Below are 57,281 nucleotides of genomic sequence, written 5' to 3'. Positions count from 1 at the left end.
CCGTGTCGAAGACGCCGAGCGCCTCGGGCACCTCCTCGATGCCCACCGGCAGGAAGTGGGTACGGCCGCCGTCGGCGTCGCCGACGAAGTGGCGCACCGCGCGGAACTGCCAGAAGAAGCGTGGCGAGGGGTCGATCACCAGCACGAATTCCGCCCCATGGCCTGCCATGCGCCAGGCGTGATAGCCATTGCCGCCCCCCACGTCCAGCACGCGGCGGCCGGCCAGCGGCGCCAGGTGCGGCGCCACCCGCTGCCACTTCCAGTCCGAGCGCCACTCGGTGTCGATCGCGATGCCGCCGAGTCGGTAGGGTCCCTTGCGCCAGGGCGCGAGCTTGCCCAGCAGGTTCTCGACCTGGCGTCGTTGGCCGTCGGTGAGGTCGACCTCGACGCTGACGGTGTCGGCGTCCAGGCGCACCTGCCTGTCGCCGGGCAGGGCGGGCAGCTTGGCCACGGCCTTCTCCCAGGCCGGCAGGTCGCCGAAGCGCTGGCGGTCCAGGCCGCGGGCCAGCTGGTCGGGGAGGCGGGCCAGCCAGGCGTCCAGCCCCTGGTCGAGAAAGGCCTGATAGAGGTCGCGGTGTTCGGGTGCGATCGGCATGTCAGGCGTCCTTGAAGGCGATCAGCGAGGCGAAGTTGAGGAACTGGAACCAGGTGTGGGCGCGGGAGAAGCCGGCCCGGGCCAAGCGCTCGTGGTGGCCCGCCAGGGTGTCCGGCACCAGCACGTTTTCCAGCGCCGTGCGCTTCTGGCTGATCTCCATCTCGCTGTAGCCGTTGGCGCGCTTGAAGTCGTGGTAGCGCTCCACCAGCCAGGCGTTCTCCTGCTCGTCGGCGGCCTTGACCTTCTCCGAGAGCACCAGCACGCCGCCGGGCTCCAGGGTCTGGAACAGCCGCTCGATCACCGCATCGCGGTCCTCGGGGGCGAGGAACTGGAGGGTGAAATTGAGCACGACCATGCCGGCGGGCGCATAGTCCAGGGTCCGGATATCGCCTTCGAGCACCTCCATGACGTGGTCGGGGCACTCCGCGGCCAGGGTCTCCCGGGCCCGCGCCACCATGGCGGGGGAGAGGTCCACCCCGGTGTAGCGGAAGGCGTCCGGCGGGAGCCTCCCGGCCAGCGTCAGGGCGCTGGCGCCCAGCGAGCAACCCAGGTCATAGACCCGGGCACCGTGGCGCAGGTGGCGGGCGGCGATCAGGCCCAGCATGCCCAGTATCTGGCCGTAGCCCGGCACCGAGCGGCGGATCATGTCGGGAAAGCAGGCGACGACCTTCTCGTCGAACGAAAAGCGCGCCACCCGGTCCAGGGGTGTCGAAAAGATCGCGTCACGGTAAGATGCGTCACTCATGGAACTGGCCGGATATCGTGGGAAAGGGGCGATATTCTACGCCTCGCCCACGCCGGCTGCACGACAGGACGTCAAGGAGGAAGCCATGACACACCCCACGATCGATCAGCACGATGCCTGGCAGGCCCTGGCAGCGCATGCCCGCGAGATGCGTACCACCCACCTGAGCGAGCTGTTCCGCGGTGCGCCGGGGCGCCACGCGGCCTTCACCCGCCGGGCGGCGGGCCTGACCCTGGATCTCTCCAAGCAGCGCTGGCGCGACGAGACCCTGGACCGGCTGCTCGACCTGGCCCGGGAGGCCGAGGTCCCCGAGGCGATCCGTGCCCTGCTTGCCGGGGAGCGGGTCAACCGCAGCGAGGACAGGCCGGCCCTGCATACCGCGCTGAGGCTGCCGCCGGAGGCCAGCCTGGTGGTGGAGGGCGAGGATCTGGTGCCCTCGGTGCACGCCACCCTCGAGCGCATGGCCACCATGGTCGAGCGTTTCCACGCCGGCCAATGGCGCGGCGCCACCGGCCGGGCGATCCGCGACGTGGTCAACTTGGGGGTCGGCGGCTCGGACCTGGGCCCGCTGATGGTGACCCATGCCCTGGCCGACTACCAGCCGGAGGGCGTGCACACCATCGACGTGCACTTCGCCTCGACCATGGATGGCTCCCAGCTGGCCGACTACCTGGCCCGGCTCAATCCCGAGACCACCCTGTTCGTGCTCTCGTCGAAATCCTTCACCACCATCGATACCCTCTCCAATGCCCGCACCGCCCGGGACTGGCTGATGGCCCGGCTGATGGGCGAGAACCGGGAGGAGGGCGTCGACGCCGAACTGGTGATGCGCCAGCACTTCATCGGCGTCTCGGCGAGCCCCGAGAAGATGAACGAGTGGGGCATCGCCGAGGAGCACCAGCTGGAGTTCTGGGAGTGGGTGGGGGGCCGCTACTCGCTGTGGGGGGGCATCGGCCTGCCGATCGCCCTGGTGGTGGGCATGGCGCACTTCCGCGAGCTGCTCGCCGGGGCCCATGCCATGGATCGCCACTTCAGCGGGGCGCCGCTGTCCGACAACCTGCCGGTACTGCTGGCCCTGGCGGGGATCTGGAATGTCAACTTCCTCGACATCCGGGCCCACTCGATCCTGCCCTACGACGGTCGGCTGGAATTCTTCGCGGCCTATCTCGAGCAGCTGGAGATGGAGTCCAACGGCAAGTCGGTGACCCACGACGGCCGCGAGGTCGGCTACTCCACCTGCCCGGTGCTCTGGGGCCAGTTGGGACCCAATGCCCAGCATGCCTTCTATCAGCTGCTCCATCAGGGGACCCAGGCCGTGGAGTGCGACTTCATCGCCCCCAAGGTGCGCTACGACGACGTGGAGGAGCCCGGCACCCGCGACCACCTGATGGGCCAGCATCGCCTGACGCTCGCCAACTGCTTCGCCCAGTCACGGGTGCTGATGCTCGGCGACGAGGCCATCGAGGACGACGGCCCGCGTCCGGTGCACAAGCGCTATCGCGGCAACCAGCCCTCCAGCACCCTGCTGCTCGACCGGCTGACGCCGGCCACTCTCGGCGCACTGATCGCGCTCTACGAGCACAAGGTGTTCGTCCAGGCGACCATCTGGGACATCAACCCCTTCGACCAGTGGGGCGTGGAACTGGGCAAGAAGATCGCCGGCGAGACCCAGCGGATCCTCGAGCACCAGGCGGACATCGCCGGCATGGACGCCTCCACCCGGGGCCTGATCGAGGCCGTCTGGGCGGCGGAGCGCGGCTCGCGATGACACTGGCTGCATGTACAGGGGTTGCGGTATGCTGAGTGGCGCCCGGCGCCTTCCGGTCGCCAGCGGGGTCCTCTACCTCCATGGGTTCAACAGCGGCAGTGGCTCGCCCAAGGCGGCGCTGATGCGTGATGCCTGCACGTGGCTCGGGTTGCCCTGTGCGACGCCGCAGCTGCCGCACCGGCCGGCCGCGGCACTGGCGCTGGCCGAGTCGCGGCTGGCCAGGCTGGGGTCGCGGCCGCTGGTGGCGGGCAGCTCCATGGGGGGCTTCCTGGCGACCCTGGTCGCCGAGCGGTACGACCTGGCAGGGGTGCTGATCAACCCGGCCGTGGCCCCGGCGGGGCTGGTGGCGGAATGGGTCGGCGAGCGTTTCGACAACGCCTATACCGGCGAGCGCTTCGCCATCGAGGCCGCGCACCTCGAGGAGCTCGAGGCACTGACGCCCCAACGGGTCACGGCCGAGCGCTATCTGCTGCTGCTGGGCACCGCCGACGAGACCCTGGACCCCGCCGAGGCCTTCGCGCTGTATCGTGGGGCCAGGACGATCCTGCACCCCCAGGGGGATCATGGCCTCGCGGCGCTGGCCGACTACCTGCCGGCGATTCTCGCCCACGGCGGTCATGGCCTGCCGCCAGGCTGGGCCGGCAGGAAGGCCCCCGGGACAGAGGGCGCCGGCATCCCGGGCGACACGAACGATCGCAACCACTTTGGGTGATGCATGACGCAATACAGTGCCAGCTCCATCGAGGTCCTCTCCGGCCTCGAGCCGGTGCGCAAGCGCCCCGGCATGTATACCGACACCTCGCGGCCCAACCACCTGGTCCAGGAGGTCATCGACAACAGCGTGGACGAGGCACTGGCCGGCCATGCCGGGGAGATCACCGTTCGGCTGTTCGAGGACGGTGGCGTCGAGGTCTCCGACGACGGCCGCGGCATGCCCATCGACATCCATCCCGAGCATGGCGTCTCCGGGGTCGAGCTGATCATGACCCGGCTGCACGCCGGCGGGAAGTTCTCCCAGTCGAGCTACCGCTTCTCCGGCGGCCTGCACGGGGTCGGGGTCTCGGTGGTCAACGCCCTGTCGAAGCGCCTGGAGATCGAGGTGCTGCGCGACGGCAGCCGCCACGGCATGGCCTTCGAGCACGGCGACAAGGCCTCCCCGCTGCAGGTGATCGGCAGTGCCCTCAAGCGTGCCCGCGGCACGGTGGTGCGCTTCTGGCCCGAGGAGAGCTACTTCGACAGCCCCAGGCTCTCGCTCTCGCGGCTCAAGCACCTGCTGCGCGCCAAGGCGGTGCTCTGCCCGGGGCTCAAGGTCACCCTGGTCGAGCCCGACGGCAACGAGAGCGTCTGGCAGTACGCGGATGGCCTGCGCGACTACCTGGCCCAGGCCACCGACGGCTATGAGGTGCTGCCCCCGTCTCCCTTCATCGGCCATTTTGCCGATGACGAGCACGGCGTGGACTGGGCCATCCAGTGGCTGCCCGAGGGTGGCGAACCGCTGCTCGAGAGCTATGTCAACCTGATCCCCACGACCCAGGGCGGCACCCACGTCAACGGCCTGCGGTCCGGCCTGCTCGAGGCCCTGCGCGAGTTCTGCGAGTACCGCAGCCTCCTGCCCCGGGGCGTCAAGCTCACCGCGGAGGACCTCTGGGAGCGGGTCTCCTACGTGCTCTCGGTGAAGATGCTCGACCCGCAGTTCGCCGGCCAGACCAAGGAGCGCCTGTCGTCGCGCACCGTGGCCGGTTTCGTCTCCGGGGTGGTCAAGGATGCCTTCTCGCTGTGGCTCAACCACCACGTCGACCAGGCCGAGGCGCTGGCCGAGCTGGTGATCAGTGCCGCCCAGCGCCGCCAGAAGAGCTCGAAGAAGGTGGCGCGCAAGAAGGTCACCTCGGGTCCGGCACTGCCCGGCAAGCTCGCCGACTGCTCGGGCCAGGACCCTGCCGGCAGCGAGCTCTTCCTGGTGGAGGGCGACAGCGCCGGCGGCAGCGCCAAGCAGGCACGCAACCGCGAGACCCAGGCGATCCTGCCGCTGCGCGGCAAGATCCTCAACACCTGGGAGGTGGAGTCCCATGACATCTACGGCTCCCAGGAAGTCCACGACATCGCCGTGGCCGTGGGCATGGACCCGGGCAGCGATAACCTCTCCAAGCTGCGCTACCACAAGATCTGCATCCTCGCGGATGCCGACTCCGACGGTCTGCATATCGCGACCCTGCTGTGCGCGCTCTTCGTGCGCCACTTCCCGGCGCTGGTGGATGCCGGCCACGTCTTCGTGGCCATGCCGCCGCTCTACCGCATCGACCTGGGCAAGGAGGTGCACTATGCCCTGGACGAGAGCGAGAAGGCGGCCATCCTGCGCAAGCTCGAGGGCAAGCGAGGCACGGTGAACGTGCAGCGCTTCAAGGGACTGGGCGAGATGAGCCCACTGCAACTGCGCGAGACCACCATGGCGCCGGAGACGCGCCGCCTGGTGCAGCTCACCCGCGAGGTCGGCGATGGCACCATGGAGATGATGGACATGCTGCTGGCCAAGAAGCGCGCCGGCGACCGCAAGAGCTGGCTGGAGGACTACGGCAACCTGGCGGATATCGAGGTCTGACCCGGCTTCGCCGGGAGCTATAAGCCGTAAGCTTGAAGCTGTAAGTAACCCCATGAATAAGTGGTTTTTCTTACAGCTTACGGCTTCAAGCTTACAGCTCTTCCACAACGTATCGTGCGGGCCACATCCCGCGAATTTTCCATGATGGCAGATAGGGCCCTGAACCCATGACCATGGATATCCAGGTGGCGGAGGGCGACGTCGAGCGCCTCTCGCTGCGCGAGTACACCGAGAAGGCGTACCTCGACTATTCGATGTACGTCATCCTCGACCGGGCGCTGCCGCACATCGGCGACGGCATGAAGCCGGTGCAGCGGCGCATCGTCTACGCCATGCGCGAGCTGGCGCTCGGTGCCAACGCCAAGTACAAGAAGTCGGCGCGTACCGTCGGCGACGTGCTGGGCAAGTTCCACCCCCACGGCGACAGCGCCTGCTACGAGGCGATGGTGCTGATGGCCCAGCCGTTCAGCTACCGCTACCCGCTGGTGGACGGCCAGGGCAACTGGGGCAGCCCCGACGATCCCAAGTCCTTCGCCGCCATGCGCTACACCGAGGCGCGGCTGTCGAAGTTCGCCGAGGTGCTGCTCGCCGAGCTCGGCCAGGGCACCGTGGACTGGACCCCCAACTTCGACGGCACCATGAACGAGCCGGTGGTGTTGCCGGCGCGTCTGCCCCACGTGCTGCTCAACGGCGGCACCGGCATCGCCGTGGGCATGGCCACCGACATCCCGCCGCACAACGTGGGCGAGGTGGTCGAGGCCACCTGCCACCTGCTGCGCCATCCCCAGGCCACCACGACGGACCTGCTCGAGGTCATGCCGGCGCCGGACTTCCCCACCGAGGCGGAGATCATCACCCCGCGCAGCGACCTGCGAAAGCTCTACGAGAGCGGGCGCGGCTCGGTGAAGCTTAGGGGTCGCTACGTGCGCGAGGAGGGCAACGTGGTGGTCACCGCGCTGCCCTACCAGGTGAGCGGGGCCAAGGTGCTCGAGCAGATCGCCGCCCAGATGCAGGCCAAGAAGCTGCCCATGGTCGCGGACCTGCGCGACGAGTCGACCCACGAGGAGCCGACGCGACTGGTGATCGAGCCGCGCTCCAACCGCGTCGACATCGAGGCGCTGATGGCGCACCTCTTCGCCACCACCGACCTCGAGAAGAACATCCGCGTCAACATGAACGTGATCGGGCTGGACGGCCGCCCGCGGGTCATGGCGTTGCCCGACCTGCTGGGCGAGTGGCTGCGCTTCCGCCGCGCCACGGTACGTCGTCGTCTCGAGCACCGCCTGGGCAAGGTCGAGGACCGCCTGCATATCCTCGAGGGCCTGCTGGCCGCCTACCTCAACATCGACGAGGTGATCCGCATCATCCGCGAGGAGGACGAGCCCAAGGCCGCGCTGATGGAGGCCTTCGGGCTCTCCGATCGCCAGGCCGAGGCGATCCTCGAACTGCGGCTGCGCCACCTGGCCAGGCTCGAGGAGATGAAGATCCGCGGCGAGCAGGACGAGCTCGAAGCCGAGCGCAAGCGCCTGCAGGAGCTGCTGGGCAGCGAGGCGGCGCTCACCGACCTGATCGAGGAGGAGCTGCGCGATGCCGCCGAGGCGCACGGTGACGCCCGTCGCTCGCCGCTGGTCGAGCGCGAGGAGGCCCGGGCGCTCTCCGAGGTGGAGCTGGTCGGCGCCGACCCGGTCACCGTGGTGCTCTCCGAGAAGGGCTGGATCCGCAGCGCCAAGGGCCACGAGATCGACCCCGCCGGCCTCTCCTACAAGGCCGGCGATCGCTTCCATCTCGCCGCCCGGGGCAAGACCAACCAGCCGCTGGTGCTGCTGGACGACACCGGGCGGGCCTACACGCTGTCGGCCCATAACCTGCCCAGCGCCCGCGGCCAGGGCGAACCGGTCACGGGGCGGGTCAACGTGGCGGCCGGGGCCCACATGGCCGGCCTGATGCTGGCACCGCCGGACAGGCGCTTCCTGCTGGCCTCAGACGGCGGCTACGGCTTCATCGCGCCCCTCGACGCGCTGATCGGCAAGAACAAGTCGGGCAAGGCGATCCTCAGCGTGCCCAAGGGCTGCAACGTGCTGTCGCCGCTGGAGGTGCCGGCCGAAGAGGGCGCCTGCGTGGCGGCGGTCTCCAACGAGGGACGGCTGCTGGTCTTCGAGCTCTCGCAACTGCCCGAGATGGCCAAGGGCAAGGGCAACAAGATGATCGACATCCCGGGTGCCCGGGCCGCCCGCCGCGAGGAGTTCGTGCGCGACCTGGTGGTACTGCCCGCCGGCGCGGCGCTGGTGGTGCATGCCGGCAAGCGGCATGTGACCCTGAAGGCCGGCGACCTGGACTACTATCGTGGCGAGCGCGGCCGGCGCGGCAGCAAGCTGCCCCGCGGCTTGCAGAAGGTGGATCGGCTGGAGATTGCGGAATGACACGACGCGTACTGATCCGCGCCACCGGGGTGGCACGCCCCGGTCAGCTGGCCGGCCTGGGCAAGGCGCTGGCGGCCAGCGGCGCCCGGCTGCTGGACATCAACCAGAGCGTGACTTTCGGCATCCTCTCCCTGGAGGCCCTGGTGGGGCTCGCCCGGGAGAGCGACCTGGAAGGCGCTCTGGCCACGACGGGAGACGCCCTGGGCCTGGACATCCAGGCGATCCAGGTGAGTGCCGAGGACTACCAGCGCTGGAGCGTGCAGGCGAGTCAGCCTCGGCTGATCCTGACCCTGCTGGCGCCCCACCTGCCGGCTGGGATCCTCGCCGAGGTGGGGGCGCTGACCGCCGAGCATGGGCTGACCGTGGAGCTGATCCACCGCCTCTCCGGTCGCGAGCCGCTGGACGGCGGCATGCCCGAGCACGGTGCCTGCGTGGAGTGCTGGCTGCGCGGCGAGGAGGTCGACCTCGACGCCCTGCGCGAGAAGGCCCTGGCGCTGGGTGCCATGCACGGCGTGGACATCGCCCTCCAGGAGGACTCCATCTGGCGACGGCATCGCCGCCTGGTCTGCTTCGACATGGACTCCACCCTGATCCAGACCGAGGTGATCGACGAGCTGGCCCGCCGCCACGGCGTGGGGGACGAGGTGGCGGAGGTCACCGAGCGGGCCATGCGCGGCGAGCTGGACTTCCAGCAGAGCTTCCGCGAGCGCATGGCGAAGCTCAGGGGGCTGGACGAGTCGGTGCTCGCCGAGATCGCCGAGTCCCTGCCGCTGATGGATGGCCTCGAGCGGCTGATGCGTCATCTCAAGCGGCTGGGCTATCGCACGGCGATCCTCTCCGGGGGCTTCACCTACTTCGCCCGCCACCTGCAGGAGACGCTCGGCTTCGACGAGGTCCATGCCAACGAGCTGCTGATCGAGAACGGCAAGGTCACCGGCGAGGTGCGCGAGCCGATCCTCGATGCCGACCGCAAGGCGGAGCTGCTCCACGAGATCGCTCGCCGCGAGGGCCTGGCCATGGAGCAGACCATCGCCGTGGGCGACGGTGCCAATGACCTCAAGATGCTGGCCGCCGCCGGGCTCGGCATCGCCTTCCGGGCCAAGCCCCTGGTGCGAGCCCAGGCGCGTCAGTCGATCTCCACCCTGGGGCTCGACGCCGTGCTCTACCTGATCGGCTATCGCCAGGGAGACCTGGAGGAGCCGGGGCAGTGAGCACGACCTTCGAGACATGGCGTGACCGCTTCGAACGGCTGCGTGCGCACAAGGCCTTCGAGCTGACGGTGATCACCATCATCGTCGTCTCGGCGCTGCTGATCGGCGCCAAGACCTACGAGGAGGAAGTCAGCCCCTTCCAGCAGTGGCTGCTGGTCATGGACGTGGCGGTGACGGTGTTCTTCCTGGTGGAGATCCTGATCCGCATGGCAGCGGAAAAACGCCTGCGCGACTTCTTCCGCAAGGGCTGGAACATCTTCGACTTCCTGATCGTCACCGCCAGCCTGATCCCCCTGGACGACTCGGAGATGGTGCTGCTGGCGCGGCTGCTGCGCATCTTTCGCGTGCTGCGTCTGGTCTCGATGATTCCCGAGCTGCGCATGCTGATGGCGGCGCTGGTCAAGTCGATCCCGCGCATGGGCTACGTGGCCCTGCTGATGTTCATCATCTTCTACATCTATGCGGCCCTCGGCAGCTTCCTGTTCGCCGAGGTGGACGACTTCCTGTGGGGCAACATCTCGATCGCCATGCTGACCCTGTTCCGCATCGCCACCTTCGAGGACTGGACCGACGTGATGTACGCCACCCAGGAGGTCTATGCCTGGAGCTGGATCTATTACCTGACGTTCATCTTCCTCACCGCCTTCATCTTCCTCAACATGATGATCGGCATCGTGCTCGACGTGATGCAGAAGGAGAGCGTGCAGATGGAGATCGAGAGCGGAAAGGGCGAGGCCGCCGAGCTGCACGGCCTGCGCAGCGACGTGCGAGAGCTGCGTGACCAGCTCTCGCGGATGGAGGCGCTGCTCGAACGCCGGAGTTGACAAAGCCTCTCAACCTTGATTCTCTAGAGCCATGAACATGACGGCGTACGACCTCGACCTACGACTACTAGCCCGCTCCTGAGAGCGTGGGCGATGCCGCCTGCATCGCCACTGTCCTTCGCCAGAAGGTCCCGGTCGAAACGAGGTCGTACCATGTCAGCCACCACCAGCAGTCCTTACATCAAGGCCCATGCCGTACCGAGTCGTCGCGAACGCGTTGCCGTTCGCATTTCTGGTGCGGTCGTGTCCGATACCTCGCGTGACGCCCCGACAGGCCCCCGGCCGTCGGGGCGTTGCCGTTTCTGAGCCGTATTCGCAAGAGTGCCGCATCGCCAGTCCAGGGAGAACGCCACCATGATGCTCGACAACCCCGCTACCAAGTACCGCCCCTTCGTGGCCGTCGACCTGCCCGACCGCCAGTGGCCGAACCGCCGCATCGAGACGCCGCCGCAGTGGTGCAGCGTCGACCTGCGCGACGGCAACCAGGCGCTGATCGACCCCATGGACCAGGAGCGCAAGCAGCGCTTCTTCGACCTGCTGGTCAAGATCGGCTTCAAGCAGATCGAGGTCGGCTTCCCCTCGGCCTCCCAGACCGACTTCGACTTCGTGCGTGCCCTGATCGAGCAGGACAAGGTACCCGATGACGTCACCATCCAGGTGCTGACCCAGGCCCGCGACCACCTGATCGATCGTACCTTCGAGGCGCTGAAGGGGGCGAAGAACGCCATCGTCCACGTCTACAACGCCACCGACCCGGTCTTCCGCCGCGTGGTCTTCCACGTCAGCAAGGAGGAGTGCATCCAGATCGCCGTGGACGCCACCGCCCGCATCCGGCAGCGCATGAGCGAGGCTCCCGAGACCAACTGGACCTTCCAGTACTCGCCGGAACTGTTCACCACCACCGAGATGGACTTCGCCAAGGAGGTGGTCGAGGCGGTCATGGAGACCTACGGGGCCACCGCGGAGGCCCAGATGATCGTCAACCTGCCGGCCACGGTGGAGGTCGCCACGCCCAACAACTATGCCGACCAGGTGGAGTGGTTCTGCCGCCATGTGAAGAACCGCGACGCCCTGATCGTCAGCGTGCACCCGCACAATGATCGTGGCACCGGCGTGGCCGCCGCCGAGCTGACGGTGATGGCCGGCGCCGATCGCGTCGAGGGCACTCTGTTCGGAAACGGCGAGCGGACCGGCAACGTCGACATCGTGACGCTGGCCATGAACCTCTACACCCAGGGCGTGCACCCGGGACTCGACTTCTCCAACATCACCCCGATCATGCGCGAGGTGGAGCACTGCAACCAGCTGCCGGTCCACCCGCGACACCCCTATGTCGGCGACCTGGTGTTCACGGCCTTCTCCGGCTCCCACCAGGACGCCATCAAGAAAGGCATGGCCGAGCGGCGTGACCATCCGGAGGCCGTCTGGGCGGTCCCCTACCTGCCCATCGACCCGCTGGATGTCGGGCGCAGCTACGAGGCGGTGATCCGCGTCAACAGCCAGTCCGGCAAGGGCGGGATCTCCTATCTGCTCGAGCAGGAGCACGGCATCGAACTGCCGCGCCGGCTCTCCATGGAGTTCAGCCAGGTGGTGCAGGAAGTGGCCGATCGCCTGGGGCGCGAGATCACCTCGCAGATGATCTACCAGGCCTTCGTCGACGAGTACCTGGCCAAGGTCTCGCCCTTCACCCTGGTCGGCCACCGCCTCTCTTCCGAGCCCGACAGCCCCCGGGTCAACTTGGAGGCGACCATCGAGGAGGATGGCGAGCGTCGCATCGTCACGGGCCAGGGCAATGGCCCGCTGGCCGCCTTCATCAAGGCGCTGGCCGCGGCCGGTCATGACGTGGAGATCATCGATTACCACGAGCACTCCCGGGGCCAGGGGGCCGACGCCGAGGCGATCGCCTACGTGGAGGTGCGCGCGGGCGACGAGGCCGTGTTCGGCGTCGGGACCGACGAGAGCATCACCAGTGCCTCCATGAAGGCGGTGATGAGCGCCCTCAACCGCCACCTCTCCACCCGGTCTCCGGCGCCCAACGTCACTGCAGCGTCACTGGAGGTTGCAAAATAAGTGGCCACATCGTGGCTGATCCGGCGACAGGCCGGCGCCACTCGGTTTGGTGCTTTCAGCTCGGCGCTCGGCGCTAAAGCGGTGTCTTGCTGGCCTCGCCGGGAATCTCCCGCACCAGCCGCGGCATCAGGAAGCCCGGCAACACCTCCCGCAGGCCCGCGACCAGTTCGCGGGCCTCGTCATCGGCTACATCGAAGTGCGCCGCCCCGGCTACCGGGTCGAGCACGTGGAGGTAGTAGGGCAGGATGCCGGCCTCGAACAGCCGCTCGGAAAGCGCGGCGAGAGGTGCGATGCCGTCGTTGACCCCCCGCAGCAGTACGCTCTGGTTGAGCAGGGTCACGCCGGCGGCACTCAGCCTGCGGCACGCCGCGATGACCGCCTCGTCGATCTCGTTGGCATGGTTGATGTGCAGCACCATCACCTTCTGCAGGCGGGTGGCGCCGAGCCAGCCGAGCAGGGCGTCGTCGATGCGGTCGGGGATCACCACCGGCAGTCGGGTGTGGATGCGCAGGCGCCTGAGGTGGGGAATGGCCGCCAGCCGCTCGACCAGCCAGGCCAGCTGGCGGTCGCTGGCGGCCAGGGGGTCGCCCCCGGAGAGGATGGCCTCGTGGAGCGTTGCATCGTCCCTCAGGTGGTCGAGGGTGGTCTCCCACTGGGCCCGCGAGGGGGCATTCTCCTCGTAGGGGAAGTGGCGGCGGAAGCAGTAGCGGCAGTTCACCGCGCAGGCGGGGCTCGCGATCAACAGGACCCGGCCGGGATACTTGTGGATCAGCCCCGGGGCGGGCGCATGCTCGGCTTCCTCGAGGGGGTCGGCCACATAGCCGGGCGCCACCAGCGCCTCCTCGGCCAGCGGCAGTACCTGGCGCAGCAGGGGGTCGGACGGGTCGCCGGGGCGGATGCGCGCCAGGTAGGCCTCGGGGACCCGAACCTCGAAGAGGGCATGGCCACGCTCGGCACCCGGCCAGAAGGCCTCGTCGAGTCCCAGGCGGCGGCACAGCTCGTGGGGGTCGCGAATCGCCCTGGCCAGCTGGGTCTGCCAGCGAGCCTGGAGGGGCAGGGGGCGGGCCTCCCGGTCGGGGCGCTGCAAAAGGGCGCTGCTTCGGGTTATCATGCGACACACCAGTCAATACGGACGGGGACGAGCTCCCCGTCGAACTTCATCTGCTTGCGCGCGCCCCCGGCCAGTGCCGGTGGCGCGCTCGAATATGGGTAAGACATCATGGCCAATTATTCTACCAACGAATTCAAGGGCGGTCTGAAGGTGATGCTGGACGGTGACCCGTGCAGCATCGTCGAGAACGAGCTGGTCAAGCCCGGCAAGGGACAGGCCTTCAACCGCGTCAAGCTGCGCAACCTGATGACCGGCCGCGTCTGGGAGCGCACCTTCAAGTCCGGTGATTCCCTGGAGGCCGCCGACGTCCTCGAGCTGGAGATGGAGTACCTCTACACCGACGGTGACATGTGGTACTTCATGAAGACCGATGGCTCCTTCGAGCAGTATGCCGTGGAGAAGAAGGCCCTGGGGGATACCGAGAAGTGGCTCAAGGAGCAGGTCCCCTACACCGTGACCCTGTGGAACGACAACGTGATCAACGTCACCCCGCCGAACTTCATCGAGCTGGAAGTGACCGAGACCGATCCGGGTCTCAAGGGTGACACCGCCCAGGGCGGCTCCAAGCCGGCGACCCTCTCCTCCGGCGCCGTGGTCCGCGTGCCGCTGTTCATCAACGAGGGCGAGGTGCTGAAGGTGGATACGCGCTCCGGCGAGTACGTTTCCCGCGCTTGATTACATTGAGCTACGAGCTACGAGCTACAAGCGGCGCTGGGGACAGGCCGAAGCGGAGGTCCTATGCCAGGGGTGAGAAGCACTGCTTCGAACGGGCTGGCCATGGATGGCCAGCACCGGACCTGCATGCGGAGCAGGATGCGAGAGCGCAGCAGGGCATCGGTAGCGCCCAGGGATGGGTTTACAGCGCCTCCGCGATGGTCCGACACTTCGGGGCCTGTCGCCGATAAGCCGCAGCTCTGCACTCTGAAAGGCCACGCTTACGGCGTGGCCTTGTCGGTTCTGGAGGTTGGAAAATGACGGACGACTGGCGCCCTACGGCGACGATCGAGACGCTGCGCGAGCGGGCCCGCCTGCTGGCCGAGGTGCGCGCCTTCTTCGCCCGGCGCGGCGTGCTGGAGGTGGAGACGCCGGTGCTGGGCCACGGCGGCAGCACCGAGGTGCACCTGGCCTCCCTGTCCGCCGAGGCCACCACCCCGGCCGGGCGCGAGCGGCTCTGGCTGCAGACCTCCCCGGAGTTCGCCATGAAGCGGCTCTTGGCCGCCGGCTCAGGGCCGATCTTCCAACTGGCCCGAAGCTTTCGCGACGGGGAGGTGGGGCGGCGCCACAACCTCGAGTTCACCATGCTGGAGTGGTATCGCCCCGGGCTCGCGCTCGATGCGCTGATCGAGGAGACCGCTGCCCTGGTCAACGCCGTGCTGGGCCAGGAACTGGGGGATAAGCCGGTACCGCCGCGCCGGCGCCGCTACCGCGAGCTGTTCCGCGAGCACCTGGCCATCGACCCCTTCAGTGCCCCACTTGGCGAGCTGCGGCGCCTGGCGGGGGCGGTGGGCGGCCTGGACATGGCCGACGGTGACCGCGACGGCTGCCTCGACCTGCTGATGAGTTTCGAAATCGAGCCCTATCTCGGACGTGAGGGCCTCGACGTGGTGGTGGACTACCCGGCCAGCCAGGCGGCCCTGGCGCGTCGGCATCGCGACCCGGAGGACGGTGAATGGGTGGCATCGCGCTTCGAGCTCTATCGGGAAGGGCTGGAGCTGGCCAACGGCTACGACGAGCTCACCGATGCCGCCGAACAGGCGGCGCGCTTCGCGGCGGACAACGCCGCCCGGCGGGCGGCGGGGCTGCCCGAGGTGGACGCGGACCAGCGCCTGCTGGCGGCCCTGGCGCACGGCATGCCGGCGGGCAGTGGGGTGGCGCTGGGCCTCGACCGGCTGATCCAGCTGGCGCTGGGCAAGTCGAGCGTGGCGGAGGTCATGGCCTTCGCCACGCCGCGCTGCTAGACGCTCCCAGCGACTGTCCCATCCGCACCTTGGCGCCGGGCGAGATGGTGTTGGCGAAGCTGACCGGCTCACTGAACGCCATCACCACCGTGGAGCCGAGCTTGAAGCGCCCCAGCTCCTCGCCCTTCGCCAGGCGCACCGGGGTGTCGAAGCGCAGGCGCTGCACGTCGCCCCGGGGCAACGGGGTGATCTGCCCGGCCCACACCGTCTCGATGGCGGCGACGATCATCGCCCCCACTAGCACCACCGCCATGGGCCCCTGCTCGGTATCGAAGTGGCACACCAGCCGCTCGTTGCGGGCGAACAGGTTGGGCACCTGCTCGGTGGTGGCGGCGTTCACCGAGAAGAGCCGGCCCGGGACGTAGACCATCTCGGTGAGGGTGCCGCTGGCGGGCATGTGCACCCGGTGGTAGTCGCTCGGCGAGAGGTAGACGGTGGCAAAGCTGCCGCCGAGGTAGCGGCGCGCCGCCTCGCCGTCGCCGCCGAGCAGCTCCATCATCGAGAAGCGGTGGCCCTTGGCCTGGAGCAGCTGGCCGGCCTCGACGGCGCCGAACTGCGAGAGGGTGCCATCGGCGGGGGAGACCAGGCCCTCGCCGACGGGACGGGCGTCCTCCTCCAGGGTGCGGGTGAAGAAGTCGTTGAAGGTAGCATAGGCCGTCGGGTCGGGCTCGGCGGCCTCGTCCATGTCGACCCTGAATTGACGGATGAAGGCCTTGATCAGGGCGTTTTTCAGCCAGGGCAGTCGGCAGTCGGCGAGCCCGCCCACCAGCCGCGAGAGCAGATGGTGGGGGAGCGGGTACTGGATCAGGGCAAAGAGTCGGGAGAGTGGCAAGGGGGTGTCCTATGTCTCGATCGGCGTATCGTCGCGGTTGCCCCACTCCTTCCAGGAGCCGGCATAACCGCGAATCTTCTCGAAGCCCAGCGCCTTGCCCACCAGCCAGGTGAAGCCGCTGCGGTGGTGGCTCTGGCAGTGGGTGACCACTTCCATGTCCGGGGTCAGGCCCAGGGCCTCGAGCTCGGTGATGAGCTCCGCATAGTCGCGGATCCGCAGGCCGTGCTCCCGGTCCATGGCGTCGGTCCACTCCATGTTCACCGCGCCGGGGATGTGGCCCAGGCGCGCATTGTTGCCCTTCTCCCCGTCGTATTCTGCGCGGGAGCGGGCATCCCAGATCGCGAAGCCCTTCTCGCCCAGGCGCTCCTGGAGTTCGAGGCGGTCGATGGCGACCTCGGGATGCAGGATCTCCGCCTCGTAGTCGCTGGGACGGGGGGAGCGTGCCTCGGTGGAGACGGGCCGGCCGGCCTCCCGCCAGGCGTGGATGCCGCCATTGAGGTAGGAGTAGCGGGTGTGGCCGATCAGCTCCAGGGTCCACAGCAGGCGTCCGGCCCAGCCGCCGCCCTCGTCGTCGTAGGCGACCACATGGGTGTCCCGGGTCAGGCCGAGCAACGAGAACAGCCGGGAGAGCGCCTCCACCGTGGGCACCTCGTTGGGCACGCTGCTGCCGGCCGGGTCCTCGCCGCGCATCAGCAGGCGATGATCCAGGAAGACGGCGCCGGGGACGTGCCCCTCGCCATAGCTCTCGGCCCTGAGCGGCACGTCGATGATCAGCAGCGATGGCTCGTCCAGGTGAGCGGCGAGCTGGTCGGGCTCGATGATCAGCGGGAGCAGGTTGTCTTCGGAACTCATGGCACATTCTCCTTAAATTCAGCTCCTTAAACTCGACTCCTTGATTCAGGCACGCTTGAGGCGGGCGTCTGGCGTCAGGTGTCCTCGAGACTCTCGAGGATGCGTCGGTAGCTGGCAAAGCGTTCGGGATGGATGTCGCCGCGCTCCACGGCCGCGAGCAGGGCGCAACCCGGCTCGTGGCGGTGGCGGCAGTCGCGGAAGCGGCAGTGGCCGAGGAGGTCGCGGAACTCGACGAAGCCCTCGGTGACCTGCTGCTCGTCCAGGTGGCTAAGGCCGAACTCGCGGATCCCCGGGGAGTCGATCAGCTCGCCCTCGCTGGCCTCCTTGGCATCGCCCGAGGCAGGGCTCGGCAGGCGGTAGAGGCGCGCGGTGGTGGTGGTATGGGTGCCCTTGCGCGAGTCCTTGGACAGCGCCCCGATGCGAAGTTCCTCGTCCGGCAGCAGGCGGTCGATCAGCGAGGACTTGCCCACGCCGCTCTGGCCCACGAACACCGAGGTGCGCCCGGCGAGCCGGGCGTGCAGGGCCGAGAGGCCATCCTCTCGCTCGGTGGTGGTGGTGACCACCGGGTAGCCCAGGGCCTCGTAACGGGCCAGCAGGTCGCGCAGTTCGCCGCCGTGCTCCGGCAGCAGGTCGATCTTGTTGAGCACCAGCACCGGGGCGATGCCGGTGGCCTCGGCGGCCACCAGATAGCGGTCGATCAGGTTGGCGTGAGGCGCCGGCTCCACTGCGAAGACGATCAGGATCTGGTCGATGTTGGCGGCTACCGGCTTGAGCTGGCCGCGTGTGTCGGGGCGCTCCAGGACGCTGTCGCGCTCGCCCCGGGCCACCACCACGCCGTCATTGGCGTCATGGGCGGCACGCCAGATCACCCGGTCGCCGGTCACCAGCCCCTCGAGATTGGCGCGCAGGTGGCAACGCACGGGCTTGCCGCCCTGCTCGGGTCGCACATCCAGGGTGCGGCCGAAGTGGGCGATCACCCGGCCGCCCTGTTCGGGCCCGTATTCGCCGGCGGCCAGCTTCTCGCCGTCCCGGGAGTCGCGCCGGTCGGCGCGTCGGGCGCGTTCGGCCTGGACCTTCTCGATGCGCCAGCGCTGCTGGCGGTTCAACTTGCGTTTGCTCATGGGGGCCTGAAGCTCGCTACAATGGGCCTCATTGTACTCACCCAAGGTGGCCGCTGTCGTCAGCGGGCGCCATGCAAGGAACCCAAATGGCAGAGCATTCCCCGTCCGAGACCCCCGACACCCGGGACCCGCGCCGCCAGCGCCTGGTGTGGATCGACCTGGAGATGACCGGACTCGACCCGAACCGCGAGCGGATCATCGAGGTGGCGACCCTGGTCACCGACAGCGAGCTCAATGTTGTCGCCGAGGGGCCGGTGATCGCGGTGCACCAGCCCGACACCCTCCTCGAGGCAATGGACGAGTGGAACACACGGACCCATGGCGGCTCCGGGCTGGTGACACGGGTCAAGGAGAGCCCGGTCGACACTGCCGAGGCCGAACGGCAGACGCTGGCCTTCCTCAAGGCGCATGTCGCGCCCGGCTCCTCGCCCATGTGCGGCAATAGCATCCACCAGGACCGCCGCTTCCTGGAGCGGGAGATGCCCGAGCTGCTGGCCTTCTTCCACTATCGCAACCTGGATGTCTCGACCCTGAAGGAGCTGGCCAAGCGCTGGAACCCGGGGGCGCTGGTCGGCTTCCAGAAGCGCAACGTGCACCTCGCCATGGACGACATCAAGGAGTCCATCGCCGAGCTGGCGCATTATCGCCGTACCTTCCTGCGCCTGGCGGAGGACGAGAGCGACGAGGAAGAATAGCGCCGCGCTGCAAGCGCAGATATCCAAACAGGTAAGCAACGAGTTGGTTGCGAGCGGCACCGGGGACAGGTCATAGAGGGGGGCCTACGCCATGGATGGCGTCGGTAGCGTACAGGGAGGTATTAACAGCGCCCCCTCGGAGACCTGTCGCCGGTAAAGCCGCGCTTCCAGGCGTAAGCCTCAGCCGCTGGCAATCAGCCGCTGGCGCTTGTCCCGCTGGCGGGCCAGGGCCCAGCGTACGTGTTCGCGCACCAGGTCGGAGGGGTAGGACAGGCGTGCCCAGAGGGCGGCTTCCACGGCCTCGCTCCAGGGGGCGTTGCCGAGCCCCACGGCGAGGTTGCGCAGCCAGCGCGCGTAGCCGATGCGACGGATCGGGCTGCCGGCGGTCTTCTCCAGGAACTCCTCCTCGCCCCAGGCGAACAGTGCGACCAGATTCGCACGGTCCAGGTCATGGCGGGGGGCGAAGTCGGCCTCGCGGGAGACCCGGGTAAAACGGGTGAAGGGGCAGACCAGCTGGCAGTCGTCGCAGCCGAACACCCGGTTGCCCATGGCCTCCCGGTAGTGCTCGGGAATGGCCCCGAACAGCTCGATGGTCAGATAGGAGATGCAGGCCCGGGCATCGACCACCCGGTCCTCGACGATGGCGCCGGTCGGGCAGGCGGTGCGGCAGGCGCTGCAGCTGCCGCAGTGGTCGCCCTCGAAGGGCGCGTCCACCGGCAGCGGCAGGTCGGTGTAGAGTTCACCCAGGAAGAACAGCGAGCCGGCCCTGGGGTTGAGCAGCATGGCGTTCTTGCCGAACCACCCCAGCCCCGCCTTGCGGGCCAGGGCCCGTTCCATCACCGGGGCCGAATCGACGAAGGCGCGATAGCCGAAGGGTCCGACCTCTGCCTCGATCCACTTGGCGAGTGTCGCCAGCCGCTTGCGCATCAGCTTGTGGTAGTCCCGCCCGGTGGCATAGCGCGAGACGTAGGCGGTCTCCGGCTGGCCGAGCACCTTCGCCGTCTCCACCTCGGCGGGCAGGTAGTCCAGGCGTACACTGATCACCCGCACCGTGCCCGGGACCAGCTCCGCCGGCCGGGTGCGCTTGGTGCCGTGCTTGGCCATGAAGCCCATCTCGCCATGGTGGCCGGCGGCCAGCCAGCGTGTCAGGCGCTGCTCGTCCTCGGCCAGGTCGACGTCGGTGATGCCCAGTTGCTGGAAGCCGAGCTCGCGGCCCCAGGCCTTGATCCTCGCGGCGAGGCCGGTCATGTCGGGTTCGTCACCTGGAGCGGACACTGGGGTCATGATCGAGAAAACACCATGCAGATCGGCCCCATGACTTGGCGTGGGGCGCAGAGAAATTACACTCGGTATGGTAAAGCATCCCGAACGAGGAGACATCGGATGGCCCGGAAAGCCGTACATCCCGAGCCGCACCCACGGCCGCTCTATCGCGCCGACCAGGTGCGCGAGCTCGACCGGCGAACCATCGCCGCCGGCATCGAGGGCTTCGCCCTGATGCAGCGCGCGGCCGCGGCCGCCTGGCAGAGCCTGAGGGCCCGCTGGCCCGGGGTGCCCTCGCTCAGCGTGTTCTGTGGCGGCGGCAACAACGGCGGCGATGGCCACGTGCTGGCGGCGCTGGCCGCCGCCGAGGGGCTCGCCGTGCAGCGCATCCTGCTCAAGCCGATCGACGAGCTGTCCGGGGATGCCAGGCGCGCCGCCGACATGGCCACCGCGGCCGGGGTGGGGGCCGAGTCCTGGCGGGCGGAGCTCGCCCTCGAGGGCGAACTGATCGTCGACGCCCTGCTGGGCACCGGCCTCGGCGGCGAGGTGCGCGGCGAGGCACGCGAGGCGATCGAGGCCATCAATGCCAGCGTCCTGCCGGTGCTGGCCATCGACATTCCCTCGGGGCTGCATGCCGACACCGGTGCTGTCCTCGGTACGGCGGTCCGGGCGAGTCGAACCGTGACCTTTATCGGCGACAAGCTCGGCCTGCACACCGGCGCGGCCCCCTCCTGCGTGGGCGAACTGGATTTTCGGGCCCTCGGCGTCGACGCCGAGGGCGAGACGGACATCGTGCCGGCGGCCCGTCTGCTCGGCCCCGGGCTGATCGCGGCCTGGCTGCCGCCCCGCGACCGCACCACGCACAAGGGAGACGTCGGCCATGCGCTGGTGCTGGGCGGGGCCCCGGGCTTCGGCGGGGCGGCGCTGCTCGCCGCCGAGGCCTGCGCACGGCTGGGCGCCGGCAAGGTGAGCCTGGCCACGGCGCCCGAGCATGTGACGGCGAGCCTGGTACGCCGCCCCGAGGTCATGGTCCACGGGATTCGCGGTGCCGGGGACCTCGCCGGACTGGCGGTTCGTGCCGACGTGCTGGTGGTGGGGCCGGGGCTGGGCCAGGGCAGCTGGGGGCAGGGCGTGCTGCAGGCGGCCCTGGCGGCCGCGAGGCCGCTGGTGGTGGATGCCGATGCCCTCAACCTGCTGGCGACCCGTTTCACCGGCCAGCGCCGCGAGGACTGGGTGCTGACGCCGCACCCCGGCGAGGCCGCTCGCCTGCTCGGCCTTTCCGCCGGCGAGATCGAGGCCGACCGGCCCGCGGCGGCCCTGGCCCTGCAGCGGCGCTATGGCGGGGTGGTGGTGCTCAAGGGCGCCGGCAGCCTGGTGGCCGGCCCCGAGGGGCTCGCCGTCTGCCCCTACGGCAATCCGGGCATGGCCAGCGGCGGCATGGGCGATGCGCTCTCCGGCATCCTGGGCGCGCTGCTGGCCCAGGGGCTGCCCCTCGAGCCGGCAGTCCGACTCGGCGTGCTGGTACATGCCCTGGCCGCCGACATGGCGGCCCGGGAGGGGGGCGAGCGTGGCCTGCTGGCCGGCGATCTGGCATCCTGTGCACGAATTCTGGTCAACCCGACGATGGGCGAGGACGATGCAGCTGCGACTCGATGACGAAGACCGCCAGGTCGCCTTCGGCGAGTGCTTGGGGCGTGCCCTGGACGGCCAGGGTCGCGTGCACCTGACCGGCGAGCTGGGGGCCGGCAAGACAACGCTGGCCCGTGGTATCCTGCGCGCCTGCGGCCACCGGGGGGCGGTCAAGAGCCCCACCTACACCCTGGTGGAGCCCTACGAGCTGGACGGCATTCGTGTGCACCACTTCGACCTCTACCGCCTGGGCGACCCCGAGGAGCTGGAGTTCATCGGTGGCCGCGACCTGCTTGCCGAGGACGCGCTCTGCGTGATCGAGTGGCCGGAGCGGGGCGAGGGCTGGCTGCCGGCCCCGGATCTGGAGGTGAGCCTGCGGCTGGCCGGCAGCGGGCGCGAGGCGACGCTCGAGGCCCGCAGCGAACATGGCCGGGCGGTGCTCGAGCGCCTGGCGGCGATGCCGGCTCTGGCCGGCTGGATCCTGGACAGGGAAGGTGAAGCAGCGAGATGACACGCATGAGACCGGCAGGGTGTCTGCTGGCCGGGCTGGGGGGGCTGCTGCTGTGGCTCGCCAGTGGCCTGGCCCATGCCGCCAGCGTCGACAACCTTCGCCTCTGGGCGGCGCCCGACCATGCCCGCCTGGTCTTCGACCTCTCCTCCCCGGCGCAGGCCAATGTCTTCAGCCTCGACAATCCGCGCCGCCTGGTGATCGACCTGGACGACAGCCAGCTCAATGCCAGCGTCGACCGGCTGGACCTCGAGGGGAGTGCCATCAGCACCCTGCGCACCGGTGTGCGCGACGGCAATGGCCTGCGGGTGGTGCTGGAACTCGAGCGGGAGGTCGAGCCCCGTCACTTCAGCCTGGCGCCCAACGACCAGTACGGACATCGCCTGGTGGTGGACCTGGAGTATCCCGGCGAGAGCGCCGTGGAGGACCCCATCGACCCCATCGAGGCGATGATCCGCGAGCAGGAGATTGCCGCCGAACGCGCCCGCAGCGAGGCGGTGGCGGAGGGTGCTGACCCGGCCGATATCGACGCCGCCCAGGTACTGGAGCCGGCCAAGCCCCATCCCAAGCGCGACATCATCATCGCCATCGACGCCGGTCATGGCGGCGAGGACCCGGGGGCAATCGGGCCGTCCGGCACCCGCGAGAAGGACGTCGTGCTGGAGATGGCCAAGCGCCTGGCCCGGCTGGTCAACGCCGCTGAGGGATTCCGGGCGGTGATGATCCGCGACGGCGACTACTACATCGGTCTGCGCCAGCGGACCCGCATCGCCCGGGAGCAGAAGGCCGACTTCTTCGTGTCGATCCATGCCGATGCCTTCAACAGCCCGCGGCCCAACGGCAGCTCGGTCTATGCCCTGTCCCAGCGAGGGGCCACCTCGGAGACCGCCCAGTGGCTGGCCGCCAGCGAGAACGAGGCCGACCTGATCGGCGGGGTCGACGGCAACCTGTCGCTGGACGACAAGGACGAGGTGCTGCGTGGCGTGCTGCTCGACCTGACCATGACGGCGACCCTCAACGACTCCCTGACCATCGGCGGCCAGGTGCTCGACCAGCTGGGGCGGGTCAACCGGCTGCACAAGTCGCGGGTCGAGCAGGCCGGTTTCATGGTGCTCAAGTCGCCGGACATCCCCTCGCTGCTGGTCGAGACCGGCTTCATCTCCAATCCGGACGAGGAGCGCCGGCTGCGCGACGGCGGCTATCAGCAGCGGATGGTCGAGGCCCTCTTCGGCGGCATCCGCGGCCACTTCCAGCGCAACCCGCCGCCGGCCAGCCTGCTGGCCTGGCAGCGCGACCGCAACCGCAGCCCCGAGGGCAACGAGTATCGCATCCAGCCCGGCGATACCCTCTCGGAGATCGCGGCCCGCCACAGCGTGCCGGTGGCCCAGCTCAAGCAGGCCAACGAGCTCAACGGCGATGTGATCCGGGTCGGACAGGTGCTGCGCATCCCCCGGTCGTGATGCCGGCGCCCCCTCTTCAGACCCGAAACCCTCGGAGCGACATGTCAGAGAAGCGACACATCCAGATCCTCGATCCCCGCCTGGCCAACCAGATCGCCGCCGGCGAGGTGGTCGAGCGTCCGGCCTCGGTGGTCAAGGAACTGGTGGAGAACGCCATCGATGCCGGCAGTCGGCGCATCGAGGTCGAGCTGGAGAATGGCGGGGCCCGACTGATTCGCGTCAGGGACGACGGCAGCGGCATCGGCGAGGCCGACCTGCCGCTGGCGCTGTCGCGCCACGCCACCAGCAAGATCGTCTCCCTGGAGGAGCTCGAGGGCGTGGCAAGCCTGGGCTTCCGCGGCGAGGCCCTGGCATCGATCAGCTCGGTGGCGCGCCTCGAGCTGGTCTCCAATACCGACGAGGACCCGCGCAGCGGCTGGCGCGTGGTGGCCGAGGGGCGGCGCATGGAACCCCGCGTGACCCCGGCCCCGCATCCGCGCGGCACCTCGGTGACGGTCCGTGACCTCTTCTTCAACACCCCGGCACGGCGCAAGTTCCTGCGCACCGAGAAGACCGAGTTCGGCCACGTCGAGGAGGCCTTCCGGCGCCAGGCGCTGTCGCGCTTCGACATCGGCTGGGTGCTGCGCCACAACCACAAGACCCTCCACCAGCTGCCGGTGGGCGATGACCCGGTGGCCCGCGAGCGACGTCTCCAGTCCCTGCTCGGCAAGGCCTTCCTGGAGAATGCCCTGCACCTGGACCTGGAGGTGGGTGGCCTGCGGCTGTGGGGCTGGGTCGGGCTGCCGACCCACTCCCGGGCCCAGGCCGACCAGCAGTACTTCTTCGTCAACGGCCGTGTGGTGCGCGACCGGCTGGTCGCGCATGCCATCCGCCAGGCTTACCGCGACGTCCTCTTCCACGGCCGCCACCCGGTGTTCGTGCTCTACCTCGAGGTCGACCCCAGGGTGGTGGACGTCAACGTCCATCCCACCAAGCATGAGGTGCGCTTCCGCGACGGGCGGATGGTCCACGACTTCCTGTTCTCGAGCCTGCACCGCGCGCTGGGCGAGGCTCGGCCTGGCGAGGGCAGCGAGCGCGACGACGCGCCCGAGGCGGCGGACGGCGTGCGCGAGACGGCGCCGGCCTGGCAGCAGCAGCCGATGTCGTTGCCAGGGCAGGACGAACGCGTCACGCCGAATCGCGTCAGGGCCTTCATGGAGGGCTACCGGGCGCTGCATCCCGACCACGAGGAGAGCCTGCTGACCCCGCAACCGGCCGCCCCGGCCCCCGGGGGCAGCGCCGCGGACGTGGCCCTCGAGGAGCGTCGTGCCTCGCAGGCGGGCCGCGCCCCGCGCCCGGCGATGCCCGAGGAGGACGCGACCCGCGCGCCGCCGCTGGGCTATGCCGTGGCCCAGCTGCACGGGGTCTACATCCTCTCGCAGACCGAGCGCGGCCTGGTGATGGTGGACATGCACGCCGCCCACGAGCGCATCGTCTACGAGCGGATGAAGACCCAGGTCCATGGCGGCGCCGGGGGTGAAGGTGGATTGCAGGCCCAGCCGCTGCTGGTGCCGGTGTCGCTGGCGGCGAGTCCCGCCGAGGTGGCCACCGCCGAAGCCGAGCATGACGCCTTCGCACGCCTCGGCGTGGAGCTCGACGTGGCCGGCCCCGAGACCCTGCTGGTGCGCCAGGTGCCGGTGCTTCTCGCCGATGCCGACGTGGAGCCGCTGGTGCGTGACATGCTCGCCGACCTGGAGCGCTACGGCCGCTCCGACCGTCTCGAGGCGCGCATCAACGAGCTGCTCGCGACCATGGCCTGTCACGGCAGCGTGAGGGCCAATCGCCAGCTGGGGCTCGAGGAGATGAATGCCCTGCTGCGCGACATGGAACGCACCGAGCGCAGCGGCCAGTGCAACCACGGCCGCCCCACCTGGACCGAGATGAGCATGAAGGAGCTGGACCGCCTCTTCCTGCGCGGGCAGTAGACCCATGATCGATACGCGTCCCCCCGCCATCCTGCTGATGGGGCCCACCGCCGCCGGCAAGACCGACCTGGCCATTGCTCTCCACGAGCGGCTGGGCTGCGAGCTGGTCAGCGTCGATTCGGCCATGGTCTACCGCGGCATGGACATCGGCAGCGCCAAGCCCTCGCCCGAGGAGCTGGCCCGGGCACCGCACCGGCTGATCGACATCCGCGACCCGGCCGAGCCCTATTCTGCCGCCGACTTCCGCGGGGACGCCCTGCGCGAGATGCGCCGGATCAGCGACGCCGGCCGGGTCCCGCTGCTGGTGGGCGGCACCATGATGTACTTCAAGCACCTGCTCGAGGGGGTGGCCAACCTGCCCGCCTCGGACCCGGCGGTGCGCGCCGAGCTGGCGCACAGGGTGGCGCGTCATGGCCTGGCCGCACTGCACGAGGAGCTGGCCCGGGTCGATCCGGTCTCGGCGGCGCGGATCCATCCCAATGATCCCCAGCGACTGATACGGGCGCTGGAGGTTTACCGGCTGGCGGGCCGCTCCCTCAGCGAGCTGTGGGGCGAGCAGCGCCGTGAAACCTTTCCCTGGCGCTCGCTGTCGATAGGCCTCGCGCCGGCCGATCGTGGCGTGCTCCATGCGCGTATCGCGCAGCGCTTCATGGCGATGCTCGATGCCGGTTTCATCGACGAGGTGGCGGCCCTGAGGGCGCGCGGCGACCTCGCTGCCTCACTGCCCTCCATGAAGAGCGTGGGTTATCGTCAGGCATGGGCCTGCCTCGAGGGCGAGTTCGGGCGTGACGAGTTCTCACGGCGCGGGATCATCGCGACCCGCCAGCTGGCCAAGCGCCAGCTGACCTGGATGCGCAGCTGGCCGGGGCTGCACTGGGTCGACAGCCTGGGCCCCGACCCCTTGGCCGAGGTATTGAAACTGGTGCGCGAATTCGGCACTTAGCGTAAGATGGGCCTTTCGGTGGCCGGGTGAACAGGCCCCTCAGGGTATCCAGCGTTGCCCCCTGGCGGGAGCGACGAAGACCGACATAACATCAACCCCCAGAGACACTTCAGGGAGAGCAACATGTCCAAAGGGCAGTCCCTTCAAGACCCGTACCTGAACATCCTGCGCAAGGAGCGCATTCCGGTATCGATTTTCCTGGTCAACGGCATCAAGCTGCAGGGCCAGATCGAGTCCTTCGACCAGTTCGTCATCCTGCTGCGCAACACCGTCAGCCAGATGGTCTACAAGCACGCCATCTCCACCGTGGTGCCGTCGCGCAACGTGCGCCTGCCGGCCCCGGATGCGCAGCCGGACCCTGATGCGTGAGGTATTGATTGTTTTTTGAACGTCCCGACGCCGGCGAGACGGCGATCCTTGTCCATGTGGATTTCCAGGACGAGCAGGAGCGCGAGGACGCGGGTGAGTTCCTCGAACTCGTGCGCTCGGCCGGCGCGGAGCCGGCCACCCTGATCACCGGCAGTCGCAAGCGCCCCGACTCCCGCACCTTCGTGGGGTCGGGCAAGCTCGAGGAGCTGCGCGAGGCAAAGGCCGTGCATCACGCCGAGCTGGTGATCTTCAACCATGGCCTGAGCCCCTCCCAGGAGCGCAACCTGGAGCGCGAGCTCAAGTGCCGGGTGATCGACCGTACCGGCCTGATCCTCGACATCTTCGCCCAGCGCGCCCGGACCCATGAGGGCAAGCTGCAGGTCGAGCTTGCCCAGCTCGAGTACATGTCGACCCGACTGGTGCGCGGCTGGACCCACCTGGAGCGTCAGAAGGGCGGCATCGGCCTGCGGGGCCCGGGCGAGACCCAGCTCGAGACCGACCGCCGCCTGCTGCGGGCGCGCATCAAGGCGATCCACAAGCGGCTCGACAAGGTGCGCAGCCAGCGCAGCCAGAATCGTCGGGCCCGTTCCCGGGCGGAGATCCCCAGCGTCTCGCTGGTGGGCTACACCAACGCCGGCAAGTCCACGCTCTTCAACGCCCTGACGTCCGCCAGGGTCTATGCGGCCGACCAGCTCTTCGCTACCCTCGACCCGACGCTGCGTCGCCTCGAGATCGAGGACGTGGGGCCGGTCGTGCTCGCCGACACCGTGGGCTTCATCCGTCACCTGCCCCACAAGCTGGTCGAGGCCTTCCGCGCCACCCTGCAGGAGGCCGCCGAGGCCTCGCTGCTGGTGCACGTGATCGATGCCGCCGACCCTGACCGCGAGCTCAACGTCGCTCAGGTCGAGGCGGTGCTCGACGAGATCGGTGCCCTCGAGGTGCCGACCCTCAAGGTGATGAACAAGATCGACCTGCTCGACAGCGCACCGCGCATCGAGCGCGACGGAGAGGGCAGGCCCGAGGTGGTCTGGCTCTCGGCCCGCGATGGCAAGGGGCTCGAGCTGCTGGCGCAGGCGCTCTCGGAGTGCCTGGCCGATGACATCATCGACTTCGAGCTCTGCCTGGCCCCGGAACAGGGCAGGCTGCGGGCCGGACTGCACGACCTCGGTGCGGTGCGCGGGGAGCGCTTCGATGACGAGGGGCATACCCTGCTGGAGGTGCGCCTGCCACGGCGCGATTTCCTGCAGCTGATGGCGCGACTGGGCGAGCGCGCCGACGACTACCTGCCGACAGCCCTGCAGGCGCCGCCGGTATGGGAGGCGTGACGCGAGGAGGCCGGTCCGCTGGCGGGCAGGCCAGCAGCCACAACACGATGACAGGGACGCCGGGCTGCGCCGGGCGATACCCGCAGGATCGCAACCGATGTCCGTCGCCGGCACGCCTGGTGGCGGGATGCAACGCATAGTGGAGACGACGTATGGCCTGGAATGAGCCTGGTGGTGGCAACCAGCACGACCCCTGGAGCGGGGGTGGCCGCGGTGGCAGTGGCGGCGGGGGCAAGGGCGGCGGCAATCAGGGGCCGCCCGACCTCGACGAGGCCCTGAAGAAGTTTCAGGACAAGCTCAACAGCATGCTGGGTGGCCGTGGGGGCAAGAAGGGCGGCTCCGGCGGCAAGGGCGGCGGTGGCAAGCCGCGCAACGCCTTCACCCTGCCGGGCCTGCTGATCGTGGTCGCCCTGGCCATCTGGGCGGCCTCCGGCTTCTATCTGGTCGACCAGTCCGAGCGCGGGGTGGTGCTGCGCTTCGGCGAGTTCCAGGAGGTCGTCACGCCCGGTCTGCAGTGGCACCCTCCGCTGATCGATGACGTGCGGATGGTCAACGTGACCCGTGTACGCTCGGTCACCCAGACCCAGTCGATGCTGACCCAGGACGAGAACATCGTCTCCGTCGAGATGTCGGCCCAGTATCAGGTTGCCGACCCCCGTAGCTACGTGCTCAACGTTCGCGACCCCGAGCTCAGCCTCGAGAACGCCCTTGACTCGGCGTTGCGCCACGTGGTCGGCGGAACCGACATGATCGACATCCTGACGTCCGGTCGCGAGATCCTCGGCAGCTCGGTGGCCAGTCGCCTGCAGTCCTACCTGGACAGCTACGGCACCGGGATCCTGCTGCAGACGCTCAACGTCGAGTCCACGGCGCCGCCCGATGCGGTGCAGGATGCCTTCGACGACGTCATCCGGGCCCGCGAGGACCGCCAGCGCACCATCAACCAGGGCATCGCCTACGCCAACTCCATCATCCCCGAGGCCCAGGGCCAGGCCCAGCGTCTCGTCGAGCAGGGCCAGGGCTATCGCGAATCCGTGGTCGCCGAGGCCGGGGGCCAGGCCAGCCGCTTCAACGCGCTGCTCGGCCAGTACGAGGATAACCCGTCGATCATGCGCGAGCGCCTCTACCTCGACGCCATCAGCGAGGTGTTTACCAATACCTCGAAGGTCATGGTCGATGTGGCCGACGACAGCCCGCTGTTGTACCTGCCCCTCGATCAGCGCCCCGGCGGCGGCAGTGCCGGCAGGGAGGCCAGAGAAGGCGAGGAGGGCGAGCTGGATCCCCGCGTGCTCGAGCGCATGCGCTCCAGCCAGTCGTCGAGCAGCAGCAACAGCAGCAACAGTGGAATCCGCAGGGAGGGCCGCTAAATGATCAATAATCGTTCCCTGCTCATCGTCGGTGGCCTGGCCGCCGTGGCCTGGCTTGCCAGCAACAGCCTTTACGTGGTCGACGAGACCGAGCGCGCGGTCAAGTTGCGCTTCGGCGAGGTCATCGAGGAGAACATCCAGCCCGGGCTGCACTTCAAGGTGCCGATCACCCAGACGGTGCGTACCTTCGATACTCGCCTGCTGACGCTGGATACCGACCCCAGCCGTTACCTGACCCTGGAACAGAAGGCGGTAATCGTCGACTCCTACGTCCAGTGGCAGGTGGTCAATCCGACCCGTTACTACGAGGCCACGGCGGGCGACGAACTGATGGCCAGTCGACTGATCCAGCCGCGGGTCGACGAGAGCCTGCGTAACGAGTTCGGCCGCCTGAACCTGCAGCAGATCATCGCCGAACGCCGCGATGACCTGATGACCGGCCCCACCGAGGACCTCGACGAGCTGATGCGCGAGGAGCTTGGCGTGGCGGTTCGCGACATCCGGGTCAAGCGTATCGACCTGCCCGAGGATGTCTCCTCGGCGGTCTACGAGCGCATGCGCTCCGAGCGTGAGCGCGAGGCCCGTGAATGGCGTGCCCAGGGCCAGGAGGAGGCCGAGCGCATCCGCGCCAACGCCGACCGCCGCCGCCAGGTGCTGCTGGCCCAGGCCCGTGCCCGCTCCGAGACCCTGCGCGGTGAGGGTGACGCCGAAGCCGCGGCGATCTTCTCCGAGGCCTACGGCAAGGACGAGGAATTCTTCAGCTTCTGGCGCAGCCTCAACGCCTATCGCGACAGCTTCGAGGGTGACGACAACATGCTTGTGCTGGACCCCTCCAGCGACTTCTTCCAGTACCTCAAGAGCCCTCAGGGCGCGGGCGAAGAGTGACGCCCCCCGGCGGGCGGTGCGCCGCCCGCCGGCCGGGGTTCAACCGGTCCGCAAACGTGGTAGAATCCTTGAACCGGGCGTGGCCCGGTTTTTTTGTGGCCTCTCCATTCCCGGCGCTCCCGTTCGCCAGCACACCTCGCGCGACTCGGGCATCGCCGCAGGCCAACCATCGTCTTGCAGGATGAACGACATGACCATCGCTGACCGCTGGCTGCTCCCCGACGGCATGGACGAGGTACTGCCGCCCCAGGCCAGTCGCATGGAGGAGCTGCGCCGTGCGTTGCTCGACCTCTACCACCGCTGGGGCTACGACCAGGTGATGCCCCCGCCGGTGGAGTTCCTGGACTCCCTGCTCACCGGCACCGGTACCGACCTCGATCTGCAGACCTTCAAGCTGACCGATCAGATGACCGGCCGCATGATGGGCGTGAGCGCCGATGTCACGCCCCAGGTGGCGCGCATGGATGCCCACTCCCTGCGCCGCCAGGGGCCGGTGCGGCTCTGCTACTGCACCAACGTGCTGCGTGCCAAGGCCGACCAGCATCAGGGCGGTCGCAGCCCGGTGCAGGTCGGTGTGGAGCTGTTCGGCCACGCCGGCCTGGAGGCCGACCTGGAGATCCTGCGCCTGGCCCTGGCGAGCCTCGAGACCGCCGGAGCGACGGAGATCCATCTGGCGCTAGGCCATATCGGCATCTACCGTAGCCTGGTGCAGGCCGCGGGGCTCGACGCCGACCAGGAGCGCGCGATGTTCGCCGCCCTGGCCCTCAAGTCGCCGGGCGAGCTGGCGGCGCGGGTCGAGGAGAGCGTGCGCGATCCGGGGCTGGCGGCGATGTTTCGCGCCCTGGGCGACCTGCACGGTGGGCTCGAGGTGCTGGAGGCGGCCCGTGAGGCCTTCGAGGAGGCCCCGCAGCCCGTGGGCGCGGCGCTGGACCAGCTGCGCGCCATGGTCGACGGGGTGCTCGCCGAGTACCCCGGGGTCGAACCCTACTTCGACCTGGCCGAGCTGCGGGGCTACCAGTACCACACCGGCATGATGTTCGCCGCCTACGTGCCGCACTACGGCCAGGCGCTGGCCAAGGGAGGGCGCTACGACGACACCGGCCGCGCCTTCGGCCGCGCCCGGCCGGCCACCGGCTTCTCCATGGACCTCAAGCTGTTGGCCACCCTGGCCCCCGCGGAGCCCGAACCGGACGGCATCTGGGCCCCGGCCGAAGGGGAGGGGCTGGCCGAGGTCCTGCAGGCTCTTCGCCAGCGGGGCGAACGGGTCGTCCAGGCGCTGCCCGGACAGCGTACCGGCCCGGCGGAACACCGCTGCGATCGCCGGCTGGAACATATCGATGGTCGCTGGGAGCCACGCCTCCTGGAGACTTCACAGGACCGGGCCTGAGGGCCCGCGGTCAATGACCTCGGCCCTGGGCCTTTCCACGGGCGCGGTGCCGCAACGAGAGACGAGAGCACAATGGGCAAGAATGTAGTCGTACTGGGCACCCAGTGGGGTGACGAAGGGAAGGGCAAGGTGGTCGACCTGCTCACCGAATCTGCGTCGGCGGTGGTGCGCTTCCAGGGTGGGCACAACGCCGGTCATACCCTGGTCATCGACGGCGAGAAGACCGTCCTGCACCTGATCCCCTCGGGCATCCTGCGCAACGACAAGATCTGCGTGATCGGCAACGGCGTGGTGCTGTCGCCCGAGGCGCTGATGGAGGAGATCCGCGAGCTCGAGAGCAAGGGCGTGCCGGTGCGCGAGCGCCTGCGCCTGTCGCCGGCCTGCCCGCTGATCCTGCCGTACCACGTGCGCCTTGACCAGGCCCGCGAGAAGGCCCGCGGCATCGCCAAGATCGGCACCACCGGCCGCGGCATCGGCCCGGCCTACGAGGACAAGGTAGCGCGTCGTGGCCTGCGCCTCGGCGACCTGCTCCACCGCGAGCGCTTCGCCTCCAAGCTCGGCGAGGTGCTCGATTACCATAATTTCGTGCTGACCCAGTACCACGGCGAGAAGCCGGTGGACTTCCAGCAGGTGCTCGACCAGGCGATGGCCATGGCCGAGGAACTGCGCCCCATGGTCTGCGATACCGTGAGCCTGGTCCACGAGATGCGGCGCGCCGGCGAGAACATCCTGTTCGAGGGGGCCCAGGGCTCGCTGCTCGATATCGACCACGGCACCTATCCCTTCGTGACCAGCTCCAACACCACCGCCGGCGGCACCGCCACCGGCTCCGGCGTCGGCCCCCTCTACCTGGACTATGTGCTGGGCATCACCAAGGCCTACACCACCCGGGTCGGCTCCGGTCCCTTCCCGACCGAGCTGTTCGATGACCACGGCCGTCACCTGGCCGAGAAGGGCCACGAGTTCGGGGCCACCACCGGTCGTGCGCGTCGCTGTGGCTGGTTCGATGCCGTGGCCCTGCGTCACGCCGTGCAGATCAACTCGGTGTCCGGCCTCTGCCTGACCAAGCTCGACGTGCTCGACGGCCTGGAGAACATCCGCGTCTGCGTGGGCTATCGCAGCAAGGATGGCGAGGTGCTCGACACCCCGGTGGATTCCGAGGGCTATGAAGCCATCGAGCCGCTCTACGAGGACCTGCCGGGCTGGAGCGAGTCCACCCTGGGGGCGCGTCGCGTCGAGGACCTGCCGGCCAATGCGCGCTCCTATATCAGCTTCCTGGAAGAGAAGGTGGGGACCTCCATCGACATCATCTCCACCGGGCCGGACCGCAACGAGACCATCGTGCTGCGCAACCCCTTCGACGGCTGACCGCCGCATCGCATGTCCGGCAAACGCGAAGGCCGGCCCCCTCGGGGGCCGGCCTTCGCGTTGCGGGCAGCGGCAGCGGGTCAGTCCGCCGCGGCCACCTTCAGGGCCTCGGCGGCACTCTCGTCGGAGAGCAGCTCGTGGAGGGTCTCCAGCGCCATGCCGCTGTCGCCCTCCATCACGCCATCCAGCCACACCAGGGCCTGTTCGCGGCTGGCGTTCTCCAGTCCGTTGGCCGCCAGATAGGCCTTGGCCAGCGCCAGGCGGGCGCTGGGGTGGCCCTGCTCGGCCGCCTTCAGCAGGTAGTCGGCCCCCTGGCGGACATCCTGCTCGAGGTTCTCGCCGCGGATGTACTCCCGTCCCAGGGTGGCCATGGCCCCGGCGTGGCCCTGGTCGGCGGCCTCCTCGAGCAGGCCCCGGCCGCGTTCGCCGTCGCGGGGCACGCCGTTCTCGCCGCGCAGCAGCACGCGGCCCAGACTGGCGCGGGCGGAGAGGTCGCCGCTCTCCACGGCGCGGTTCAGCCACTGCTCGGCCTTCTGGGGGTCGGCCTCGACGCCATTGCCGGCCAGGTAGGCCTGGCCCAGCAGTTGGGCGGCATAGGGGTTGCCGGCCTCGGCCGAGGGGCGCAGGTAGGCGATGCCCTGCTCGGGGTCGGCGGCGACATGCTCGCCCTCCAGGTAAGCGCGTCCCAGGGTCAGCCGGGCCCCCTGGTTCCCGGCATCGGCGGCGGTGCGCAGCAGCGTCATGGCCCGCTCAGGGTCGCTGTCGAGGAGCATCTCGCCGAGCTCCGCCCGGGCCCCGTTGTGGCCGGCATTGGCGGCGCGGGTGAGCCAGTTCCGGGCGTGCTCGCGGTTCTGCTGCACGCCCTGGCCCTCGAGGAAGGCGCGCCCCAGGTCGGCCATGGCGCCGGGGTGACCATCCTCGGCGGCCTCGATCAGGGCCCGGATGTCGCCCTGGGCCCCGCGGTCGCGGTTGACGCGGGTCATCGCCTCGTCGGCGGCGTCGTGGCCCGCCTCCCGGGCACGGGTCAGCCATTGGCTGGCCTTGTCCAGGTCCCGGGGGAGGCCGCCCTCGCCCTTGCGGTAGGCACGGCCGAGCACCACCATGGCGTAGCTGTCGCCCTGCTGCGCGGCCTGCTGCAGCAGTTGCACGCCCCGCTCCGGCCGGGCTTCGAGCGGGCCCTCCAGATAGGCCTCGCCAAGCGCGGTCATCGCGGAGGTCTCGCCGGCGTCTGCCGCCGCCTGCAGCAGCTGCTCGCCACGGCTGGGGTGGAGCGGCAGTGTCTCGCCCTCCAGATAGGCCTGGCCGAGCAGCCCCAGGGCGCCGCTCTGCCCCTGGTCGGCCGCCTGGCGCAGCAGCGTCTCGGCCCGCCGGGGATCGGCGGTCACCCCGCGGCCCCTCAGATAGGCCTCGCCCAGCTGCTGGGTGGCCCAGGGATGGCCCAGTTCATGGGCGCGTTCGAGATAGTCGACGGCGATGAAGGGCTGGCTGGGGGAGAGCTCGTCATTCATGTAGAAGTCGCCCAGCGAGGCGAGGGCCAGGGGATGGTCCTGCGCCGCTGCCTCCTCGAGCTGGGCCACGCCGCGGCGGGGATCCTCGCCCTCGATCAGCAGGCGGCCCAGGTGTACCCGGGCATCCGTGGAGCCCTGTTCCGCGGCCCGGGTCAGCCATTGACGCGCCTCGCCGGGGCGGCGGTCGACCAGGAACCCGCCCAGCTTGGTCATGGCATCGACATCGCCGTTCCTGGCTGCCTCCTCGAGCATCGCGATGCCTTGCCGGGTCTCTCCGGCGTCCAGCAGGGCGCCCCCGGCATTGCCCAGCGCATCCTCGTCACCGGCCTCGGCCGCCTGGCGCAGCCAGTGCAGGCGCTGCTCGGGCTGGTCGCCGAGCAGGCCGTCGGGGGCATGCAGGCCCGCCAGGCGGCGCATGGCATCGGTCTCGCCGGCCGCGGCGCGCTTCTGCAGCGCCTCGGCGTAGCGCTGGGCGTGGTCCATGGCGCGTTCGGGCCTCTCGTCGAGCCAGCCGCCGGGGGCATGGGCTTCGGCCAGCGCCCTGAGCGCCTCCTCCTGGCCCTGCTCGGCCTCGATGGCATAGAGCCTGGCCGCCTGTTCGGGGTCGGCCGACACCCCGTCGCCGCCTTCCCGCAGCAGCTCGGCCAGCATTACCCGCTCGTCGCGGTCCACCTCCTCCTCAAGGGCCAGGCGCAGCAGGTGGTAGGCTAGCAGGTCGTTGCGCTCGACGCCGTCTCCCTCGCGATAGAGCTTCGCCAGGTTGAGCGCGGCATGGCCGCGAACGTAGGAGGGGGTGCGCACCGCCCGGGCGTAGTGCTCGGCCGCGCGGGCCGGGTCTCGCTCCATGGCCTCGCCCTGGTCGTAGAGCTTGCCCAGTTCGTAGTGCGCCTGGGGAAAGCCCTGATCGGTCAGGGAGGTGAGCAGCCGGATCGCCTCTCGTGGGTTGCCGGCGGCCGCCGCCTCGTCGGCCTTCTCGACGGTCTGCTTGTGCATCCACTCGAGGTTGCGCGGCTGGCCGTCCTCGAACCAGGCCTGGTAGCGCTCGGGCAGGGGCGAGGTGGCCTGGGGGGCGCTGTCGGTCGTGGCGCACCCCGCGAGCAGCACCAGCAGGCCGGCCGAGGCCATCAGGCGCAGCCCACTGGCATGCGGGAGGACAGTGAGGTCGGTAGGGGTAGTGTTCATGGTGTTCGGGCCTCGCGGTGATCGGTGAATGACGGCTGACATCGGGGCATCACTCCTGACCCAGCCCCTTGAAGGCGGTGGTCTCCTGCTTCTCCTCGTCGAGGACGACATGCTGCTGTGCCTGGGGATCCATGAAGTAGAGGGTCATGTAGCCGCCGGCACTGCGGTTGTAGAGAGGGCGTACCCGGCGGATGAAGTCCTCGACGCGGGGATCGTCGAAGCGTTCGAGATAGACCTCCATCCAGGTGAAGTACTGGGGATCCTTGAGGAAGCCGGTGTACTGCTCGAGGGGGGCGTAGTCGCCGAGGGCGGCCGGATCGTCGAGGATCGCGAACAGGAAGTCGATGGCGTCATGGATGGTGTGGCCGTCGATCTCCAGCTCGAAGATGTCGTAGCCCTGCCGCGCGATGACCTGCATGTTGGTGATCAGGTAGAGCAGGCCATAGTTCTGGTAGTGGGTGGCGCGACGCCCCCGGGAGACCTCAAGCGGGAAGGCGCCTTCCTGGGTCATGTCGTGCAGGGCGGCATGGATGGCGCTGACCCCGAAGCGGAACAGCTCGTCATCCTCGGTCAGCACGCCGACCATGCTGGCGTAGAGCGCCCGGCGGTAGAAGTGGTTGTTGCAGCAGCTGTTGCCCTCGCCGCCGGGGATGTCGGCGTGCTGGTGGGCCAGGCCGTTGAGCCACGCCTCCACGCGCTCACGCTCCTCCTCCATGCCCTCGACGAAGGGGCGCACGTTGGCATAGGCCATGGCGGCGGCGAAGATCATCGACTCGGTGGCGAACCAGGCCTGGGGCTCGAGGGAGTCGTAATAGAAGTCGGTCAGGGCCTCCTGCTGTGCCCAATGATCCAGGAAGCGGACCAGGCACTCGGCATAATAGTCATCGCCGCTGGCGACGAAGCTGCCGGCCAGCATCGAGACGTTGTCCTCGAACTGGAACAGCGGCTCCGAGGCGAGCTCCCATGCCTCCGGGTTGGGGTAGTAGCCGGGGACCCGCAGGTGGGTGGTGATGGGCTCGTACGCCATCATCTGCTGGCAGCTTGGTCCCTGGGAGAGGTCGTCGATCTCCTGGAGCAGGATGGCATTGTCGGTGGACGCGAGTTCCTCCATGCGTGCCGCCACGTCGAAGTAGCCCGCATCGGGGGCGGTGACGCGATAGTCCGAGAGGTCCATTGCCTCGCGCTCCTCGAGGGTGAGGATCTCCTGGGCGCCCGCGCTGCTCGACAGCCCGGCGAGCAGCAGGGCCAGGGCAGTGTTGAGCGGCCGATGGATCAGTCGGGGACGGGCATGGGGCATGGCAGGGGGACTCCTTGTCGATACGGGACGCGCCCGGCTCAGGTCGAGGGGGCGTAGAAGCGAAAGGCGGCGAAGTCGGCATGCTGGTCGACGGGCGTGCGCCATTCCTTGCCGTTGCCGCCGAAGAAGGTCGAGAACATCAGGCCATCGATGGTCACTTCCTCGGTGGTGCGGTAGACGATCTCGCTCTGCTCGAGCACCGGCACGCCATTGATCCACACCCGGGCCAGGCCGTCGGCCTCCCCCGGAGTGTTGAGCACCAGTTCCTGCTCGATGGTGACCCACTCGCCGGTGGGGAAGCTCCACAGCCCACGGCCTACGGAGGCGCCGAACTTCTCGTCCTGGCTGGCCACGTATTCGTAGAGCTCGCCCTGGCCGGCCTCGCGCCACATGAAGCGCATCGAGAAGCCGCTCTCGCCGTCGACCTCGTCGCCGCCGCTGGGGGCCTCGCCGCCGTAGAGGCCCGGCAGCTTCCCGCCCTTGACGAAGTCGAACCCCGGTTCGAAGCGCACCTGATAGGTCAGGCAGGCCCGTTCGGCCCCGTCCAGGCCCGCCGGGTCGGCATAGAAGCCGGCGCCCCCCTCCTTCGCGTCGCCGGGGGAGGAGGTGCCCTCGGGGTAGTGGACACGCAGGCCGGGCTCGTCGAGGCCCGTGGCGCCGGCGTCGAGCAGGTCGACGTTGTCGTCGACGCCCCAGTCGCGGGTGGTGCCGAAGCCCTGGCGGACGCCCTCCCGGGCATCCTCGGCGGCGAGGTCCGGCTGTGGTGTGGCCACCGGCGAGTAGCGCTGCGAGCAGGGCTCCACCCGCGGATAGGAGAGGGTCGGCTCCTGGCCGTCCTTCGCCGGGGTGCTCGTCGACGCGAGGCCCGTCAGCAGGGCCGAAAAGGCAAGGGCGTGGCGGCGGGTACGGGATAGTTCCATGCTCATGGTGTCTCCTTGACGAAGGGCCGCGTCGCCGTGGCGTCGCGGCGGAGGCGGGCGGGGATCACCCCGCTTCGCGTTGCTCGTCCTCCTGGGTGGCGGCACGATAGACGCGCTCACCGAACTGGATCACGCCGCGCATGCCCTGCCAGACCCACTCGGCGGTGGCGCCCAGCAGCGGGGCCTCCGTGAAGCGCACGTCCACCGGCTTGCCGACGCTCTCGGCCGGCAGGGTCTTCTCGGGCACCAGCAGCACGCTGGCCACGTTCTGCTGCTGGCGGACCCAACTGGGGAAGCCGGCACGCGGCTGACGCTCGACGTCCAGCGCCACGTTGCGCACCCGGGCACGGATCGGGGTCGAGGCGTTGGGCAGCGAGACATAGGCCGTCTGGTTGGGTTCGATGCGGCCGATGTCGTCCATGTGGACCAGCGCCTCGACCATGACATCGTCCTCTCCGGTGCGGATCAGGGTCATGATCCGCTCGCTCTCGTTGACATAGGTGCCATCGGCGCTGCTCAGGGCCCAGGCCACCAGGCAGTCGCACGGGCTGTAGATGTCGTTGCTGGACTGGCGGGCCTCAAGGGCGGTGATGCGCGAGCTCTCCAGGTCGCGTGCCGTCTCGAACTGCTCGATGCGGGCCTGGGCAATCTCCGGCGACACCGTCTCGAAGTTCATGGCATCGCCGCTCTCGGGACGCGCGGAGCTGGCGATGCTGACCTGACCGCCACCCGCCGACTCGAGATGCTCCTGCAGGTTCGCGATGAGCTGCTCGTTATATTTCAGCGAGGCCTCGGAGAGGATCAGCTCCGACTCCAGGTCGCTGTTGGCGATGCTGGTCAGTTCCTGGTCGCGCTCGATCCGGTCACCGGCCTGCAGGTCGTGGGCCTCGAGGATGCCGGGTCCCGGGGCGCGGATGTCGATCCGTGGCGCGGTGACCGCGGCGAAGCTCGGCTCGATCAGCATGAAGTTGCGGTAGGCCGTGGCCGCGGCCGCGATGGCGAGGATCGCGATGGCGGTGAACAGCAGCACATAGCGTCCCCGCGGCTTGGGCGGACGGGACGGTGGCAGGGGCGTGGACTGGGCCGCCTTGCGCTTGCGCGGCGTCTGCGGATCCTCGCCCTCCATCAGCGACTCGATACTGGCCTGGCGCCCGGTCAGGCAGCTCCGAACCACCTGACGCAGCAGTTCGCGGTGGGGGGGATCGATATCGGTGATCTCGAAGCCGTTGACGTGATGGCGCCCGTCGGCATCGGCGGTGGCATGGCGACACTCGGCGCGTACGGGCACGATCAGCTCGGTGGCCCCGACGGTCAGCAGCAGGGAGGCCGAGAGGCGCTCTCCCGGGCGCAGCGGACGCGAGGTGCGAACGGCGAAGCCGCCCACCGAGACATCGGCACCGGGGAGTTCCTGGCCGTCCTCGAAGCGGACGCGGAAGGGCGGTGAGACGCGGATGAAACGCCTCTCGTCGCGCCGCTCGTGGTGGATCCGTTCCCCCGGGGCCTGATGATGGCCCGATGGGCCGTCGGCAGGGCCCGCGCCGCGGGGGGCGCCCGGGCCCAGGGTCGGCTCGTTGCGCTCGATGCCGTTCATGTCGGAATGATGGTCAGACATCCGTTGCGTTCTCCTTGCTCTGTTGTTTGACCGACGCCACGGCGTCGCCGGAACTGCCGGTTTCCACCTGGATCTGCAAGTCCTTGAAGCGCATCGAGTGGTGCTCCAGCTCCAGGGTGCAGCCGGCGGGCTGCGGGCAGGCCGCCGCCTCGGCGATGGGGCGGCCGCGGGAGTCGCGCAGGTGGCGGGCCAGTTCGGGCGTGACGATCAGGCGGGTGGTGTCCTGGGCGGCGCCCAGCAGGTGGCCGGCTCGGGGGCGGTCGAGGCTGTCGAGCGCGTCCAGCAGGTCATCGTCGAGGCGGAAGTCACCGGCCGGCAGCTGCACGCTGCCCCCCTCCGGGGCATCGGCGATGGCCAGCGACAGCCAGCGGTCGTCCACCCGCGACTGTTCCTGGGTGGTGCCGCCACCGGTCAGGATGGACAGCGAGGTCCGGTCGGGGGGCTGCAGGACGCCGGTGGCGAGTATCAGCACGTAGAGCAGCACACCGTAGGCGAAGCCGTGCAGCACATGGCCCATGCGCCGCTGGCGCTTCACGGCCACCGGGTCGTTGGGTTCGCCCGCGGAGATGCCCTGGCGCGACCACTTCTGGCGGTTGAAGCGGAAGCTGACATAGGTCTTGAGCAGGGCCCCCCACACCTGGTTGTAGTAGATCAGGGGCACCCACAGCAGGCTGAATCGCCCGTGCTGCCAGGCCAGGATCAACGTGACGATGCCGCGGGTGAAGAGGATCCACAGGGCGTAGGCGAAGATGAACGAGGGGCGGATGAACAGGGTCACCAGGATGGCCACCGTGGGGCCGATCAGCGTGGTCCACATGGAGAGCCGCTGGTCGACCAGGCTCCACCAGGTGAACAGGCCCATGGGCCGCGGCCCCAGGGCGATGGCCCGATTGCTGGTGCGCAGCATGTTGCCGTACCAGCGGCGCATCAGGTCGGTGGTCGACTTGAAGAAGCGCTTGCGGTCGGGCAGCTCCTCGAAGCCCGAGACGTGCACGTCCGGGATGTAGAGCATCCGCCAGCCGTTCTTCAGCAGCCAGTACCAGGTCGACTTGTCGTCACCGGAGAGGAACTTGAAGGTGCCGAAGCGCCAGTGGTCGACGTGGTCGTTCTCCACCAGCTCGATGAAGCCGGGCTGGGTGGCCAGGTCGGCCCGGAAGGCGCTGTAGCGCCCGGTCAGCACCAGCAGGCGCCGGGAGACCGACATCGAGCTCATCACCAGATGGCGCTGGGCATAGCGGATGTCGTACCACTCCTTGGTGGCGTCGCCCCCGGTGACGATGGCGCTGTTGTTGGTGGTCAGGGCGCCCAGGTCCTCCTGGACGCTGAAGAACGACAGCGAGCGTGACAGGGTGCCCGGCTCCAGTCGGATGTCACCATCCATCGAGACCAGCAGGGCGCCCGGCGCCGGCATGCGCCGCGAGATGGCGCGCAGCACCTCGGCCATCGCCGAGCGCTTGCCATCACCCTTCTGGAACATGTAGCGCAGCTCGATGTTCTCCGGCCAGCCGTTGTCGTCCATGACGTGGGTGATGACGTCCACGTCGGTGCGGTCCGACAGCGAGGCGAAGATGGTGGTGGGCACGCCATAGTCGGCGACCTCGCGCACCAGGGCGTCGTAGACCTGGAAACTGACCTCTGACTCGATGCGAAAGGAGGTGCAGAGCACATAGAGCTCCGGGGGGAGCCCCTGCTCCCCCGCGGCATCGGCCTCGGCCCGCAGGCGCGGGAAGATCCGACGGTTGTACCAGACCGAACGCAGTGCCTGGATCAGCCACCAGGTGTAGCGCCAGATGCCCACCGCACCGATGGCGAAGAAGAAGCTCTTCGACTCGGTGGAGAAGACATCCAGCGGCAGCCCGTCGATCACCACGATCAGCAGGGCGATCCCGAGGATGAAGGTCGCGACCTCCGTCACCTTGCTGGCGACGGAGCGATCGGCAGGTGTGTTCGACATCTCGACTCCCCTCAGGCGAGCACGGGACGTACGGAGTCCCCCCGGCCGATGGCGTAGTAGGCGAGGCCCGCGGCCTTGACGGTCTCGGGGTGGAAGAGGTTGCGGCCGTCGACCAGCACCGGCGAGGCGAGCGAGTCGCGCAGCTGGGCGAAATCCACGGTGCGAAAGGCCTTCCACTCGGTACAGATCACCAGGGCATCGGCGCCCTCCAGGGCCTCGTTGCGCTGACTGGCCAGCCTCAGGTCGTCGCGCTCGCCGTAGATCCGGCGACACTCCCCGGCGGCTTCGGGATCAAAGGCCTGGACCCGGGCACCGGCCTCCCACAGGGCTTCCATCAGCGCCCGGCTGGGGGCCTCGCGCATGTCGTCGGTGTTGGGCTTGAAGGCCAGCCCCCATAGCGCGATGGTCTTGCCGGCGAGCTGGCCGTTGAAGGCCTGGCAGAGCATCTCGAACAGGCGGCTCTTCTGACGCGCGTTGACGCGCTCCACGGCGGCGATCATCTCGGCGGGATGGCCGATCTCCTCGGCGGTATGCGCCAGCGCCTTGACGTCCTTGGGGAAGCACGAGCCGCCATAGCCACAGCCCGGATAGATGAAGTGGTAGCCGATGCGCGGATCGCTGCCGATGCCGTGGCGCACCTCCTCGATGTCGGCGCCTAGCCGCTCGGAGAGGTTGGCGATCTCGTTGATGAAGCTGATCTTGGTGGCGAGCATGGCGTTGGCGGCGTACTTGGTCAGCTCGGCGCTGCGCACCCCCATGAACATCAGCTTGTCCTTCTGGCGGCTGTAGGGGGCATAGCATTCGCGCATGGCGCTCCTGACCCGCTCCGAGTCGGTCCCGACCACGATCCGCGCGCCCTTGGAGAAGTCCTCGATGGCCGCGCCCTCCTTGAGGAATTCGGGGTTGGAGCAGACATCGAAGTCCAGTGCGGCCCCGCGGCGGTCGAGTTCGGCGGCGATGGCCCGCTCCACCCGGCTGGCGGTGCCGACCGGCACCGTCGACTTGTCGACGATGATGCGGTAGCCGTCCATGTGGCGGCCGATGGTCTCGGCGACCTTGAGCACGTGACGCAGGTCGGCACTGCCGTCCTCGTCCGAGGGGGTGCCCACGGCGATGAACTGCAGCACGCCGAAGGCCACCGCCTGCTCGGCATCGGTGGTGAAGTGCAGGCGACCGGCTGCCCGGTTCTGGCGGATCAGGCTCTCCAGCCCGGGTTCGTAGATCGGCACCTCGCCGGCCTCGAGCCGGGCCACCTTGTCCGCATCAACGTCGACGCACATCACGTCATGGCCGACATCGGCCAGGCAGGCGCCGGTGACCAGGCCCACATAGCCGGAACCGAAGATGGTGATTCTCATGATCGCTGTCTCCTTGCTCGATGACCGGAGTGGCCGCCCTCCCAGGGCGGCCACGAACCTTCTCCTTTTCGGTCGATTCAGTAGGCAAGGTCCATGCCAGTCTTGGCTAAGGTTTCATGATCAATGGGTTATGGTCGGCCTGCGGCGAGGTCACCGCGTTCGGCCGAGGCAGCGGAAGGGATAACCGTCGCCATCAAGGGACGGTTATCGGGGAGGGGAAGGCAAGCCTTTAAAATCAGTCGGTTAAGTGTTGCTTGGCGACGACGGTCGTGGCAGAAAGCGGACTAAACTGTTGAAAAGAAAGGGATTAGTAGTCGATGCCGCGGCGGGCCTGGAGCCCGCTATTGAAGGCGTGGCGAACCTCCTGCATCTCGGTGACGGTATCCGCCGTGGCGGTCAGCTCCCGGTGGGCATTGCGCCCGGTGATGATCACCGTCTGCTCGGCGGGGCGACTCATCAGCGCTTGCTTGACGGTGGCGATATCCAGGTAGCCGAACTTGAGCATGTAGGTGATCTCGTCGAGCACCACCAGGTAGACGTCCGGGTCGGCGAGCATCCGCTCGGCCTCGGCCCATACCTCGCGGCAGGCCCGGGTGTCAGCCTCGCGGTTCTGGGTGTCCCAGGTGAAGCCGGTGGCCATGATGGCGACCTCGAGGTTGGGGTCCTCGACCAGCCGCTCGCGCTCGCCGCACTCCCAGAGCCCCTTGATGAACTGGACCACGCCGACCTTGTAGCCGTAGCCCAGGGCTCGGGTCACGGTGCCCCAGGCGGCGGTGGTCTTGCCCTTGCCGTTGCCGGTGAAGACCAGTAGCAGCCCGCGCTGCTCGGTGGCCTCGGCGACCTTCTCGTCGACGCGGGACTTGAGTTTCTGCATGGCCTGCTGGTGGCGGGTGTCGCGATCGCTCATCGGGGCTCCATGGTTTGTACAAGGCTTGTCAAGGAAAGCGACAGCATACGCCAGAACCGGGCGGGCGTCAGCCTCCTGTGGCTCACGCCTGTTCGCGCACCCGGGCCTCCATGCGTGCCAGGAAGACCGTCATGATGCGCTCGTAGAGCGCGCGACCGAGCACGGCGTCCTCGATGCCGGCATCCACGTTGGGGTTGTCGTTGACCTCGATCACCACCACCCGATCACCGGCCTGCTTGAGATCCACGCCGTAGAAGCCGTCGCCGATCAGCCGGGTGGCCTTGAGCGCCGCCTTGATCACTGCCGCCGGGACCTCGGCGGGGTCATGGGTGGTGAAGCCGCCGCTCTTCACCCGGGCGCCGGAGTGATCGTAGATCTGCCAGTGGCCGCGGGCCATGTAGTAGCGGCTGGCGAAGAGCACCTGGCCGTCGAGCACGCCGATCCGCCAGTCGTACTCGGTGGGCAGCCACTCCTGGAGCAGCAGCAGGGCCGAGGTGGCGAACAGCCGGCTGGCCTCGCGTTCGAGCTGCTCCGTCGATTCGACCTTGACGATGCCCCGGGAGAAGGCGCCGTCGGGAATCTTCAGCACCAGCGGGAAGCCGAGGCCGGCGACCCGTTCGTCCAGCGGGCGGCGGTCGCCGCGCTTGAGCAGGACCCCCTGCGGCGCCGGAACGCCGCGGGCCCGCAGCAAGGCGTGCAGGTAGACCTTGTTGGTACAGCGCAGGATGTCCCGGGGAGCATCGATCACCACCAGCCCCTCGTGTTCCGCCCGCCGGGCCATGCGGTAGGTGTGGTGGTCGAGCGCGGTCGTCTCGCGGATGAACAGGGCGTCGAACTCGGCGAGCCGGCCGGCATCCTTGCGGGTGACCAGCGAGACATCGATGCCGAGCTTGCGCCCGGCGCGGATGAAGGCCTTCAGCGCGCCGCGGTTGCTGGGGGGCAGGGCCTCCTGCGGGTCGACCAGGATCGCCAGGTCGAAGCGGTAGCGGCGGCGTGCCTTGGGCGTGCGCCATACCTTGCGGGAGTGGCGATTGAGGGCCGTGGCGAACAGGTCCTGCTCTTCCGGCGCCAGGTCGCGCAGGCGCAGTGGCCGCAGGCGCGACAGTCGCCACACCTCGTGGCGCCGCACCAGGCGCGCCTCGAGCAACGGGCAGGGCAGTCGCTCGAAGAGCCGGCGCGCCAGCCGTGCCAGGCACGGCTCCCGGCATTCGCCGAACAGCACCCGCAGGGTCAGCTGGTCGCCGGGCAGCGAGCCCTGGCGGGCCAGGTCACCGAGCAGCGGGGCCAGGCCATCGAGCTGAAGGTCGACCAGGGCCTTGCGGCCGAGGGCGTTGAGGGTCTCGACCGCGGGCAATACCCGCTGCCCCCGCGCCTGGGCCAGCAGCGAGACGTAGTAGCCCGTGCCCAGGTAATCGAATTCGCTGCACAGGTTGATCACATGGGTGGTGCGATCCTGGTCGTCGGCGATACGGTGTTGCCGGTCCTGGGCGAGGAAGTCGTCCGCGGTGATCAGGTCCTCGGAGGGATAGTAGGGCCGCCAGTCTTCCAGTCGGTCGACGACGATGCGCAGCGGGCACATGGTGAGGCTTCCGTGCTGGGCGGCGGGGTGCCGCCGGAATGCGGCCAGCATGCTCCTGAGCCCGCTCCCGGACAAGTCGGCGTTCGGGTGAAAAGATTTCATGGTCAACGCCGGTGACAGCGATATTGGCCATGATCACAATCGTGCCGAGATTTCTGGAGATTCGAGATGACCTTCACCTTGCGCCAGGCCCTCGGTCGCGACCTGGATGCACTCTACCGCCTGGAGCAGGTGGCCTTCACCGGCGACCGCTTCAGTCGCCGTCAGCTCTGGCACCTGCTCAACCGCGCGCATGCCCTGACGCTGGTCGCCGAACGCGGGGCTTCCGACGGCGGTCCCCCGAGGCTGCTGGGCTACGGTACCCTGCTGTTTCGTCGCGGCACCCGTCGTGCCCGGCTCTACTCCTTCTGCGTGCATCCCGATGCGCGCGGCAGTGGGCTGGGCCGGCGGCTGCTGGAGGCCCTGGAAGCGGAGGCGCTGGCGCGGGATGCCGAGGTGCTGGGCCTCGAGGTGCGTGCCGACAACCGCGTGGCGCTGGGACTCTACCAGCGGATGGGCTTTCGCCCGGAACGCTGGCTGGGCGACTACTACGAGGACGGCTGTGCGGGCTGGCAGATGGCCAAGCCGCTGCTGCCCGTTGAGGGGGCCGCGCAGCTCCGCGAAGGCTGATAGAATCCCGCCATCCGGCCCCTTCACCAGCCACCAACTCTCCACCAGGACATGCCCATGCCCTCCTTCGACATCGTTTCCGAGTTCGACAAGCACGAAGCCAGCAATGCCGTGGATCAGGCCAATCGGGAGATCCAGACCCGTTTCGATTTCAAGGGGGTGACCGCGAGCTTCGAGCTCAACGGCGAGACCGTGTCCCTCGAGGCCGAGGTCGATTTCCAGCTCAAGCAGATGCTCGACGTGCTGCGCAACAAGCTCATCGCGCGCGGCATCGACGCCCGCTGCATGGACGTCCAGGAGCCGGTGCTCTCCGGGGTCCGCGCCCGCCAGGAGGTGACCCTCAAGCAGGGGCTCGACCAGAAGGAGGCCAAGGACGTCGTCAAGCGCATCAAGGAGAGCAAGCTGAAGGTCCAGGCCCAGATCCAGGGCGAGAAGGTCCGGGTCACCGGCAAGAAGCGCGATGACCTCCAGGCCGTCATGGCCTTGCTGCGCGGGGAGGGCGGCCCCGACCTGCCGCTGCAGTTCGACAACTTCCGCGACTGACGGCCGCAGAGGGCGCCTTGATCCAGGTCACTCCGATGGCGTCCATAGGCGTTGGCGATTGGCACGGGGTGGCAGTATGCTCTTCAATGTGAAGGATACTCACTACCGGGAGTGAGCGGTTGATGCCAGTCGTTCGTCGTGTCGCCTACCTGGCCCTGGCCTGGTTCAGCTTCGGGCTGGGCGTGGTAGGGGCCTTCCTGCCGCTGCTGCCGACCACCTGCTTCATGCTGCTGGCGGTCTGGGCGGCCTCGAAGGGGTCCCCGCGCTTTGCCGCCTGGATCCGTGAGCACCCGCGCTTCGGCCCGGCCGTGGTGGCCTGGGAGTGCGAGCGGGCGATTCCCCGTCACGCCAAGTGGCTGGCCTCTGCCATGCTGGCCGTCTCGATGCTGGTGCTGGCCCTCACCGTGAGCCTCTGGTGGCTCAAGCTGTCGCTCATTGCCGGGCTCTGCCTGGTGGGGGCCTGGATCCTGTCGCGCCCCGAGCCGGTCGCCGTACGCTGATCGCGGGCGCCTGCCGCATTGCTTTGAGCTCCGGGTGCGGGGCGCCGTACAATGGATGGCAATCACCGACAGGAGCCATCCTCGATGTCAGAACCGCAGCCGATCTATCTGAGTGACTACCGTCCGCCCGCCTACCGAGTGACCCGTACCGAACTGACCTTCGACCTCGACCCGAACGCCACTCGGGTGAAGGCACGCCTGCACGTCGAGCGCCATCCGGAGCGCGAGGCCGGGGTTCCCTTGGAACTCGACGGCGAGCAGCTTGCGCTCAAGGCCATCGCCATCGACGGTCAGCCGCTGGCGCCGGACGAGTACCAGGTCGGCGAGGCCGGACTGGTCGTGCATCGGGTACCGGAGGCCTTCCTGCTCGATACAGAGGTCGAGATCGCCCCCGACGGCAACACGGCCCTGTCGGGGCTCTATCGCTCGAGCGGCATGTTCTGCACCCAGTGCGAGGCCGAGGGCTTCCGCCGCATCACCTTCTATCCGGATCGCCCCGATGTGATGGCGACCTTCTCCACCACGGTGATCGGCCGCACGGCGCAGGAGCCGGTGCTGCTCTCCAACGGCAACCCGGTGGAGCGCGGCGAGCTTCCCGGCGGTCGCCACTTCGTCACCTGGGAGGACCCGCACCCCAAGCCCAGCTACCTGTTCGCCCTGGTGGCCGGTGACCTCAGGAAGGTCGAGGATACCTTCACCACCGTCGGCGGGCGTGACGTCACGCTGCAGATCTGGGTCGAGGAAGAGAACCTCGACAAGACCAACCATGCCATGGCCTCGCTCAAGCGCGCCATGCGGTGGGACGAGGAGGCCTACGGCCGGGAGTATGACCTGGACCTCTTCATGATCGTGGCGGTCAACGACTTCAACATGGGCGCCATGGAGAACAAGGGCCTCAACATCTTCAATTCGGCCGCGGTGCTGACCCATCCGCACACCGCCACCGATGCGGCCTTCCAGCGCGTCGAGGGCATCGTCGCCCACGAGTACTTCCACAACTGGTCCGGTAACCGGGTCACCTGTCGCGACTGGTTCCAGCTCTCCCTGAAGGAGGGCTTCACGGTATTCCGTGACCAGTGCTTCTCGGCGGAGACCAACTCGGCGCCAGTCAAGCGCATCGAGGACGTCTCCTTCTTCCGCACCGCGCAGTTCGCCGAGGACGCCGGTCCCACCGCTCACCCGGTGCGCCCCGACCACTACATCGAGATCGGCAACTTCTACACCCTGACCATCTACGAGAAGGGCGCGGAGATCGTGCGCATGCTCTCGAACCTGGTGGGGAAGGAGGCCTTCCGCCGAGGCAGCGACCTCTACTTCGCGCGCTTCGACGGCCAGGCCGTGACCATCGAGGACTTCGTGGGCTGCATGGCCGAGGCCTCGGGCCAGGACCTCACCCAGTTCATGCTCTGGTACTCCCAGGCGGGGACTCCCGAGATCGACGCCCACGGCGAGTACGACTACGCCAACGCCGAGTACCGCCTCATCCTGCGTCAGCGGACCCCGGCGACCCCGGGCCAGCCGGACAAGCAGGCCCTGCATATCCCGGTGCGCCTGGGCCTGGTGGGCACCAAGTCCGGCCGCGACCTGCCGCTGACCCTGGACGGTGAAACGCTTGGCACCGACGCGGTGATCCACCTGCGCGAGGAGGAGCAGGAGTTCCTCTTCACCGACGTCAGCGAGGCCCCGGTGCCTTCGCTGCTGCGCGGCTTCTCGGCGCCGGTCAAGCTGCACTTCCCCTATGCTCGCGAGGACCTGGCCTTCCTGCAGGCCAACGACTCCGACGGCTTCAACCGCTGGGACGCCGGGCAGCGTCTGGCCCTGCTGGCCCTGGACGACCTGATCGCGGCCCATCGCAACGGCGTCGAGAAGGTGATGGATCAGCGGGTGGTCGAGGCCTTCCGTGCGCTGCTGGCGGCGGAGACCGACGACAAGGCGGTGCTGGCCCAGATGCTGACCCTGCCCTCCGAGGCCTACATCGCCGAGCAGCAGCCGCTGGTCGACGTGGATGCCATCCACGCCGCCCGCACCTTCGTCAAGCAGAGCCTCGCCCTGGCGCTGCGTGACGACTTCCTGCGGGTCTACGAGGCGCATCGCATCGACGCCCCCTATGCGCCTGAGCCCGAGCAGATCGCCGCACGCAGCCTGAAGAACGTGGCGCTCTCCTACCTCATGGCCATCGAGGACGAGGCGGGTCTGGAGTTCGCCCGCGAGCAGTTCGAGGCGGACCACAACATGACCGACGTGCGCCATGCCCTGACCCTGCTGGTGCACAGTTCCCGCGGCGATATCGCCGCCCCGGCCCTCAAGGCCTTCGGCGAGACCTGGGCCCACGACCCGCTGGTGATGGACCAGTGGTTCGCCATCCAGGTCACCCGCCCACAGTCGGACGTGCTCGACCGCGTCACCTTCCTGATGGAGCACCCGGCGTTCTCGTTGAAGAACCCCAACAAGGTCCGGGCGCTGATCGGTACCTTTGCCAACCAGAACCCGGTGAACTTCCACCGGGCCGACGGGGCAGGCTATCGGCTCCTGGCCGACACCGTGATCGAGCTCAACCGTCTCAATCCGGAGATCGCGGCCCGGCTGGTCACCCCGCTGACGCGCTGGGCACGCTTCGACGAAACCCGCCAGGCGCTGATGAAGGGTGAGCTCGAGCGAATCCGCGCCGAGGAACTCTCGCCGAACGTCTATGAGGTGGTGGAGAAGGCCCTGGCCTGATGAGGAAAGGGTAATTCCCTGCTGCGCTCGGGCTCTAATAAAAGAAGCTGGCCGCCGGCGGTGCCGGTGCGCCGGCCCGGTCGTCTCCTCATGTAGCGGGCTACACTCCGGCAGCTGCGCTCCGGCGGCGGCCAGCCTAACTTCGCCCGCAACGGAAATTCCTCCTTCCCTGATGCCAAAAACGTGCCGCCCAATGGGCAGCATGTTGCATTAGGGAGGGGTCAGTTGATCAGCCAGCTCAGTACCGTCACCCCCAGCAGCCACCAGATCAGGGTGGCGACGATGGCCCGGCGCATCAGCGCGGCGACGCCCTTCCACAGCAGCCAAAGGCCGATCACCAGCACCACCAGGCTGATCAGCGTGGGGGCGATGCCCAGTGACTCGGAGAGCCCCTGCATGAAGCTGCGGGCCGCATCGCCGATGTTGGCAAAGAAGCCGGTGAGGCCATCGACGATGAAGCGGATGAATTCTCCGAAGGCGTTGCCGATGAAGGCGAAGACGTCGTCCATGGGTGGCGAGTTCCAGTCTGAGAGGAAGCGGTCGTGTTTCATGCCCCGCAGGGCCAGCCTGAGGGGCGGTCGGCGTCACGCCAGGGCCCGAGTATCGCGAGAAGCGCCCCGGGGTGGCAAGTCGGTCACCCCAGTTGACTGGCACGGGAGACGACCCCGGCCTCCTCGGCGGCGCTGTCCGCCAGTGCCCGTCCGGCCTCGTCGTAGACGTGGAAAACCGCATTGGCGCCCAGCTCGCGGATCGGGTCGATCTCCTCGGGGTATTCCACCACGGCGGTGATCTTGCCCGGGAACTTCCGGGAGCGCAGCTGCTTCAGCGCGAAGAGGTTGCCCGCATGGTGCGGCATGGCCAGCACCACCATCTGGACGCCATGGGACATCAGCAGCTTGTCCCAGAAGTCCGAGTCGACGGCATCGCCCTCGAGGATATTGAAGCCCCTCGCCCCCAGCTTCTTGACGCTCTGGGGGTTGCTGTCGATGCCCAGCACGCGCAGCCCGTATTCCTTCTGCAGGCGACGGTAGACGCTGCGCCCGATGCGGCCCATGCCCAGCACCACGGCCTCGGCGTCGCCGACCTCGATCGGTCGGTCGCTCGGCGAGAGGTCTTCCACGGGGACCGGCGGGAGCCGGGGCTCCAGCCAGCGGTAGAGTCGCTCGCTGAAGCCGTTGAGTATCGACGAGAATCCGAAGCTCAGTGCCACCGCCAGCGAAATCACCACCAGCCACTCCGCCGGGAGCCACTCGCTGGACACCGCAATGGCGCCCACGATCAGGCCGAACTCCGAATAGTTGGTCAGGCTGAGAGTGGCCAGCAGCGAGGTGCGGTGCCGCATCCGGAAGCGCATGAAGACGAGCTGATAGATCAGGCTCTTCAACGGCAGGATCAGTACCAGCAACATGGCGATGCCCAGCATCTCGGTGCTGGGCATCGCCGTCAGCCCGATGCTCAGGAAGAACCCTACCAGCAGCAGCTCCTTGAGGCTGAACATCGAGCGGGCGAGGGTCTGCGCCGCGGGGTGGGGGGCCAGCAGCAGCCCGATGATCAGCGCCCCCAGGTCTCCCTTCACGCCGACCGACTCGAACAGCGCGTAGCCCAGCACCAGCGCCAGCAGCATGCCGAACAGCATCTGCATCTCGCCGTGGCCGAGCCGGTCGAGCAGGGCACGCAGGGCGGGCGCCAGGGGAATCAGCAGCACCAGGCCCAGGGCCCAGGGACTGGGCAGCTCCCCGGTGGAGGCGGTGATGAAGATCACCGCAAAGATGTCCTGCATGATCAGCACGCCGATGGCCAGGCGACCGTAGGCGGTCTGGGTCTCGCTGCGCTTCTCCAGCACCTTGACCACGAAGACGGTGCTGGAAAACGAGAGCGCGAAGCCCAGCAGGCCCAGGGTGTGCCAGCCCGTGCCGTCCAGCAGACCCAGTCCCAGCCACTTGAACAGGGAAAGCAGTGCCACCATCAGCAGCGTCGATCCCAGCATGTGCAGGGAGGCGCCCCCCCAGACATCCCTCCGCAGCAGGGTGCGCACGTCGAGCTTCAGGCCGATGGTGAACAGCAGCAGGGTGACCCCGATGTCGGACAGGGTCTCGAGCAGCGGCGTCTTGTCGTAGCCCAGGGCGTTGAGCACGAAGCCACCGGCGAGGAACCCCACCATGGGTGGTAGACGCAGCCCCAGGGCAGTCAGGCCGCCCAGGAAGGCCGCAAGAAGAAAGGCCGGTTCGATCATGCACACTCCCTGTTCAGCACGCTTCGGCAGACAGATAGTGTAGGGAAATCGTAAGGTGATTGGCATTCATGATTCGGCGCATGCCGTCATCCGGTGGCGGTGTCATGATTAGGATGGGACGAAGCAGGCGAGAGGAACGCACATGGCCAGGTTGATCCTCAATGGCAAGTCGGCGCAGCTGCCGGCGGTGAGGGAGGCGGTCTTCGCCCGCCGCGAGGCGGGGGACGACCTCGAGGTCAGGGTTACCTGGGAGCAGGGCGATGCCGCCCGCCTGGCGGAGCAGGCCGGCCGTGACGGCGTCGAGCGGGTGATCGCCGGCGGCGGTGACGGCACGGTCAATGAGGTGGTCAATGGCCTGATGGGGCTGTCGCCCGAGCAGCGGCCCGGCCTGGGGATCCTGCCCCTGGGCAGCGCCAACGACCTGGCCACCTCGCTGGACCTGCCGCTGGACGGCGAGTCCGCCCTGGCCTCGGCCCTGCACCTTCCCCTGCGGCGCATCGACGTGCCGCGGCTGGACGACTGGCACTTCCTGAACATGGCCACCTGTGGCTTCGGTGCCGATATCACCTCCTCCACTCCCAAGACCCTCAAGCGCCTTCTCGGTGGCGGCGCTTACTCGCTGATCGGCGCCTTCAAGGCCTGGAACTACCGACTCTATCCCGGGGTGCTGCGCTGGGAGGGCGGCGAGCGGCGTGCCGAGGTCTTGATGCTGGCCATCGGCAACGGCCGCCAATCGGGCGGTGGCCAGGTGTTGACGCCCGACGCCGCGCTGGACGACGGCCAGTTCGATGTGCTGCTGCTGCATGATGTCGCCTCCCTGGCACGGCTGTTCGCCATGCGCCGCGAGCTGGCGTCGCGTCCCGCCCGGGGCAACTACGTCGATGCCTTCCGCACGGATTGGCTCGCCTTCGAGGCAGAGGAGGCACTACCGGTGACCATGGATGGCGAGTCCTGGCATCGACGGGGGTTCGAGGTGGCCATCAGCCCCGGCGCGCTGACGCTGGCGGCGCCGCCGGCGTGTCCGCTCTTCTCGCGCCCGCCATGAGGCAAGGTCCCGCGGTCAGGCCTAAGGTTAACGGCAACCGCCCCCTGGCGGCCCCATCCTCTGTCGACAAGGAATCACGACACCATGGACCTCTCGCTGATCATTCCCGTCGTGCTGCTGGGCGCCCTGCTGGTCTACGGCGTGGCCATCTACAACCGCCTGGTGACACTGAAGAATCGCTATCAGAATGCCTTCGCCCAGATCGAGGTGCAGCTCAAGCGTCGCCATGACCTGATCCCCAACCTGGTGGAGACCGCGCGGGCCTACATGAGCCACGAGCGAGAGACCCTGCAGGCGGTGACCGAGGCGCGCAACGCCGCCGAGGTCGGCCTGCAGCACGCGGCGGCGCGCCCCGGCGAGCCCGGGGCCATGGCCGAGCTGGCTGGCGCCGAGGGGGCGCTGGGCGCGGCCCTGGGGCGCCTCAACGTGGTGATGGAGGCCTACCCCGACCTGAAGGCCTCCGACAACATGCGCCAGCTCTCCGAGACCCTCACCAGTACCGAGAACCGCGTGGCCTTCGCCCGCCAGGCCTTCAACGATGCGGTGATGCAGTACAACGCCTATCGGCAGAGCTTTCCTCCGGTGCTGCTGGCCGGCTCCTTCGGCCACAAGCAGGATGCGGCCCTGCTGGAGTTCGCTGACAGTGCCGAGATCCAGACGGCGCCTCGGGTGAGCTTCTGAGGCGGCGCTCATGGACTTCTTCACGGCCCAGGATCACGCCCGGCGCCTGACCGGGCGGCTGGTCCTGCTGCTGGGACTGGCGGTGGTGGCGCTGATCGTCGTCACCTCCGTGGTGGTGGCCCTCGCGGTGGTCCTGCTCGATGGCGGTCCCTTCACCGGCGAGCCCCTGGCGCGCGCCCTGCAGCCGCGGCTGCTCGTCGGGGTGGCGACGGCGGTGATCCTGGTGGTGGGGCTGGGGAGCCTCGTCCGGCACCTGCAACTGCGGGCCGGGGGCAGTGCGGTGGCCGAGGCCCTGGGCGGCCGCCCGCTCAACCTGGAGACCCGCGATGCGGACGAGCGCCAACTGCTCAATGTGGTGGAGGAGATGGCCATCGCCTCCGGCATGCCGGTCCCGCTGGTCTATGTGCTGGAGGATCAGGCCATCAACGCCTTCGCGGCCGGACAGGAGCTCGACGACGTGGCCATCGGGGTCACCCGCGGCGCCATCGAGACCCTCGACCGCGACCAGCTGCAGGGGGTGATCGCCCATGAGTTCAGCCATATCCTCCACGGCGACATGCGGCTCAACCTGCGGCTGGTGGCGCTGCTCCACGGCATCCTGGTGATCGGCCTGATCGGTCGCATGCTGCTGCATGCCTCGGGCAGCGGTCGTCGCATGCGCTCCCGAAGGGGCAGGGGACAAGCCGCGGTGCTGGGCCTGGGGGCGGCGCTGATGGTGGTCGGCTATGCCGGTACCCTGTGCGGCAACCTGATAAAGGCCGCGGTGAGTCGCCAGCGCGAATTCCTGGCTGATGCCAGCGCCGTGCAGTACACCCGTAACCCCGAAGGCATCGGCGGGGCGTTGAAGGTACTGGCCGCTCACCGCCTCGGTTCGCGTCTGCTCGCCACCCATGCCGCGGAGTTCAGCCACCTCTACTTCGGCAGCGGTGTCCGCTCCCTGTCGCGCCTGACTGCCACCCATCCCCCGGTGGAGGCGCGGATTCGTCGCGTGCTGCCCCGCTGGGACGGCAGCCTGCCGCCTGCCCCGGCGATCCGCTCGTCTCGCCAGGCAGGCGCTCCCGCTCCCGGTGGTTCGCGAGGTGCCGACACCCTGGCCTCGGGGGCGCTGGCCGCCGCGGTGGTGGCCAGCGTGGGTCGGCCGAGCGCCGAGGATATCGCCCGTGCCCGCCGCCGACTCGGCGAGATCGATGAACGCCTGTTCGAGGCCGCCCACGAGCCCTTCGCCGCCCGGGCGCTGGTCTACGGGATCCTGATGGGCGCCGATTCCCGCAGTCGCGAGGCGCAGCGTCAGGCCCTGAACGGCCAGGCGCTGCCCGAGGTGCTCAGCGAGCTCGAGGCCCTCGATGCCCCCCTGTCGGGGCTGGCGCCCGGACAGCGCCTGCCGCTGATCGAGCTGGCACTCCCGGCGTTGCGCCAGCTCTCCGCGACCCAGCATGCCCGCTTCCAGGCCTGCCTGCGCCGCCTGATGGCGCTGGAGGTGCATGCGGGTGCCCTTCAGTGGGCCCTGCACCGGCTGGTGGTCCAGGGCATCCGGGGGGAGCGGCGAGCCCGTCGCGATCGCCATCTGGCCGACCTCGCCGGGCCGCTGTCACTGCTGCTCTCGACACTGGCGCGGGCCGGCCAGCAGGACGAGGGGCAGGCACGGGCCGCCGTCGAGCGGCTCTCGGCGGTGCTGGGCGTGACCCTGGACTTCGTCGGAGAACCGGCACTCGCCACCGACCTCGACTGGGCCATGGCGCGTCTGGTACGCCTGGTTCAGGACGAGCGGGCCCCCTTGCTGACGGCCATGAGCTGTTGCGTGGAGCATGATGGCCGGATCGACCCCGAGGAGGCGGAACTGTTGAGTGCCGTGGCCTGGACCCTGGGGTGCCCGCTGCCGTCCGCGGAGCGTTCGGCTGGCCAGGCGGACGCCGGGACGGCAAGATGAAGGCGCCGAACCCGCTTACCAACCGGAGGACTCCGTGATGCTGACTCCCTTTCACCTGGCCGTGCAGGTCCGCGACCTGGCCGAGGCTCGCCGCTTCTATGGGGAACTGCTGGGCTGCCCGGAAGGGCGCTCCAGCGATACCTGGGTCGACTTCAACCTCTATGGCCACCAGTTCGTCTGTCACCTGAATCCTGCCCTGGGGGAGAAGGGGATCGATGATCACCGCAACCCGGTGGATGGCCACGGCGTGCCGGTGCCACACTTCGGGGTAGTGCTGGAGATGACCGACTGGGAGGCGCTGGTCGACCGCCTCACCGCGGCGGGGGTGCGCTTCGAGATCGAACCCTATATCCGCTTCCGTGGCGAACCCGGCGAGCAGGCCACCATGTTCTTCCGCGACCCCAGCGGCAATGCCATCGAATTCAAGGCGTTCCGCGACATCGCCGGCCAGCTGTTTTCCACCTGAGACACCACGTCGCCTTGCGGGAGCGGGGACGCTCTGGTGCAATGTCGTCCTTTTCGTCAGGAGCAAGAGAATGGCAATGAAACCCTGGATGCCGCTGGTTGCGGCCATGGCGCTGGCCATGGGACTCGCCGGCTGCGGCAACGGTGACGACGAGCCTGCTCCGGCCGAGGTCGAGGAGACGCAGGAAGAGGCCGCTCAGCCGGCCGCGGAGACCGATGAGGAGCCGGCCACCGACGGGGCCGATTCGGCCGCGGAGGATCAGTCTGAAGTGCCTGACGAGACCGACGTCGAGGGTGAGGCGGGTGTCGAGGGTGAAACCGACGTCGGGGGTGAGGTGGACCTGGAGGCCGAGGGCGAGGTAGACGCCGAGGCCGAGACCCTGGGCGAGTCACCGGCCGATACCCTGGACGAGGATGCGGCCCTGCCCGGCGAGACGACCCGCTCCGATGTCGATGCCATCATCGAGGAGACGGAGCGGCGCTTCGAGGAAGCGAGCCGTCGCATCGACGAGCAGTTCGAGAGCGCCGAGGAGGGGACGCCCGAGCTGGAGCCCATGGAGGAGTCGCCTGCGCTCGAACCCATGGAGTCGTCCGAGTTCGAGTCCGACATCGGCCTCGACGCGTCGCCGGGCGGCGACCTGGACGAGCAGGAGGCGTTGCCCGGGGAGAGCACCGACTCGGATATCGAGGCGATCCTCGAGGAGACCGAGAAGCGCTTCGAGGAGGCGAGTCGCCAGATCGACGAGCAGTTCGAGGAGGCGGAGCGTCAGGCGCCCGGCGCGTCACCGGAACTCGATGAGCTCGATCTCGAGGACACCGACGGCGCCGGTGACTGAGGCGTCGTCCCTCGAGGCTCGGGACGAAAAAGGCCCACCGTCTGGTGGGCCTTTCCCTGTGGCGACCGGGCGGCAGGGCCG

The 57,281-nt window shown here is 68.8% G+C and carries 47 protein-coding genes (1 of these 47 running past the window's edge); 30 read left to right on the top strand and 17 right to left on the bottom strand.

What is annotated here, in order from left to right; translation table 11 throughout:
* Positions 1-595: the 5' portion of a tRNA 5-methoxyuridine(34)/uridine 5-oxyacetic acid(34) synthase CmoB gene (gene cmoB / locus QLQ83_RS06990; protein WP_282734799.1), read on the bottom strand. Its footprint begins 398 nt before the window's first position; the window shows 595 of its 993 coding nt (coding positions 1-595); its start codon is at positions 593-595; its stop codon lies off the left edge, out of view.
* 1 nt (position 596) lies between these two features.
* Entirely contained in the window at positions 597-1,340 is a 744-nt protein-coding gene (gene cmoA / locus QLQ83_RS06985) for a carboxy-S-adenosyl-L-methionine synthase CmoA (RefSeq protein ID WP_282734798.1), read from the bottom strand.
* An 85-nt stretch (positions 1,341-1,425) separates the two neighbouring features.
* On the opposite strand from cmoA, the gene pgi reads away from it, so the two are divergent.
* From pgi to leuA, 7 genes are all read left to right on the top strand, one after another.
* Positions 1,426-3,108 (top strand): glucose-6-phosphate isomerase, encoded by a 1,683-nt coding sequence (pgi, locus tag QLQ83_RS06980; RefSeq protein ID WP_282734797.1) that lies wholly within the window; start codon positions 1,426-1,428, stop codon positions 3,106-3,108.
* A 28-nt stretch (positions 3,109-3,136) separates the two neighbouring features.
* Positions 3,137-3,820: a YqiA/YcfP family alpha/beta fold hydrolase gene (locus QLQ83_RS06975; RefSeq protein WP_282734796.1), complete on the top strand. Its 684-nt coding sequence runs from the start codon at positions 3,137-3,139 to the stop codon at positions 3,818-3,820.
* A gap of 3 nt (positions 3,821-3,823) precedes the next feature.
* Positions 3,824-5,704: a DNA topoisomerase IV subunit B gene (gene parE, locus QLQ83_RS06970; protein ID WP_282734795.1), complete on the top strand. Its 1,881-nt coding sequence runs from the start codon at positions 3,824-3,826 to the stop codon at positions 5,702-5,704.
* A 167-nt stretch (positions 5,705-5,871) separates the two neighbouring features.
* On the top strand, positions 5,872-8,124 hold the full coding sequence (gene parC, locus QLQ83_RS06965; protein WP_282734794.1) for a DNA topoisomerase IV subunit A: 2,253 nt from the start codon (positions 5,872-5,874) through the stop codon (positions 8,122-8,124).
* Positions 8,121-9,335, top strand: coding sequence for a phosphoserine phosphatase SerB (gene serB / locus QLQ83_RS06960; RefSeq protein WP_282734793.1), 1,215 nt, complete (start codon positions 8,121-8,123; stop codon positions 9,333-9,335). The genes parC and serB overlap by 4 nt, the downstream gene beginning before the upstream one ends.
* Positions 9,332-10,159: an ion transporter gene (locus QLQ83_RS06955; RefSeq protein ID WP_282734792.1), complete on the top strand. Its 828-nt coding sequence runs from the start codon at positions 9,332-9,334 to the stop codon at positions 10,157-10,159. Before serB ends, QLQ83_RS06955 begins: the two co-directional genes overlap by 4 nt.
* A 354-nt stretch (positions 10,160-10,513) precedes the next feature.
* Complete coding sequence (leuA, locus tag QLQ83_RS06950) at positions 10,514-12,229, top strand: 2-isopropylmalate synthase (protein ID WP_282734791.1); 1,716 nt, start codon at positions 10,514-10,516, stop codon at positions 12,227-12,229.
* A 73-nt stretch (positions 12,230-12,302) separates the two neighbouring features.
* Here the strand turns inward: leuA and epmB are convergent, their stop codons facing one another.
* Complete coding sequence (epmB, locus tag QLQ83_RS06945; RefSeq protein ID WP_282734790.1) at positions 12,303-13,340, bottom strand: EF-P beta-lysylation protein EpmB; 1,038 nt, start codon at positions 13,338-13,340, stop codon at positions 12,303-12,305.
* 108 nt (positions 13,341-13,448) lie between these two features.
* On the opposite strand from epmB, the gene efp reads away from it, so the two are divergent.
* Both efp and epmA read left to right on the top strand, forming a co-directional pair.
* On the top strand, positions 13,449-14,015 hold the full coding sequence (gene efp / locus QLQ83_RS06940; protein WP_133637396.1) for an elongation factor P: 567 nt from the start codon (positions 13,449-13,451) through the stop codon (positions 14,013-14,015).
* A gap of 296 nt (positions 14,016-14,311) precedes the next feature.
* Positions 14,312-15,298, top strand: a complete 987-nt coding sequence (gene epmA, locus QLQ83_RS06935; protein WP_282734789.1) for an EF-P lysine aminoacylase EpmA — start codon at positions 14,312-14,314, stop codon at positions 15,296-15,298.
* Here epmA and asd read toward each other — a convergent pair.
* From asd to rsgA, 3 genes are all read right to left on the bottom strand, one after another.
* Positions 15,270-16,130 carry an archaetidylserine decarboxylase gene (gene asd / locus QLQ83_RS06930; RefSeq protein ID WP_282734788.1) on the bottom strand — a complete coding sequence of 287 codons (861 nt, stop codon included), beginning with the start codon at positions 16,128-16,130 and terminating at the stop codon, positions 15,270-15,272. The genes epmA and asd overlap by 29 nt on opposite strands.
* A gap of 9 nt (positions 16,131-16,139) precedes the next feature.
* Complete coding sequence (locus QLQ83_RS06925; RefSeq protein WP_282734787.1) at positions 16,140-16,982, bottom strand: sulfurtransferase; 843 nt, start codon at positions 16,980-16,982, stop codon at positions 16,140-16,142.
* A 74-nt stretch (positions 16,983-17,056) separates the two neighbouring features.
* On the bottom strand, positions 17,057-18,103 hold the full coding sequence (rsgA, locus tag QLQ83_RS06920) for a small ribosomal subunit biogenesis GTPase RsgA (protein ID WP_282734786.1): 1,047 nt from the start codon (positions 18,101-18,103) through the stop codon (positions 17,057-17,059).
* A gap of 86 nt (positions 18,104-18,189) precedes the next feature.
* Between rsgA and orn the strand changes: the two genes are divergently transcribed.
* Positions 18,190-18,798, top strand: a complete 609-nt coding sequence (gene orn / locus QLQ83_RS06915) for an oligoribonuclease (RefSeq protein ID WP_282734785.1) — start codon at positions 18,190-18,192, stop codon at positions 18,796-18,798.
* A gap of 180 nt (positions 18,799-18,978) precedes the next feature.
* Here the strand turns inward: orn and queG are convergent, their stop codons facing one another.
* Positions 18,979-20,082, bottom strand: a complete 1,104-nt coding sequence (queG, locus tag QLQ83_RS06910) for a tRNA epoxyqueuosine(34) reductase QueG (RefSeq protein WP_282734784.1) — start codon at positions 20,080-20,082, stop codon at positions 18,979-18,981.
* Between the two features lie 99 nt (positions 20,083-20,181).
* Here queG and QLQ83_RS06905 point away from each other — a divergent pair, with 99 nt between their 5' ends.
* From QLQ83_RS06905 to QLQ83_RS06855, 11 genes are all read left to right on the top strand, one after another.
* Positions 20,182-21,717, top strand: a complete 1,536-nt coding sequence (locus tag QLQ83_RS06905; protein ID WP_282734783.1) for an NAD(P)H-hydrate dehydratase — start codon at positions 20,182-20,184, stop codon at positions 21,715-21,717.
* Positions 21,698-22,201: a tRNA (adenosine(37)-N6)-threonylcarbamoyltransferase complex ATPase subunit type 1 TsaE gene (tsaE, locus tag QLQ83_RS06900; RefSeq protein WP_282734782.1), complete on the top strand. Its 504-nt coding sequence runs from the start codon at positions 21,698-21,700 to the stop codon at positions 22,199-22,201. The genes QLQ83_RS06905 and tsaE overlap by 20 nt, the downstream gene beginning before the upstream one ends.
* A complete protein-coding gene (locus QLQ83_RS06895; RefSeq protein ID WP_282734781.1) occupies positions 22,198-23,658 on the top strand; it encodes an N-acetylmuramoyl-L-alanine amidase in 1,461 nt (486 codons plus the stop codon). The genes tsaE and QLQ83_RS06895 overlap by 4 nt, the downstream gene beginning before the upstream one ends.
* Before the next feature lie 41 nt (positions 23,659-23,699).
* A complete protein-coding gene (gene mutL / locus QLQ83_RS06890) occupies positions 23,700-25,622 on the top strand; it encodes a DNA mismatch repair endonuclease MutL (protein ID WP_282734780.1) in 1,923 nt (640 codons plus the stop codon).
* Between the two features lie 4 nt (positions 25,623-25,626).
* Positions 25,627-26,565, top strand: coding sequence for a tRNA (adenosine(37)-N6)-dimethylallyltransferase MiaA (miaA, locus tag QLQ83_RS06885; RefSeq protein WP_282734779.1), 939 nt, complete (start codon positions 25,627-25,629; stop codon positions 26,563-26,565).
* A gap of 123 nt (positions 26,566-26,688) precedes the next feature.
* Positions 26,689-26,934 carry an RNA chaperone Hfq gene (gene hfq, locus QLQ83_RS06880; protein WP_106229908.1) on the top strand — a complete coding sequence of 82 codons (246 nt, stop codon included), beginning with the start codon at positions 26,689-26,691 and terminating at the stop codon, positions 26,932-26,934.
* Positions 26,935-26,942: 8 nt separating this feature from the next.
* Positions 26,943-28,259 carry a ribosome rescue GTPase HflX gene (gene hflX, locus QLQ83_RS06875; RefSeq protein ID WP_282734778.1) on the top strand — a complete coding sequence of 439 codons (1,317 nt, stop codon included), beginning with the start codon at positions 26,943-26,945 and terminating at the stop codon, positions 28,257-28,259.
* Positions 28,260-28,411: 152 nt separating this feature from the next.
* Complete coding sequence (gene hflK, locus QLQ83_RS06870) at positions 28,412-29,626, top strand: FtsH protease activity modulator HflK (protein WP_282734777.1); 1,215 nt, start codon at positions 28,412-28,414, stop codon at positions 29,624-29,626.
* A complete protein-coding gene (hflC, locus tag QLQ83_RS06865) occupies positions 29,627-30,511 on the top strand; it encodes a protease modulator HflC (protein ID WP_282734776.1) in 885 nt (294 codons plus the stop codon). It abuts the gene before it with no gap.
* Positions 30,512-30,701: 190 nt separating this feature from the next.
* The gene (locus tag QLQ83_RS06860; RefSeq protein WP_282734775.1) at positions 30,702-31,898 is read left to right on the top strand and encodes an ATP phosphoribosyltransferase regulatory subunit; all 1,197 of its coding nucleotides are present in this window, start codon (positions 30,702-30,704) and stop codon (positions 31,896-31,898) included.
* Positions 31,899-31,970: 72 nt separating this feature from the next.
* Positions 31,971-33,266, top strand: coding sequence for an adenylosuccinate synthase (locus QLQ83_RS06855; protein ID WP_282734774.1), 1,296 nt, complete (start codon positions 31,971-31,973; stop codon positions 33,264-33,266).
* Positions 33,267-33,346: 80 nt separating this feature from the next.
* Here the strand turns inward: QLQ83_RS06855 and QLQ83_RS06850 are convergent, their stop codons facing one another.
* From QLQ83_RS06850 to QLQ83_RS06815, 8 genes are all read right to left on the bottom strand, one after another.
* Positions 33,347-35,956 (bottom strand): tetratricopeptide repeat protein, encoded by a 2,610-nt coding sequence (locus QLQ83_RS06850; RefSeq protein ID WP_282734773.1) that lies wholly within the window; start codon positions 35,954-35,956, stop codon positions 33,347-33,349.
* 49 nt (positions 35,957-36,005) lie between these two features.
* The gene (locus tag QLQ83_RS06845; RefSeq protein WP_282734772.1) at positions 36,006-37,253 is read right to left on the bottom strand and encodes an alginate lyase family protein; all 1,248 of its coding nucleotides are present in this window, start codon (positions 37,251-37,253) and stop codon (positions 36,006-36,008) included.
* 38 nt (positions 37,254-37,291) lie between these two features.
* Entirely contained in the window at positions 37,292-38,179 is an 888-nt protein-coding gene (locus QLQ83_RS06840) for a polysaccharide lyase (protein WP_282734771.1), read from the bottom strand.
* A 58-nt stretch (positions 38,180-38,237) separates the two neighbouring features.
* On the bottom strand, positions 38,238-39,785 hold the full coding sequence (locus tag QLQ83_RS06835) for an alginate biosynthesis protein Alg44 (protein ID WP_282734770.1): 1,548 nt from the start codon (positions 39,783-39,785) through the stop codon (positions 38,238-38,240).
* Positions 39,778-41,739 (bottom strand): glycosyltransferase, encoded by a 1,962-nt coding sequence (locus QLQ83_RS06830; RefSeq protein ID WP_282734769.1) that lies wholly within the window; start codon positions 41,737-41,739, stop codon positions 39,778-39,780. The genes QLQ83_RS06835 and QLQ83_RS06830 overlap by 8 nt, the downstream gene beginning before the upstream one ends.
* A gap of 11 nt (positions 41,740-41,750) precedes the next feature.
* Positions 41,751-43,097, bottom strand: coding sequence for a UDP-glucose dehydrogenase family protein (locus tag QLQ83_RS06825; protein ID WP_282734768.1), 1,347 nt, complete (start codon positions 43,095-43,097; stop codon positions 41,751-41,753).
* Positions 43,098-43,404: 307 nt separating this feature from the next.
* Positions 43,405-44,004: a cob(I)yrinic acid a,c-diamide adenosyltransferase gene (cobO, locus tag QLQ83_RS06820; protein WP_282734767.1), complete on the bottom strand. Its 600-nt coding sequence runs from the start codon at positions 44,002-44,004 to the stop codon at positions 43,405-43,407.
* Positions 44,005-44,086: 82 nt separating this feature from the next.
* On the bottom strand, positions 44,087-45,583 hold the full coding sequence (locus QLQ83_RS06815) for a RimK family protein (RefSeq protein WP_282734964.1): 1,497 nt from the start codon (positions 45,581-45,583) through the stop codon (positions 44,087-44,089).
* 168 nt (positions 45,584-45,751) lie between these two features.
* Here QLQ83_RS06815 and QLQ83_RS06810 point away from each other — a divergent pair, with 168 nt between their 5' ends.
* The 4 genes from QLQ83_RS06810 (at position 45,752) to pepN (ending at position 50,013) form a co-directional block, all read left to right on the top strand.
* On the top strand, positions 45,752-46,252 hold the full coding sequence (locus QLQ83_RS06810; protein ID WP_282734766.1) for a GNAT family N-acetyltransferase: 501 nt from the start codon (positions 45,752-45,754) through the stop codon (positions 46,250-46,252).
* A 57-nt stretch (positions 46,253-46,309) separates the two neighbouring features.
* The gene (locus QLQ83_RS06805; protein ID WP_282734765.1) at positions 46,310-46,795 is read left to right on the top strand and encodes a YajQ family cyclic di-GMP-binding protein; all 486 of its coding nucleotides are present in this window, start codon (positions 46,310-46,312) and stop codon (positions 46,793-46,795) included.
* A gap of 122 nt (positions 46,796-46,917) precedes the next feature.
* Positions 46,918-47,295, top strand: coding sequence for a YbaN family protein (locus QLQ83_RS06800; RefSeq protein WP_282734764.1), 378 nt, complete (start codon positions 46,918-46,920; stop codon positions 47,293-47,295).
* 84 nt (positions 47,296-47,379) lie between these two features.
* Positions 47,380-50,013 carry an aminopeptidase N gene (gene pepN / locus QLQ83_RS06795; protein ID WP_282734763.1) on the top strand — a complete coding sequence of 878 codons (2,634 nt, stop codon included), beginning with the start codon at positions 47,380-47,382 and terminating at the stop codon, positions 50,011-50,013.
* Between the two features lie 221 nt (positions 50,014-50,234).
* Here the strand turns inward: pepN and QLQ83_RS06790 are convergent, their stop codons facing one another.
* Together QLQ83_RS06790 and QLQ83_RS06785 are read right to left on the bottom strand one after the other, a co-directional pair.
* A complete protein-coding gene (locus QLQ83_RS06790) occupies positions 50,235-50,522 on the bottom strand; it encodes a hypothetical protein (RefSeq protein WP_282734762.1) in 288 nt (95 codons plus the stop codon).
* A gap of 125 nt (positions 50,523-50,647) precedes the next feature.
* Entirely contained in the window at positions 50,648-52,246 is a 1,599-nt protein-coding gene (locus QLQ83_RS06785; RefSeq protein WP_282734761.1) for a cation:proton antiporter family protein, read from the bottom strand.
* Between the two features lie 142 nt (positions 52,247-52,388).
* On the opposite strand from QLQ83_RS06785, the gene yegS reads away from it, so the two are divergent.
* From yegS to QLQ83_RS06760, 5 genes are all read left to right on the top strand, one after another.
* Positions 52,389-53,291, top strand: a complete 903-nt coding sequence (gene yegS, locus QLQ83_RS06780; RefSeq protein WP_282734760.1) for a lipid kinase YegS — start codon at positions 52,389-52,391, stop codon at positions 53,289-53,291.
* 84 nt (positions 53,292-53,375) lie between these two features.
* A complete protein-coding gene (locus QLQ83_RS06775) occupies positions 53,376-53,972 on the top strand; it encodes a LemA family protein (protein WP_282734759.1) in 597 nt (198 codons plus the stop codon).
* 10 nt (positions 53,973-53,982) lie between these two features.
* Entirely contained in the window at positions 53,983-55,899 is a 1,917-nt protein-coding gene (locus QLQ83_RS06770; protein WP_282734758.1) for a M48 family metallopeptidase, read from the top strand.
* Between the two features lie 37 nt (positions 55,900-55,936).
* Complete coding sequence (locus QLQ83_RS06765) at positions 55,937-56,365, top strand: VOC family protein (RefSeq protein WP_282734757.1); 429 nt, start codon at positions 55,937-55,939, stop codon at positions 56,363-56,365.
* A 70-nt stretch (positions 56,366-56,435) separates the two neighbouring features.
* Complete coding sequence (locus tag QLQ83_RS06760) at positions 56,436-57,200, top strand: hypothetical protein (RefSeq protein WP_282734756.1); 765 nt, start codon at positions 56,436-56,438, stop codon at positions 57,198-57,200.
* Positions 57,201-57,281 lie beyond the last annotated feature (81 nt).

This window comes from Halomonas rhizosphaerae, from assembly GCF_030010555.1.
In the GTDB taxonomy this organism is placed as follows: Bacteria; Pseudomonadota; Gammaproteobacteria; order Pseudomonadales; family Halomonadaceae; genus Halomonas; species Halomonas rhizosphaerae.
The sequence above is the reverse complement of the archived record's forward strand: the minus strand, read 5'-3'. Positions and strand labels throughout refer to the sequence as shown.

Bases quoted from the DNA above. Each gene is read 5' to 3' on its own strand.
- QLQ83_RS06840 (WP_282734771.1), bottom strand. From the start codon at position 38,179: ATGAGCATGGAACTATCCCGTACCCGCCGCCACGCCCTTGCCTTTTCG.
- QLQ83_RS06925 (WP_282734787.1), bottom strand. From the start codon at position 16,982: ATGAGTTCCGAAGACAACCTGCTCCCGCTGATCATCGAGCCCGACCAG.
- pepN (WP_282734763.1), top strand. From the start codon at position 47,380: ATGTCAGAACCGCAGCCGATCTATCTGAGTGACTACCGTCCGCCCGCC.
- mutL (WP_282734780.1), top strand. From the start codon at position 23,700: ATGTCAGAGAAGCGACACATCCAGATCCTCGATCCCCGCCTGGCCAAC.
- QLQ83_RS06785 (WP_282734761.1), bottom strand. From the start codon at position 52,246: ATGATCGAACCGGCCTTTCTTCTTGCGGCCTTCCTGGGCGGCCTGACT.
- QLQ83_RS06815 (WP_282734964.1), bottom strand. From the start codon at position 45,583: ATGTGCCCGCTGCGCATCGTCGTCGACCGACTGGAAGACTGGCGGCCC.
- QLQ83_RS06895 (WP_282734781.1), top strand. From the start codon at position 22,198: ATGACACGCATGAGACCGGCAGGGTGTCTGCTGGCCGGGCTGGGGGGG.
- efp (WP_133637396.1), top strand. From the start codon at position 13,449: ATGGCCAATTATTCTACCAACGAATTCAAGGGCGGTCTGAAGGTGATG.
- QLQ83_RS06855 (WP_282734774.1), top strand. From the start codon at position 31,971: ATGGGCAAGAATGTAGTCGTACTGGGCACCCAGTGGGGTGACGAAGGG.
- QLQ83_RS06790 (WP_282734762.1), bottom strand. From the start codon at position 50,522: ATGGACGACGTCTTCGCCTTCATCGGCAACGCCTTCGGAGAATTCATC.
- QLQ83_RS06905 (WP_282734783.1), top strand. From the start codon at position 20,182: ATGGCCCGGAAAGCCGTACATCCCGAGCCGCACCCACGGCCGCTCTAT.
- hfq (WP_106229908.1), top strand. From the start codon at position 26,689: ATGTCCAAAGGGCAGTCCCTTCAAGACCCGTACCTGAACATCCTGCGC.
- cobO (WP_282734767.1), bottom strand. From the start codon at position 44,004: ATGAGCGATCGCGACACCCGCCACCAGCAGGCCATGCAGAAACTCAAG.
- epmB (WP_282734790.1), bottom strand. From the start codon at position 13,340: ATGATAACCCGAAGCAGCGCCCTTTTGCAGCGCCCCGACCGGGAGGCC.
- QLQ83_RS06775 (WP_282734759.1), top strand. From the start codon at position 53,376: ATGGACCTCTCGCTGATCATTCCCGTCGTGCTGCTGGGCGCCCTGCTG.
- QLQ83_RS06850 (WP_282734773.1), bottom strand. From the start codon at position 35,956: ATGAACACTACCCCTACCGACCTCACTGTCCTCCCGCATGCCAGTGGG.
- cmoA (WP_282734798.1), bottom strand. From the start codon at position 1,340: ATGAGTGACGCATCTTACCGTGACGCGATCTTTTCGACACCCCTGGAC.
- QLQ83_RS06765 (WP_282734757.1), top strand. From the start codon at position 55,937: ATGCTGACTCCCTTTCACCTGGCCGTGCAGGTCCGCGACCTGGCCGAG.
- epmA (WP_282734789.1), top strand. From the start codon at position 14,312: ATGACGGACGACTGGCGCCCTACGGCGACGATCGAGACGCTGCGCGAG.
- QLQ83_RS06830 (WP_282734769.1), bottom strand. From the start codon at position 41,739: ATGTCGAACACACCTGCCGATCGCTCCGTCGCCAGCAAGGTGACGGAG.
- miaA (WP_282734779.1), top strand. From the start codon at position 25,627: ATGATCGATACGCGTCCCCCCGCCATCCTGCTGATGGGGCCCACCGCC.
- tsaE (WP_282734782.1), top strand. From the start codon at position 21,698: ATGCAGCTGCGACTCGATGACGAAGACCGCCAGGTCGCCTTCGGCGAG.
- queG (WP_282734784.1), bottom strand. From the start codon at position 20,082: ATGACCCCAGTGTCCGCTCCAGGTGACGAACCCGACATGACCGGCCTC.
- hflC (WP_282734776.1), top strand. From the start codon at position 29,627: ATGATCAATAATCGTTCCCTGCTCATCGTCGGTGGCCTGGCCGCCGTG.
- QLQ83_RS06845 (WP_282734772.1), bottom strand. From the start codon at position 37,253: ATGCCCCATGCCCGTCCCCGACTGATCCATCGGCCGCTCAACACTGCC.
- QLQ83_RS06760 (WP_282734756.1), top strand. From the start codon at position 56,436: ATGGCAATGAAACCCTGGATGCCGCTGGTTGCGGCCATGGCGCTGGCC.
- QLQ83_RS06860 (WP_282734775.1), top strand. From the start codon at position 30,702: ATGACCATCGCTGACCGCTGGCTGCTCCCCGACGGCATGGACGAGGTA.
- QLQ83_RS06975 (WP_282734796.1), top strand. From the start codon at position 3,137: ATGCTGAGTGGCGCCCGGCGCCTTCCGGTCGCCAGCGGGGTCCTCTAC.
- rsgA (WP_282734786.1), bottom strand. From the start codon at position 18,103: ATGAGCAAACGCAAGTTGAACCGCCAGCAGCGCTGGCGCATCGAGAAG.
- orn (WP_282734785.1), top strand. From the start codon at position 18,190: ATGGCAGAGCATTCCCCGTCCGAGACCCCCGACACCCGGGACCCGCGC.
- leuA (WP_282734791.1), top strand. From the start codon at position 10,514: ATGATGCTCGACAACCCCGCTACCAAGTACCGCCCCTTCGTGGCCGTC.
- pgi (WP_282734797.1), top strand. From the start codon at position 1,426: ATGACACACCCCACGATCGATCAGCACGATGCCTGGCAGGCCCTGGCA.
- QLQ83_RS06805 (WP_282734765.1), top strand. From the start codon at position 46,310: ATGCCCTCCTTCGACATCGTTTCCGAGTTCGACAAGCACGAAGCCAGC.
- yegS (WP_282734760.1), top strand. From the start codon at position 52,389: ATGGCCAGGTTGATCCTCAATGGCAAGTCGGCGCAGCTGCCGGCGGTG.
- QLQ83_RS06800 (WP_282734764.1), top strand. From the start codon at position 46,918: ATGCCAGTCGTTCGTCGTGTCGCCTACCTGGCCCTGGCCTGGTTCAGC.
- QLQ83_RS06825 (WP_282734768.1), bottom strand. From the start codon at position 43,097: ATGAGAATCACCATCTTCGGTTCCGGCTATGTGGGCCTGGTCACCGGC.
- parC (WP_282734794.1), top strand. From the start codon at position 5,872: ATGACCATGGATATCCAGGTGGCGGAGGGCGACGTCGAGCGCCTCTCG.
- serB (WP_282734793.1), top strand. From the start codon at position 8,121: ATGACACGACGCGTACTGATCCGCGCCACCGGGGTGGCACGCCCCGGT.
- hflK (WP_282734777.1), top strand. From the start codon at position 28,412: ATGGCCTGGAATGAGCCTGGTGGTGGCAACCAGCACGACCCCTGGAGC.
- QLQ83_RS06835 (WP_282734770.1), bottom strand. From the start codon at position 39,785: ATGTCTGACCATCATTCCGACATGAACGGCATCGAGCGCAACGAGCCG.
- QLQ83_RS06770 (WP_282734758.1), top strand. From the start codon at position 53,983: ATGGACTTCTTCACGGCCCAGGATCACGCCCGGCGCCTGACCGGGCGG.
- QLQ83_RS06810 (WP_282734766.1), top strand. From the start codon at position 45,752: ATGACCTTCACCTTGCGCCAGGCCCTCGGTCGCGACCTGGATGCACTC.
- parE (WP_282734795.1), top strand. From the start codon at position 3,824: ATGACGCAATACAGTGCCAGCTCCATCGAGGTCCTCTCCGGCCTCGAG.